The organism is Streptomyces sp. NPDC001828 (genome assembly GCF_042892175.1).
In the GTDB taxonomy this organism is placed as follows: Bacteria; Actinomycetota; Actinomycetes; order Streptomycetales; family Streptomycetaceae; genus Streptomyces.
In genome coordinates, this window is record NZ_JBIATV010000010.1 from 54,798 (window position 1) to 109,307 (window position 54,510).

The following is a 54,510-nucleotide window of genomic DNA, read 5'->3' on the forward strand; positions in this document are numbered from 1 at the left end:
GCAGTCGCTGGGTGCCGTGTTCGCCTTCGTTCGGCCGGCTCATCGGATCCTCCCCCGGTCCGCCGCGCCCTCGTCGTGCAGACGCTCGATCTGCACCGCCACCTCGGGCACCTCCATCCCCGCCAACGCCCTTACCCGCTCGGCGACTTGGCGACGCACCGCGCGGCACTGGCCGCCGAGGTCGCCGGGGTAGCCGAGTTCGAGGCTGACCCGTACGCGTGCGGAGTCCTGGTGGACGGTGACGGTGGCGCGGGGCGGGGCGCCGCCTTCGGGGACCCGGTCGAGGGCTTCTCTGGCCGCCTGCGCGGCGATCTTCGCGACGACCCGGTCGGCGATCCGGGTGGATCCGCGCTGGGCGGGCTCGATCCGTTCGGGCTCGATCCGTTCGGCCACCGCCATGGGTCAGCGCCGCCGGTCGCCGCGGTCACGGGGGCGGAAGAAGTCGCCCGGGTCGAGGTCGCCGTCCACGAAGCGGCCGACCACGAAGCCGATCGCGCCGAGTGCCGCGACCAGCAGGAAGGCCCCGAAGCCACCGAAGTATCCGGCGAAGCCGAGTGCCATGCCGGCCATCAAGCCAACCACCGCCATGCTCATGCCGAACTCCTCGGTCCGATGAGTAGAGATCAGTTCCGGTCGAGATCGATGCCGGTCGGCATCCGTGCCATCCGTGCCCGTCGTGTGAGCTGTGCCAGTCGCGTCCGTCGCGTCCATCGCGCCAGCTGTGTCCGTCCGCGTACGTCGCGATCCACGCCGGATCAGTACCGTTGGAGACCGGCGGAGAGCGGCGGAGTGCGGCGGGTTCAGCCGGTCGGAACCGGGCGGCTACTGAAGCCTGGACTCCGGCTCCTCGTCCTCCTCGTCGGGCAGCTTCACGTCACTCACCGCGATGTTGACCTCGACGACTTCGAGCCCGGTCATCCGCTCCACCGCCGAGATGACGTTCTCGCGTACGTCACGGGCGACTTCGGCGATGGACACGCCGTACTCGACGACGATTTCGAGGTCGAGCGCGGTCTGCACCTCGCCCACCTCGGCCTTCACCCCGCGCGAGACGGCCGGCTTGCCGCCGGGCACCCGGTCTCTGACCGCGCCGAAGGTACGGGACAGGCCGCTGCCCATGGCGTGGACGCCGATGACGTCACGCGCCGCGAGGCCCGCGATCTTCTCGACGACGCCGTCGGCGATCGTGGTGCGGCCGCGGCCGCCCGCGTCCGCGCCGCCCCGCTTGGTGATGGACATCTTCTTGGCCTGCTCGGCGGATTCGCCCGCCGACTCGTTCCCGGGTGCACCGGGCCGGTTGCGCTGTGCGCTGGTGTCGCTCATGACCGTTCGTCCCTTCGCCCTTGGACTCCAGTGCCCACATTAAGTGCGCTTGCCCCGACTCGCGCCCGGGATGCGGCAGGCTGGGGGCATGACGGGTGACGCATGGAGTGCCGCGGTACGCCGACGGCTGGGGCTGGGTCGACTGCTCGCTCTGGGCGGTCCCGAAGACGGAGCGTGGATCACCGAACGGGCCGCGGTCGCGGTCCTCGGGGCCGCGGCGGCCACCCTGCCGGGCCTCGCGGCGACGTCTCTCAGGATCGGCCCCGCGGACCCGGACGCCTGGGCGGAGCCGCTGGTTCCGCCCCCGCCGAGCGCCTTGGCGCCGGTCCCCCTGCGGGTGTCCGCCAGGCTCGCGGCGCTCGGCGGGCTGCCGCTGCCGGAGCTGACGGCGGCCCTGCGGGAGGTGCTGTTCACGACGGCGGACGAACGGCTCGGCCTGGACGTCTCGGACGTCGACCTCCAGGTGGCGGACCTGCTCGACGCCCTTCCGGATCCCCCGTCCGGCGGTCCCCCGGTCGGCCCAGCCGAGCCGCCCGCGACGGCGGCCGCGGCAGCCGCGCTCGCCACGCCGGGCGTGCGCCATCTGGCGTCGGAGCTGGGCGCGCCGGTGCACGAGGCGGACGGCCACGTCCGCCTGGAGCTGGCCACGGCGGGCCACCCCCTGGAGGTGGCCCGCGCGGTGCGCGCGGCGGTGGCCCGGGCGGTGCCGGAGGCGGACTCGGTGGGAGTGCTCGTCACGTGGGCGGGCCCCGCAGGCCCCTCCTAGGACCGCCCGACGGGCCCTCTCCGCGAAGCGGGGGCGGTACGGGCCCGGGCGGGGCTCAGTCGGAAAGGCCGGCCAGGTCGCGCAGGCGTCGGGCCTGCGCGGCGCGCTCGGCGCGCCGCTGGTCCTCGTAGTCCCGCCCGGCCGCACCCCGCAGCAGGGCCTTCGTCTCGACCACGGCGTCGCGCGGCGCGGCAAGGAGCGCACCCGCCAAGTCCCTTACCGCGGAGTCGAGTTCTTCGGCGGGCACGGCAAGGTTGGCCAGGCCGACGCGCTCGGCCTCGTCGGCTCCCACGAACCGTCCGGTCGCGCAGATCTCGAGCGCGCGGGCGTATCCGACGAGCCCGACCAACGGGTGCGTACCCGTGAGGTCGGGGACGAGTCCGAGGCTGGTCTCGCGCATGGCGAACTGCACGTCCTGCGCGACGACCCGGAGGTCGCAGGCGAGGGCGAGCTGGAAGCCGGCACCGATCGCGTGGCCCTGGACCGCCGCGATCGACACGATGTCGTTGCGGCGCCACCAGGTGAACGCCTCCTGGTACTCGGCGATGACCGCGTCGAGCTCCTCGTCGGAGCCGCGCGCGAGGTCGAGGAAGGAGGGCTCGCCGTCGAAGCCTTCGGGAGTGAAGGCCTGGCGGTCGAGGCCGGCGGAGAAGGACTTGCCCTCGCCGCGCAGCACAACGACGCGAACGCTGCCCGGGATTGACCGTCCGGCCGCCGCCAACGCCCGCCACAGAGCGGGAGACTGGGCGTTGCGCTTGGCCGGATTGGTCAGGGTCACCGTGGCGACCGCGTCGTCGACGGAGAGCCGTACGCCGTCCTTGTCGAATACCTCATGTACGGATACGGGCGTAGCCATGGGGCGCCTCCGGGTCAGTGGCCGTCATCGTGCGATCGCCGCGGCGATCGCTAAGTGACTGCACAGTAACCACCCGGTCGACCGCACGGCCGACCGGGTGGCCACCACCGGACCCGGGGGGCCACAGGAACTGTCCGGAACGTCTCGGTCAGGCCGAGGCGGCCTTCTTGCCCCGTGTCGCTCCGCCGCGTCCACGGAGAGTGACCCCGGACTCGCTGAGCATCCGGTGTACGAATCCGTAGGACCGGCCGGTTTCCTCGGCCAGCGCCCGGATGCTCGCACCGGAGTCGTACTTCTTCTTCAGGTCTGCCGCGAGCTTGTCGCGCGCGGCGCCGGTAACCCGGCTGCCCTTCTTCAGAGTCTCGGCCACCCGTGCCTCCTCATGGGAAGTGCGCTCTGGACTTCTCATGATCACCCCTCCCGGGCTTCCTGGCCACCCATTCGGCAAGGTCCGTACAACAAGCTTGGGGTCGCCGGCCGCGCGCGGGCGGGGCGGAATATCTCATTCCGGCTGGGCGCGGACATATCCCGACCCGAAAGTCGAGACGAAGCGCCAGGTCAGCGCTGTGTTCCGGGTCACACATGGAAAAAGGCCCGCCCCGAAGGGGACGGACCTTGATCCCGCGCCCGACACACCGGGGTACGAGACGCACTCACTCAGATTGAGGATCACGCGTAAGCCGAATGATCCATAGGCAGTGGATCAGCGGATGGATCATGCACCGTCCGCACCCCGGCGCCCGCTCGCGCGGCCGGTCAGGCGAGGGCGACCAGGTCCGCGTAGTCCGGGCCCCACAGGTCCTCGACGCCGTCCGGCAGCAGGATGATCCGCTCCGGCTGGAGCGCCTCGACGGCGCCCTCGTCGTGGGTGACCAGGACGACCGCGCCCTTGTACGTACGCAGCGCGCCGAGGATCTCCTCGCGGCTCGCGGGGTCGAGGTTGTTGGTGGGCTCGTCGAGCAGCAGCACGTTGGCGGAGGAGACGACGAGCGTGGCGAGCGCGAGACGCGTCTTCTCGCCGCCGGACAGGACCCCGGCGGGCTTGTCGACGTCGTCGCCGGAGAAGAGGAACGAGCCGAGCGTCTTGCGCACCTCGACGAGGTCGAGGTCGGGCGCGGAGGAGCGCATGTTCTCCAGGACGGTGCGCTCCGGGTCGAGCGTCTCGTGCTCCTGCGCGTAGTAGCCCATCTTCAGACCGTGCCCCGGGGTGACCTCGCCGGTGTCCGGCTTCTCGGCCCCGGCGAGCAGCCGGAGCAGGGTCGTCTTGCCGGCGCCGTTGAGGCCGAGGATGACGACGCGCGAGCCCTTGTCGATGGCCAGGTCGACATCGGTGAAGATCTCGAGGGAGCCGTACGACTTCGACAGGCCCTCGGCGGTCAGCGGCGTCTTGCCGCAGGGCGCGGGGTCGGGGAAGCGCAGCTTGGCGACCTTGTCGGAGACGCGGACCGCCTCCAGGCCGGAGAGCAGGCGCTCGGCGCGCTTGGCCATGTTCTGCGCGGCGACGGTCTTGGTGGCCTTCGCGCGCATCTTGTCGGCCTGCGAGTTGAGGGCCGCGGCCTTCTTCTCGGCGTTCTGGCGCTCGCGCTTGCGGCGCTTCTCGTCCGCCTCGCGCTGCTGCTGGTAGAGCTTCCAGCCCATGTTGTAGACGTCGATCTGGGAGCGGTTGGCGTCCAGGTAGAAGACCTTGTTGACGACCGTCTCGACGAGGTCGACGTCGTGGGAGATCACGATGAAGCCGCCGCGGTACGTCTTGAGGTAGTCCCGCAGCCACACGATGGAGTCGGCGTCGAGGTGGTTGGTCGGCTCGTCGAGGAGCAGCGTGTCGGCGTCCGAGAAGAGGATGCGGGCGAGCTCGATGCGGCGGCGCTGACCGCCGGAGAGGGTGTGCAGCGGCTGGCCGAGCACCCGGTCGGGCAGGCCGAGGGCGGCGGCGATGGTGGCGGCCTCGGCCTCGGCGGCGTATCCGCCCTTGGTGAGGAACTCGGTCTCCAGGCGCTCGTACTTCTTCATCGCCTTCTCGCGCGTGGCGCCCTTGCCGTTCGCCATGCGCTCCTCGTTCTCACGCATCTTGCGCAGCACGTCGTCGAGGCCGCGGGCGGACAGGACACGGTCGCGGGCGAGCACGTCGAGGTCGCCGGTGCGCGGGTCCTGCGGCAGATAGCCGACCTCGCCCGAGCGCGTGATGGTGCCGGCGGCCGGGATGCCCTCGCCGGCCAGGCACTTCGTGAGGGTGGTCTTGCCCGCTCCGTTGCGGCCGACGAGGCCGATGCGGTCGCCCTTGGCGACGCGGAAGGATGCGGACTCGATGAGGACTCGGGCGCCGACGCGCAGCTCGATGCCGGTGGCGGTGATCACGGAAAGACTCCAGGGCGGTGTGGACGGCGGACGGGACGGGGGTCGCGGAGGTCGACGCCGCCTAATGCACAAGGAGAATTGCCATGGGGTCAATTCTAACTGGGTCGCGCAACCCGGTTTCCGCCGCGGTCCGGGCGCCCCTCACCTGGGAGGTCGTTGCCCAGCGGGGTGCGCCCAGGAGTGATCTTGCCGAGGCCGTCGACCGCCACCAGTTCCCGGCTCCAGGAGTCCCGGCCCCGGCAGGGCTGCGCGAGCAGCAGCACCCCGTCGGGACGCGCGGTACGCGCGGGGTCGAAGGCGCAGCCCTCGCGCGCGGGCAGCAGCCAGCGCAGGTCGCCGTCGACCGCGCGGAAGGCGCTGACGCGCTCGGGGGTGACGACGGCGAGCATGCGGCCGCCCGCGTCGAGCGGCTGGAGCACTCCGGCGGCACGGTCGGGCCGCCCGGCGAGCCAGGCGCCGAGACCGGGCACCGCCCGGTGCCAGCGCACCCGGCGCGGCCCGGTGTCGGTGACCATGCCGTCCGCCCAGAGGGCGAAGGCGTGGCCGGCTGTGCGGTACAGGGCGAGCGGCCGGCTGCCGCGCCTGCCGTACGTCCACCGCCGGGCGCCCGTGTCGCGGTCGTACGCCTCGACGGCCGCGCCCCGGATGCGTACCGAGGCCGGGGCGGAGGGGGGCGCGGCGAAGCGGTCGAAGCGGTCGCCGTACGGGGTCCGGTCGGCGTGCTGGGCCGCGGTGACCAGCGGGAGGGCGAGTACGGCGGCGACTGCGGTCAGCGCGAGACGGGTCCGGTCCATGACGCGCCGAGCGTATCGGCCGACGTAACAAAACGGGCGTAGCGCAATGAACCGATTGATACTCGGGGTGACTTTCCCGATACTCGGGGTCACCTTGGGCGGGCCGCGCCGTGTCGGCCCGGGCGGAACAGAGGGTGGTGGGGCCATGCAGTTCGACGACGACGCCGATCTGGACACGTCCGAGGTCAAGGACGTGCGCAGCAGCCGGATCCCGGGCGGGCGGGCCACCGTCGGAGGCGGCATCGTCGGCGTCATCGCGCTGCTCCTCGGCCTGTTCTTCGGGGTCGGCCCCGAGCAGCTGGGGCTCTCCTCGGGTGACACCGCGCCGGGCGCGACCTCGTCGTCGCAGGCGCAGGTGAACCAGAGCTGCCGCACCGGCTCGGACGCCAACACCAAGGAGGACTGCCGGATCGTCGCGGTGGTCAACAGCGTGCAGGACTACTGGAGCCAGGAGTTCCCGCGGCGCGGCGGCCGGTACTCCCCCGCCTCGACGGTCTTCTTCACCAACCGGGTCAACACCGCCTGCGGGGCGGCCACTTCGGCGGTCGGGCCCTTCTACTGCCCGGGCGACCGGCAGGTCTATCTGGACCTGGGCTTCTTCAACGAACTGCGCACCAAGTTCGGTTCGAGCGGCGGCCCCTTCGCGCAGGCCTATGTGGTGGCGCACGAGTACGGCCACCACATCCAGAACCTGATGGGCACCCTGCAGAAGTCGCAGGACGGGCGGCAGGGCGCCGGCAGCAACGCGGTGAAGGTGGAGCTGCAGGCCGACTGCTACGCCGGGGTGTGGGCGCACCACGCCACGACGACCCCGGACAAGGCGACCGGCCGGCCGCTGATCTCGAAGCTGACGGACCAGGACATCAAGGACGGCCTCGACGCGGCGGCCGCGGTCGGCGACGACCGGATCCAGGAGAAGTTCCAGGGCCGGGTCACCCCGGAGACCTGGACGCACGGCTCGGCGCAGCAGCGCCAGCAGTGGTTCTACACCGGCTACCAGACGGGCGACATGGCCCGCTGCAACACCTTCGCGTCCCGCTGAATCCGGCTCGGCCCGGAAGGAGTGACCGGCATGAGCATGTATCCGACGGTCCTGTACGACGACGCGAAGGCGGCGATCCGCCGGCTCAAGAACGCCTTCGGCTTCACCGAGGTGTGCGTGTACGAGGACGAGCACGGCAGCGTGACGCACGCCGAGCTGTCCTACGGGACGGGTCTGGTGATGGTCGGCTCCAGGGGCCGCGAGGGCGTCTTCGCCGAGGCCATGGCGGACAGCGGCCCGGTGGGGGTCTACGTGGTGGTCGGCGACGTGGACGCGCACCACGCCCGCGCCGCCGAGCAGGGCATGGAGATCCTCATGGAGCCGGCGGACCAGGACTACGGCTCGCGGAACTACACGGCGCGGGACGCGGAGGGCAATGTGTGGAGCTTCGGCACGTACGCGCCGGGCGGCGGGGAGTGAAGGGCCCCGGGCCAAGGGCCCGGGGCCCCGGACCCTTGGGCGGGGCGCCGGATCTCGGGGCGCACCCCTGGCCCCAACAGGCCGTCGGAGAAGGCGGGTTGAAGGCGTAGGACGTCCCGCCCCCGGGGTGGGCGGGGTGGTCGCTACGCGCGTCGCTACACGGAGCCGGTGTGGACCTGGAAGGCGGCGCGGCGGACCGCCTTGGCCAGGGCGGGGTCGGGGTGGGCGGCGGCGAGGGCCACCAGGACCTGGACCGTGCGCGGATGTCCGACGGCCCGCACCTCGTCGAGCAGCGCCGGGACCGTGCCCTGCACCGCCGAGTCGAGGTGGCGCACCAGGAGCTCGCTCTCGCCGTGGTCGGCCACGGCGGCGGCCGTGTCGACCCACAGCCAGGTGGACTCCTCCCGGGTGAGCACCCCGAGCACGTCCTCGGGGTCGCCGCCGTCGTACTCGGCGAGCCAGAGCAGGGCGTAGGGGCGGAGGCACGTTTCCGTCACGGCGGCGCGCACCCCGGCCTCGGCGGGCGATCCCACGACCCGCAGCGCCTCGAAGGCGAGCCCGCGCAGCAGCGCGTCGTCGCCCCGGGCCACGTCGAGGAGCTCGGTGACGGCGCTGCCGACGGTCCGCGCGGCGGTCCACGCGCGGTACTCGGCGCGGGCCGGCCCGGGGGTGAGTCCCGCGCAGCCGCGCAGCATGTCCTCGGCGGGCTGCTCGATGTTGCCGGCCGGGCTCTGGGCGGCGACGCAGATCTGCTCCAGCTTGACCCACACCGCCCAGTTGCCGAGCGGGGTCAAGGTGGCCTGGTCCTCGCCGAGGACGAGCGCGCCGACGGCGGCGAGGCCTGCCAGGGCCCAGCCGAGGAGGTGGGGAAGCAGGGGCGGCATCGAGACGGGGTCGGGCTGAGGCCCGTAGGGGACCTCGCAGCGCTCCTCGCGCAGCTCGGCGACCCGCTGTTCCAGCAGGTCGAGCAGGGCCGGTACGAGGACCGGCCCGTTGGAGAGCTGGAGGAGGGAGAGCACCTGGGGAACGGCCTCGACGACCTCGGCGACGGCGGTGGGGGCGATGTCGTCGGGCGCGGGATGGACGAGGGACCACGCGTCGAACAGGGCGACCCAGCCGCGCAGGACGGCCGCGTCGTCACGGTCCCAGGCGCGCAGCCGCCAGCCCGGCCGCACGGTGGCGCCGTGCAGTTCGACGAGCCCCGCGAGCCGGGCCCGGTCCCAGCCGGCCCGCACCTGAGCGGGCGTCAGGCCCAGGGCGGCGGCCGCCCGCTCGGTGTCCGGCGCGGGCAGCGGTCCCGGGCGGCCGGGGCCGGGGGCGGCGCCACGGGCGCGCTCGGCGTCGGTCCAGCGGGCGACGCGTACGGCGTCGGCGAGCACCGCCCTGGCCTGGCGGGCCAGTTCGGCCGCGGCCGGGGTGCCCGCGGGCGGGCGCGGGGCCGGCCGGGTGCGCCGGTCGGTCGCGGCCCTGCGGGCGGCGGCAAGAGGTCGGGCTTGCATCGGGTGCGGAGCGCGGACAAGCCGCAGTCTGGAGTCGCGCGGCAACTTCTCTTCAGGCTTCCGGGACGTCACGCATGCAGTCTTCCCGGTCACTGCCCGAAAGCCCAAACGGAACCGGCCGCCGAAGACACGCCAGGGACGCCGGGGGCGGCCGGGGATCGGGGGGTCGCCCCCTCGTGGGGCAGCGCTCGTTTCCCGCCGGAGCGGCCAACCGGAATCGGCCGCGGGCGGCCGGGGCGGTGTGGCCGGGACCGCTCGGTGGCCGGGAGTCGCCCCGTGGGATGAACACGGCCCGGTGACCGTCCGAAAGCGTAAGCGGAATCACGCCCGCCCCGGTCGCGGCGGCGACGGGGGCGTCACATGAGCGGGGTGAGGAACCGGCGCAGGGTTTCTTCGTAGCCGGCCGGGTCCGCGTTCCACATCGAGGCGTGCGGGGCGCCCTGGACCGGATGCAGGGTGATGAGTTCCGGCCGCCGGCCGGCCAGTTGTCGCGAGGGGCCCCAGGGGGCGACGGTGTCGTCGGGGCCGTGGAAGAGCAGTGTCGGGACGCGTAGGGCCCTGGGGTCGACGGCTTCCTGGAGGCGGTCGCCGTGGATGCCGGTGCGGCCCTGGGCCGCGCGGACCGCGAGCGGCAGCAGCGGGCCGGGGGTGCGGCGGGCCGAGGCGAGGGCCTTGAGGGTGAACTCCCAGTCCAGGACCGGCGAGTCGAGGACGATGCCGGCGATGCGCTCGCGCAGCGCGGAGCGGGTGGCGGCGTGCAGGGCCATCGTGGCGCCGGTGGACCAGCCGTGCAGGATGACGCGCTGGGCCCCGGCGCGCAGGGCGTAGCGGATCGCGGCGTCCAGGTCGCGCCACTCGGAGTCCCCGAGGTGGCCGAGCCCGTCCGGGGAGCGGGGCGCGCCCGCGTCGCCGCGGTAGGCGGGGACGAGGACCGGCAGGTGCTGGCGGCGCAGGAACTCCACGATGTTGAGCGGGTGTTCGCGGGTGGTGCCGAGCCCGTGCACGGCGATCACCCAGGTGGCGCGCTCGCCCGGCGTCAACCAGGCGGGCAGCGGGCCGAGTTCGGCCGGGATCTCGACGTCCCGGTGCTCGATGCCGAGCGCGGTGTTGGGGGTGCCCCGGTGCGTCTGCGGGGTGAGCCGCAGACGGTCCCCCGCCGCGAGGGTGCCGTGGGTGACCCGTTCCAGGCGGCGCACCACGGTGTCCGCGCTGTGCGGGGCGCCGTCGAGCACGGGGCCGACGACGGCGTGGGTGCCGTCGTCGCCCGCGAGTCCGTAGGTGCCCGGACGCAGCGCGGCGAGCGAGCGGGTCAGGGTGATCCGGCCGGGCGCCAGGGCGTGCACGGTCAGCGGCGGGTCGGTGGGCAGCGGACGGCCCGGCGCCGCCTTGAGCGCGGCGTCGCTGGCGAAGCGTCCGGCGACGACCGCTGCCGCCCCGACGCCGAGGAGTGTGGTGACGGCCGCTGCCGTCTTCGTAGCGGGGCGCACGCGTTCAGTCTCGGGGCGGGGCGGCGGGGATGCCAGTGGGCGTGGCCCATCGGTGCGGCGGCCGTGGCGCGTGCGGGGCCGCCGGGCCTACGGCTGTCCGTAGCCGCGCAGCTTCTCGCCCACCTCGTCGAGCTGGCCGGGGGTGAGCAGGGAGGGGGTACGGCCGGGCAGGGCGGCGGCGGTGAGCCACAGGCGGCACATCCACTCCAGCTGGGCGGTGCGGTCGTAGGCCTGGGCGAGGGAGGCGCCGTAGGTGACCGTTCCGTGGTTCCGCAGCAGACAGCCGCTGCGGCCCTCCAGGGCGCGCAGCATGTTCGCGGCCAGCTCCTCGCTGCCGTACAGGGCGTACGGGGCGACCCGGACCGGGCCGCCGAGCGCGGCCGCCATGTAGTGGACCAGGGGAAGTTCGGCGACCAGCGTGGAGACGGCCGTGGCGTGCACGGCGTGGGTGTGGACGACGGCCCGGGCGTCGGTGCCCCGGTACACGGCGAGGTGCATCGGGATCTCGCTGGTGGGCCGGAGGGTGCCGAGGACCTGACGGCCTTCGAGGTCGACGGCGACCGTGTCGGCGGGGCCGAGCCGGTCGTAGGGCACACCGGTCGGGGTGACCAGGATCAGTTCGCCGACGCGCACCGACACGTTGCCCGAGGTGCCGACGACCAGTCCCTCGGCGGCGGTTCGCCTCGCGGTGTCGATCAGTTCGGCCCAAGCCGCGGCCGTCGCCGCCTCGTCGTCGCTCATGCGGGCGATCCTGCCAGGCGGGAGCGCCCCGGCGGCGGACCGGGCGGTGATCTTGGACTAGCCTCTGGGTGCTTTGTTCCGTACACCGGGTTTTCGGGGGAATGCATGACTAGCGGCCGTAATCCACTGCTTCGTCGGGTCCGGTCGCGGGTCGCACTCGCGGGATCCCTGGCCGCGCTCGTTCTCGGCTGCGCCGCGCTCGCGGCCCCGCCCGGGGCCGCCGCCGAGACCAGGCCCGCGGGCCACGACGTCTCCTCGCACCAGGGCAGCGTCGACTGGGCGGCGGCCAGGAGCCGGGGCGCCTCCTTCGTCTACGTGAAGGCGACCGAGGCGACGACGTACCGCAATCCCTACTTCGGCCAGCAGTACGACGGCGCCCGGAGGGCGGGTCTGGTCCGGGGCGCCTACCACTTCGCGGTTCCCGGCCAGTCCTCGGGCCGGGCGCAGGCCGACTACTTCGTGCGCAACGGCGGCGGCTGGACCGGCGACGGCTGGACGCTGCCGCCCGCGGTGGACCTGGAGCACAACCCGTACGGCAAGGACACCAAGGACGCCAAGGACACCAAGAGCCGCAGTTCCGCCAAGTGCTACGGCCTGAGCCCGGCCGCGATGACCCAGTGGATCGCCGGGTTCAGCGACGAGGTGCGGCTGCGCACCGGGCGCCGGCCGGTGATCTACACGACCGCCGCCTGGTGGAACGACTGCACCGGGCGCAGCCGCGCCTTCGGGCCGACCCACGCACTGTGGCTGGCCAGGTACGCCACCACGCCGGGCGCGCTGCCCGCGGGCTGGTCGTACTGGACGCTCTGGCAGTACGCGAACGGCGGCGGGAGCCTGCCGGGTGACCAGAATCTCTTCAATGGGAGTTTTGCGCAGTTGAAGCGGTTCGCGGCCGGGCGCTGAACGGGCCCCGCTCGCCGACGGGGAGCGAGAAACGGCCACGGTCACCGCTGCGCCCGCCCCAGTTCATCTTCCGTTCACTCAGGTTACTTACGTTCGTCCCGCCACTGACGTCGAACGATTGACTGGGTAAATGGAACACATCACGCTGCTGCTCGCGATTGTGATCGTGACAGCTCTCGTGTTCGATTTCACGAACGGTTTCCATGACACCGCCAACGCGATGGCCACCACCATCTCGACCGGCGCCCTGAAGCCCAAGACGGCGGTCGCCATGTCCGCCGCGCTCAACCTGGTCGGCGCGTTCCTGTCAGTGGAGGTCGCCAAGACGATCTCCGGCGGGATCATCGACGAAAAAGGCATCAGAACCGAGGTCATCTTCGCGGCCCTGGTCGGTGCCATCCTCTGGAACCTCCTGACCTGGCTGCTCGGACTGCCCTCCAGCTCCTCGCACGCCCTGTTCGGCGGCCTCATCGGTGCCGCGGTCATGTCGGCCGGCTGGGGCTCGGTCAACGGCTCCACCGTCGTCACCAAGGTGCTGCTCCCCGCCGTCGCCGCCCCGATCGTCGCGGGTGTCGCCGCGATGCTGGCCACCAAGCTCACGTACCGGATCAACCGGAACACCGACCCGAAGGCCACCGCCAAGGGCTACCGGGCCGGCCAGATCGCCTCGGCCGGTCTCGTCTCGCTCGCCCACGGCACCAACGACGCGCAGAAGACGATGGGCATCATCACCCTCGCCCTGGTCACCGGCGGAGTGCTGCACCCGGGCGCGAACCCCCCGCTGTGGGTCATCGTCTCGGCCGGTCTGGCCATCGCGATGGGCACCTACCTCGGCGGCTGGCGCATCATCCGCACCATGGGCAAGGGCCTGACCGAGCTGCGCCCGCCGCAGGGCTTCGCCGCCCAGACCGGTGCCGCCACCGTCATCCTGGCCTCCTCGCACATCGGCTTCTCGCTCTCCACCACCCAGGTCTGCTCCGGCTCCGTCATGGGCGCGGGCCTCGGCCGCAAGGGCGGAGTGGTCCGCTGGTCCACCGCGAGCCGCATGGCGGTCGCCTGGGTCCTGACGCTGCCGGCCGCCGGCCTGGTCGGCGCGGGCGCGGAGTTCCTCACCCAGCAGGGCACCTGGGGCATCGCCGCCGTCGCGGTCCTCCTGATCGCCGGCTCGGGCGTCATCTGGAAGCTGTCGCGCCGCCAGCCGGTCGACCACCACAACGTCACCGCCGACGAGGTCGTCGAGACTCCCGTGGCCGAGCCCGCCGGTGTCATCACCACCGCGATCGCCGCCGTCACCCCGCCCCCGACCGGCCTCGCCGCGGCGGCCGCCGACCTCAAGGCCACCATCCAGTCCCCGGCCCCGGTGGCCCCCGCCGATCCGCCCACCCCGGCGACGGTCTGACCCCGCTGCTCCGGCACAGCTAAGGAATCCTCATGCACATCGACTGGGCAGCTCTCGGCTCCGTCTTCGGCGTCAGCCTCGCGGTGACCGTCGGCCTGGTGGGCCTGTTCACCCTCGGCATCGTCGGCCTCACCAAGCGGGAGGCCGCGGCCTCCGGCACCGCGGGCAACGTGGCGATGGCCCGCACCGGCGCGTACGCCTGCTTCGCGCTCTGCGCGGCGGCCGTGGCGTACGGGATCTATCTGATCGTCGCCTGACCCGCGCGTCGCACCGCCCGACCCGCACGCACCACCCGAACCGCCCCGTGGCCCCCGCCGCGGGGCGGTTCGCCGTGACGCCGGGCACTCTCTCGCGCCGCAGGTCAACAGCAAGTTGACGGGTGTTCTCGCACCGTGGTGGACTGCACCGGCCAGCTACGGCGGCAGAAGAGGAAGCCGGTGCGAATCCGGCGCGGTCCCGCCACTGTCACCGGGGAGAGATCCCCGTGAAGCCAGGAACTCTCACCGCCGGTCACGTCGTACCAGGGCGCGGACACCCTGAGTGAGGACACACCGCCATGCGCGCCTGCCCGTCGAGACCTTCCGGCCCCCTCCGCGACGCCCCGGCGCGCTGAGCATGCGGGCCACTCGCACCTTCGCCTACGGCGCCGCGGCCGGGCTCATCGGCGACCTCCTGCTCGGCGACCCGCGCCGCGGCCATCCCGTCGCCGCGTTCGGCCGGGCGGCCGCCGCCGCCGAACGCGCACTGTGGCGCGACGACCGCGGCCGGGGCGCGCTGCACACCCTGGTGTGCGCGGGCGGCGCGGCGGGCGCCGCGGCCCTCGTCTCCCGTGCCGTACGCGGCCGCCCCCACGCATCCGTCGCGCTGACCGCCGCCGCCACCTGGACGGTGGTGGGCGGCACCTCGCTGGGCCGCGAGGCCCGCGCGATCGGCGGGGCGCTGGCAGCGGGCGACATCGAGGTGGCCCGGGAGCGCCTGCCGCACCTGTGCGGGCGCGACCCGCAGTCCCTGGACGCCGACGGCATCGCCCGCGCGGTCGTCGAGTCGGTCGCCGAGAACACCTCGGACGCGGTCGTCGGCGCCCTGGTGTGGGGCGCGCTCGCGGGCGTACCCGGACTCGTGGGCTTCCGGGCGGTCAACACCCTCGACGCGATGGTCGGGCACAAGTCGCCCAGGTACCGCCGCTACGGCTGGGCCTCGGCGCGCCTCGACGACGTGATGGGCTGGCCGGGCGCCCGCCTCACCGCCGTCCTCGCGGCCCTCGCGGGCCCCGACACCCGGGGCGCGGCACGGGCCTGGCGCGCGGACGCCGCCCGGCACCCGAGCCCCAACGCGGGCCCCGTGGAAGCCGCGTTCGCGGGGGCGCTCGGCGTACGGCTCGGCGGCACGCTCTCGTACGCGGGACGCGTCGAGCACCGGCCGGTCCTGAACGCGCCGGGGCGGGCCGTCGAAGTCGCGGACATCGAACGGGCGGTACGGCTCTCGCGCACGGTGGGCTGGCTGACGCTGGCCACCGCCGTGGTGGCGCGGGCCGCTGTGAGGAGGGGACGTACATGGGTGGCGGGCTGCTGATCGCGGGCACGACATCGGACGCCGGCAAGAGCGTCGTCACGGCCGGGATCTGCCGCTGGCTGGTGCGCCGGGGCGTCAAGGTCGCGCCCTTCAAGGGCCAGAACATGTCGCTGAACTCGTTCGTCACGCGCGAGGGCGCGGAGATCGGCCGGGCGCAGGCGATGCAGGCGCAGGCGGCCCGGGTGGAGCCGACCGCGCTCATGAACCCGGTGCTGCTCAAGCCCGGCAGCGACCGCTCCAGCCAGGTCGTCCTCATGGGCAGGCCGGTGGGCGAGCTGAGCGCCCGCGGGTTCTTCGGCACGTCCGGCGGGCCGTCCGCCGGGAACGCGCTGAGCGGAGGGCGCCGAGAGGCGCTCCTCGGCCCCGTCCTTGACTGCCTCGCGGAGCTCAGGAACACGTACGACGCCGTGATCTGCGAAGGCGCGGGCAGCCCGGCCGAGATCAATCTGCGGCGCACCGACATCGTCAACATGGGCATAGCGCGAGCCGCCCGGCTGCCCGTGGTGGTGGTCGGCGACATCGACCGGGGCGGCGTCTTCGCCTCGTTCTTCGGGACGACGGCGCTGCTGAGCCCCGAGGACCAGGCGCTGGTCGCGGGGTACGTCGTCAACAAGTTCCGGGGCGATGTGACGCTCCTGGAGCCCGGCATCGAGATGCTGCGCGGCCTCACCGGGCGGCACACCTACGGGATCCTGCCGTACGCCCACGGCCTGGGCATCGACGAGGAGGACGGGCTGCGCGTCTCGATGCGCGGGGCCGTGCGGGAGTCGGTGGTGACGCCTCCGGTCGGCGAGGACGTGCTGCGGGTCGCGGTCTGCGCGGTGCCGCTGATGTCCAACTTCACCGACGTGGACGCGCTCGCGGCCGAACCCGGCGTGGTCGTGCGGTTCGTGGACCGGCCCGAGGAGCTCACCGACGCCGACCTGGTGGTCGTGCCCGGCACGCGCGGCACGGTCCGCGCCCTGGAGTGGCTGCGCGAGCGGGGCCTGGCGGCCGAGCTCGCCCGCCGGGCCGCCGGGGGCCGCCCGGTCCTCGGCATCTGCGGCGGGTTCCAGCTGCTCGGTGAACACATCGAGGACGACGTCGAGTCGAAGGCGGGCACGGTGGCGGGCCTCGGGCTGCTGCCCGTACGGGTGCGGTTCGCCGCCGAGAAGACCCTGGCCCGGCCCGTCGGCGAGGCCCTCGGCGAGCGGGTCGAGGGGTACGAGATCCACCACGGGGTGGCCCAGGTCCTGGGCGGGGAGACCTTCCTGGACGGGTGCCGGGTGGGCTCGGTGTGGGGGACGCACTGGCACGGCTCCCTGGAGAGCGACGCGTTCCGGCGCCGGTTCCTCGAACGGGTCGCGCACGATGCGGGCCGCCGGTTCGTGCCCGCGCCCGACACCTCGTTCGGGGTGCTGCGCGAGGAGCAGCTCGACCGGCTCGGCGACCTGATCGAAGAACACGCGGACACCGACGCCCTGTTGCGCCTGATCGAGCAGGGTCCGCCCGCCGGGCTGCCCTTCATCCCGCCGGGGGCGCCATGACCAGGGCCGCCCCGCGACGCCCCGTGGACGCCCCGGCCAGTCTCGCGGGCCCCCGGCGTACAGCACTACTCGAAGGAGAGATCAGCACATGAGCACCCGGTATCCGTTCACCGCCGTCGTCGGCATGGACGACCTGCGCCTCGCGCTGCTCCTGAACGCGGTCAGCCCGGCGGTGGGCGGTGTCCTCGTCCGGGGCGAGAAGGGCACCGCCAAGAGCACCGCCGTGCGGGCGCTCGCGGATCTGCTGCCCGAGGTGACGGTCGTCGCGGGCTGCCGGTTCAGCTGCGACCCGGCCGCGCCGGACCCCGAGTGCCCGGACGGGCCGCACGAGAGCGGCCCCGGCACGGCCCGCGCGGCCCGCATGGTCGAGCTTCCCGTCGGCGCGTCCGAGGACCGCCTGGTGGGCGCCCTCGACATCGAGCGGGCGCTCGGCGAGGGCGTGAAGTCCTTCGAGCCGGGACTGCTCGCGGACGCCCACCGCGGCATCCTGTACGTCGACGAGGTCAACCTGCTGCACGACCACCTCATCGACCTGCTGCTCGACGCCGCCGCCATGGGCTCGTCCTACGTCGAGCGCGAGGGCGTCTCGGTGCGGCACGCCGCGCGGTTCCTGCTCGTCGGCACGATGAACCCCGAAGAGGGCGAGCTGCGGCCGCAGTTGCTCGACCGGTTCGGCCTGACCGTGGAGGTCGCGGCCTCGCGCGAGCCCGAGCAGCGGGTCGAGGTGGTGCGCCGCCGCCTCGCCTACGACGACGACCCGGCCGGCTTCGCCGCGCGCTGGGCCGAGGACGAGGGCGCGCTGCGCCAACGGATCGTGGCGGCACGGGAGTTGCTGCCGTCCGTCGTGCTCGGGGACGCGGTGCTGCTCCAGATCGCCGCCACCTGCGCGGCGTTCGAGGTCGACGGCATGCGCGCCGACATCGTGATGGCCCGCACCGCGACCGCGCTCGCCGCGTGGGCGGGGCGCACCGAGGTGACGAGCGAGGACGTCCGCCAGGCCGCGCTGCTCGCGCTGCCGCACCGGCGCCGGCGCAACCCGTTCGACGCCCCGGGCCTGGACCAGGACAAGCTCGACGAGACGCTTGAGCAGTTCAAGGACGAGCAGTCCAGGGACGAGCGGTCCAAGGACGGGGACGACGACCCCGACCCAGGCCCCGGGGGCCCCGACGGCGGTGGCGGAGGCGGGGTTCCGCCGCAGGGCGACTCCCCCGAGAACCCCGCCGAGTCCCGCGAATCCCCTCAGTCCCCCGAGTCCTCGGACGCGTCCGGCACCTCCAGCACCCCCGACTCCTCCGACTCCTCCGACGCGGTGGAGCCGCCCGCGTCGCCCTCCCCGAGCGGCCCCGGTGAGCGGGCCGCGGTGAAGGCCGCCGAGCCGTTCCGTACGAAGATGCTGAGCGTGCCCGGCCTCGGCGAGGGCGCGGCAGGCCGGCGCTCGCGGGCCCGCACCGACCACGGCCGCACCACCGGGTCGCGCCGGCCCCAAGGGGCGCTCACCAAGCTGCACTTGGCGGCGACCGTACAGGCCGCGGCCCCGCACCAGCGGGCGCGCGGGCGCTCCGGACGGGGACTCGTGGTGCGCCGGGACGATCTGCGCCAGGCCACCCGCGAGGGCCGCGAGGGCAACCTCGTCCTGTTCGTGGTGGACGCCTCCGGGTCGATGGCCGCGCGGCAGCGGATGAGCGCGGTCAAGGGCGCGGTGCTCTCGCTGCTGCTCGACGCCTACCAGCGCCGCGACAAGGTCGGCCTGATCACCTTCCGCGGCAAGGAGGCCGAGCTCGCGCTGCCGCCCACCTCGTCGGTGGACGCGGCCGCCGCCCGGCTCGAGACGCTGCCGACCGGCGGGCGCACCCCGCTCGCGGCGGGGCTGCTCAAGGCCCACGACGTGCTGCGCGTGGAGCGGCTGCGCGATCCCTCGCGGCGGCCGCTGCTCGTGGTCGTCACCGACGGCCGGGCCACGGGCGGCCCCGAGCCGGTGGCGCTCGGCGCCCGCGCGGCCCGGCTGCACGCCGGCGAGGGCACCGCTTCGGTGGTCGTGGACTGCGAGTCGGGGATGGTCCGGCTCGGGCTCGCCGGGGAGCTCGCACGCGAACTCGGCGGCACCGCCGTCACGTTGGACGAGCTGCGGGCGGATTCCATCGCCGGTCTCGTCAAGGACGCCACCGCAACTTCGAGGAGGGCCGCTTAATGCCGCAGGGACAGGTCAGTGTCGTACCCGAGGACGGCCTGACGACCCGTCAGCGTCGTAACAGGCACCTGGTCATGGTGCACACGGGCGTCGGCAAGGGGAAGTCGACGGCCGCGTTCGGCATGGCGCTGCGCGCCTGGAACCAGGGCTGGCCGGTCGGGGTGTTCCAGTTCGTGAAGTCGGCGAAGTGGAAGGTCGGCGAGGAGAACGCGCTGAAGGTCCTCGGGGCCTCCGGGGAGGGCGGCCCGGTGGACTGGCACAAGATGGGCGAGGGCTGGTCCTGGATCCAGCGCGAGACCGCCGAGGGCGAGCCCACCCACGAGGAGAAGGCCCGCGAGGGCTGGGAGCAGGTCAAGCGCGACCTGGCCGCCGAGACCTACAAGTTCTACGTGCTCGACGAGTTCGCCTATCTGCTGCACTGGGGCTGGGTCGACGTCGAGGAGGTCGTCTCGGTCCTGCGCGACCGGCCCGGCACCCAGCACGTGGTCATCACCGGCCGCAACGCTCCCGAGCAGCTGGTGGAGTTCGCGGACCTGGTGACGGACATGTCGAAGGTCAAGCACCCGATGGACGCCGGCCAGAAGGGCCAGCGGGGCATCGAGTGGTAGCACGTCTCGTCATCGCCGCCCCGGCGTCGGGCAGCGGCAAGACCACCGTCGCGACCGGCCTGATGGCCGCCTTCGCGCGGACCGGCCTTGCCGTGTCCCCGCACAAGGTGGGCCCCGACTACATCGACCCCGGCTACCACTCGCTCGCCACCGGGCGGCCGGGCCGCAACCTCGACGCGTACATGTGCGGTCCCGACCTGGTGGCCCCGCTGTTCGCGCACGGGGCGCGCGGCTGCGACCTCGCCGTCGTCGAGGGCGTGATGGGCCTGTACGACGGGGCGAGCGGGCTCGGCGAACTCGCCTCCACCGCCCAGGTGTCGAAGCTGCTGCGGGCCCCGGTGGTGCTCGTCGTGGACGCGTCCTCGCAGTCGCGGTCGGTGGCCGCGCTGGTGCACGGCTTCGCCTCCTGGGACCCCGAGGTGCGGATCGGCGGGGTGATCCTCAACAAGGTCGGCTCCGACCGGCACGAGGCGCTCCTGCGGGAGGCCCTTGAGGACGTGGGCATCCCGGTCCTGGGCGCCCTGCGCCGCGCGCCCCAGGTCGACACGCCCTCCCGCCACCTCGGCCTGGTCCCGGTCGCCGAGCGGCGGGCCGACGCGGTGGACGCGGTGGCGGCGATGGCCGCCCAGGTCCGGGCGGGCTGCGACCTGGAGGGGCTGCTCGCACTGGCCCGTACGGCTCCGCCGCTGGGCGCGGAGGCGTGGGATCCGGCCTTCGAGTCTCCTCACCCCGCCCCTTCCCTCAAGCCTCCGGCGGACGGGTCGTCGGCCGCCGGCCCGGGGGCACGGGACTGCGCCCCGGACCTCGCTCCTCGAACGCCGGGCCCTCACGAGGGACCGAAGGCGCACCGGCCCGTGATCGCCGTCGCCGGGGGGTCCGCGTTCACGTTCTCCTATGCCGAGCACCCCGAGCTGCTCGCCGCCGCCGGCGCGGAGGTCGTCACCTTCGATCCGCTCAAGGACGAGCAACTCCCGCCCGGGACGAGCGGGTTGGTGATCGGGGGCGGATTCCCCGAGGTGTACGCGGACGAGCTGTCGGCCAACGAACGGCTCCGCAAGGCCGTCGCCGAACTGGCCCGGTCGGGCGCGCCGGTCGCCGCCGAGTGCGCGGGGCTGCTGTATCTGGCGCGCTCGCTCGACGGGCAGCCCATGTGCGGGGTGCTCGACGCGGACGCGCGGATGTCGGGCCGCCTCACCCTCGGCTACCGCGAGGCCGTCGCGGTGCGGGACAACAGCCTGGCCGTGGCCGGGACGCGGCTGCGCGGCCACGAGTTCCACCGCACGGTGATCGAGCCGGGCGCGGGCGCCGACCCGGCATGGGGCGTGGTGCACCCGGAGCGCCGCGTCGAGGGCTTCGTACAGCGGGGCGTGCACGCCAGCTATCTGCACACGCACTGGGCGGCCCGCCCCGAGGTGGCCCGCCGGTTCGCCGAGGGCTGCGCCCGGTGACGCGCTCAGCCGGCGATGCCCACCACCAGCCAGATGAACCCGACGCCCGCGACGGTGAAGAGCAGCGTCGACAGGGCGGGGTGCTCGTGGTGGGCCTCGGGGAGGATCTCGGCGGCGGCCAGATAGAGGAGTACGCCGCCGAAGAACCCCAGATAGCTGCCGAGCAGCTGCTCCGGAAGGGTGAACAGCAGGGTCGAGGCGGCACCCGCCATCGGGGCCAGCGCGTCGGCGAACAGCATCGCGAGCGCCTTGCGCTTCTCGTTCCCGTACAGGCTCGTGATCGTGTACGTGTTGAAGCCGTCGGCGAAGTCGTGGGTGATCACGGCGAGCGCCACCGCGAGGCCCATTCCGGCGCCCACCTGGAAGGCCGCGCCGATCGCGATGCCGTCCATCAGGCTGTGCCCGACCATCGCGGACGCGACGGTGACGCCGACCTGCGGGGCCCGGTGCTCGCCCGCCCCGTGGGCGGCCTGCCGCACCGCGAGCACCCGCTCGACGACGTGCGCGAAGAGGAAGCCGCCCACGAACAGGAGCAGCGCCCGGGGCACCCCGAAGAGGTCCTCGCCGGCCGCGTCCAGGGCCTCCGGCAGCAGGTCGAGCCCGACCACGCCGAGCATGAGTCCGCCCGCGAGCCCGAGCACCAGGTGGCGCCGGTCGGTGACCCGCTGGGCGGTCCAGCCGCCGACCAGGGTCATCAGGAACGCGCCGAGCGCGACGAATACCGCCATGCGCCCCTGCTTACCGACGCCGCCCGTACTCCGCACGTCCACACCGGGGCCCGCCGCCGTCCCCGGGCGGCCTGAGAGGACCCCGCCATGGCCGACGACTGCGCCCGGGCCGCCGGGGCGCCCCTCGTCGTGGGCGTCGGCGCCTCGAAGGGCGTCCCGGTGGACGAGGTGCTCACGTTGATCGGGGCCGCCCTCGCCGAAGCGGGCCTCGATCCCCGGGCCGTCGCCGAACTGGCCACCGTGGACGCCAAGGCGCGCGAGCCGGGGCTCGTCGCGGCGGCGGCCGCGCTCGGGGTGCCGATCGTGGGGTACCCGGCCGCCGAGCTGGCGGCCGTCGGGGTGCCGCACGGCTCGGCCGCGGTCCTCGCCGCCGTCGGTACGCCATCCGTCGCGGAGGCCGCCGCCCTGGCCGGGGGCGGTCAACTGCTGGTGCCCAAGCGGAAGTCGGGCCCCGGGGGCCGTGCCGCCATGGCGACGTGTGCGATCGTACGTCGGCCGCACCTCCGGCCGATCGCCGAAGGCGGCGACGGACCCCCCACAAGGAGCGAGGAAGCCATGCCCATCCCCACCACCGAGGCCCCGCACGATCTGCGCCACCACGGTGACGCCGAGGTCCGTGACGACGGCGGCGAACTGACCGATCTCGCGGTCAACGTCCGCACCGGCACTCCCCCGGCCTGGCTGCGCGAGCGGATCGCCGACTCGCTGACCGGGCTCGCCGCCTATCCGGACGGGCGTGCCGCGCGCGCGGCGGTGGCCGCGCGGCACGGACTTCCGGTGGAGCGGGTGCTTTTGACGGCGGGCACGGCGGAGGCGTTCGTGCTGCTCGCCAGAGCGCTGACGTTGCGTCACCCGGTCGTGGTGCACCCGCAGTTCACCGAGCCGGAGGCAGCCTTGAGCGACGCGGGGCACCAGGTGCGGCGGGTGCTGCTGCGGGCCGAGGACGGCTTCCGGCTCGATCCGGCGGCCGTGCCCGATGAGGCGGATCTGGTGGTGGTCGGCAATCCGACCAACCCCACGTCCGTACTGCACCCGGCCGACGTTCTGGCCCGACTCGCCCGCCCCGGGCGGACGTTGGTGGTGGACGAGGCGTTCATGGACGCGGTGCCGGGTGAGCGCGAGGCGCTGGCGGGACGCACCGACCTGCCCGGCCTCGTCGTGCTGCGCAGCCTGACCAAGACCTGGGGCCTTGCGGGGCTGCGGATCGGCTATGTGCTGGCCGAGCCGGAGACGGTCGCGGCCCTCCAGCGGGCCCAGCCGCTGTGGCCGGTGTCGACGCCCGCCCTCGTCGCCGCGGCCGCCTGCGTGGAGCCCCGGGCGCTCGCGGAGGCCGAGGCGGCCGCCGTGCGGATCGCCGAGGACCGGGCCCATCTCCTGGCCGGGCTGGCCGAGTTCGAGGAGGTGCGCGCGGTGGAGCCGGCGCAGGGCCCGTTCGTCCTGGTACGGATCGAGGGCGCGGCACGGGTGCGCGCCCGCCTGCGCACGCTGGGCTTCGCGGCCCGGCGCGGTGACACCTTTCCCGGGCTCGACACGGACTGGCTGCGCCTGGCGGTGCGGGACCGCCCCACCACCAACCGCTTCCTCCAGTCCCTGGACCAGGCCCTGACCCTGACGCGCCCCTGACCGGCGCCCCCGAACCCCTGCGGCTCTGCCCCAGACCCCGGGGGGCTGCCCCCGGGAAAAGGGGCCCGGGGCGAAGTCCCGGACCCCAGACCGTCAGCCGCGGTCGCCGCGAGCCCGCCGCCGGGTCAGGACAAGGGCGCCCGCCCCGCCCACGAGCAGCACCGCCGCGCCCCCCGCCAGGTAGGGCGTGGCCGAACTCCCCCCGGTCTCGGCCAGCGCCGTGTCCGCGACGTTCTGCGTCTTGACCGCCGTCTCGACGGGCGCCTTGTCCGGGACGGCCGGCGCGCTCGCCTGCGGCTTCGCGGGGGCCGCCTTGGGCGTCCGGCAGGTGGCCTCGGCGAGGGTGACCTCGCCCTTGACGTCGGCGACGTTGAGGTGGAGCGGGTTGACCGAGATCTTCAGCTGAAGGGCGACGGCCGCGGCGGTGCGGGACGTGGTGGTGGCCCGGGACAGGTCCAGGGACACCTCTCCGACTCCGGGCACGTTCACCCGCGTGGTGCCGCCCGCCGACAGCGTGATCTTCCGGCCGAGGACGGTGACCGCACCCAGCACATTGGACTTGGCGACCGGCGCGCGGCCCGCCTCGCACACCGCGCTCGACGTCACCTCGCCGACCTCGATGAGCGAGAGCAGCGGCAGGCCCGGCAGGTGCAGCCGGGCGTTGACCAGGCGCGTCGAGCCCTCCGCCCGCTTCTCGTCGACGCTCGCCTTCGCCGTGGCCACGTCCGCCTTCAGGACATTGACGGGCTGGCCTCCGGCCACCCCGTCCAGCTTCACGGTCAGCGCGGTCTTCTCGGCGCCGGCCGGCGCCCGCACCTCGTTGAGCGTGGCCTTCAGCGGTACGTCGATCGCCTTGTTGAGCAGGGACACATCGAGCCCGGTGCGCAGCACGACGGCGCTCGCCCGGCCCCCGCCGTCCCCGTCGACGCCGGTGGCGTGCGCGGGCGCGGCCAGCAGCAGCGGCCCGGCGACGAGTGCCGTGCAGGCCGCGATCGCGGCGGAGCGGCGACCGGCCGGGCCGTTCACGGGCAGGCGGAAGTTGTTGCTGTTCAAAATGGTGGAACCCCCACAGGAGACATGGCAGTCCGGGCGCCCGCCACGGGGACTCGTGGGACTCCTGCGAATCGAGGGGCGCGCCGGCGACTTGGGACACCGAATCTTTACGCACTGAGAGTGAACTGGCCGTCACACGGCGCCAGTTCACCCCAAAGGGTGGTTTCCGCCCTCATATTCGATTCCTCCGCCCCTGCCGCCCCTTTCCGTCACCCCCGCCTCCGCCCCGCACCCCGTACGCCGCCCGCTCACCCCGGCGCACACATGAAGAGCTTCAACGACCCGACGGCCCCCGGCGTCACGCCCGGTCAACCCGGCGCCGTCTCGGCGATCGGCAACCTCAGCCCACGACGCGCCCGTTGAGCACGATGCGGCGGGGAGCCGCGAGGACGCGTACGTCCGCGCGGGGGTCCTGGTCGTATACGACCAGGTCGGCCGGGGCGCCTTCCTCCAGGGCGGGGCGGCCCAGCCAGGCGCGGGCGCCCCAGGCCGTCGCCGAGAGCGCGTCGAGGGCGGGGATGCCCGCCTTGACGAGCTCGGCGACCTCGGCGGCGACCAGGCCGTGGGCCAGCGAGCCGCCCGCGTCCGTGCCGACGAAGACGGGCACCCCGGCGTCGTAGGCCGAGCGCACCGTGTCGTAGCGGCGCTCGTACAACCGCCGCATGTGGGCGGCCCAGTCGGGGAACTTCGCCTCGCCGCCGTCGGCCATGTGCGGGAACGTGGCGATGTTGACCAGCGTCGGCACGATCGCCACACCGCGCTCGGCGAACAGCGGGACGGTGTCCTCGGTCAGGCCCGTGGCGTGCTCGATGCAGTCGATGCCCGCCTCGACGAGGTCGCGCAGCGAGTCCTCGGCGAAGCAGTGCGCGGTGACCCGGGCGCCGAGCCGGTGCGCCTCGGCGATCGCGGCCTCCACCTCGCCGCGCGGCCAGCAGGCGGCCAGGTCCCCGGCGTCCCGGTCGATCCAGTCGCCGACCAGCTTGACCCAGCCGTCCCCGCGCCGCGCCTCGCGCGCCACGTAGGCGACGAGGTCACCGGGCTCGATCTCGTGCGCGTAGTTGCGGATGTAGCGGCGGGTGCGGGCGATGTGCCGGCCCGCCCTGATGATCTTCGGCAGGTCTTCGCGGGCGTCGATCCAGCGGGTGTCCGAGGGCGAACCCGCGTCGCGCACCAGCAGCGTCCCGGCGTCGCGGTCGGTCAGTGCCTGCTTCTCGCTCACCTCGTCGGGCACCGGCCCGTGCTGGTCGAGGCCGACATGGCAGTGCGCGTCGACCAGGCCCGGCAGCACCCAGCCGCTGACGGTGAGCGCCTCGCCCGGAGGCCGTTCGTAGGTGATCCGCCCGTCGACCGCCCACAGCTCGTCCCGTACGTCCTCGGGCCCCGCGAGGACGCGCCCCTTCACATGCAGCACCGTGCGATCGCTCATGGTCAGCACTGTACGAGGCGCTGGGTAGTCTCCATCCAGAGGATCGAACACCCGGCTCGATCCCGGCCGTGACCCCCGACTTGACCGAAGAAGGCATCGCCGTGACACACCCGCTCCTGGACCTGGCCCCGCTGACCGCCGACCACTTCGCGGCGATCGAGCGACGGGTGGCCGCTCTGCTCGCCACCGAGCAGGACGTGGTGATCATGCAGGGTGAGGCGCTGCTCCCCCTGGAGGGCTGCATCCGGGGCGCCGCCCGTCCCGGCTCCACCGCGCTCAACGTGGTGACCGGGCCCTACGGGCAGACCTTCGGCAACTGGCTGCGCGACTGCGGGGCCGGGGTCGTCGATCTGGAGGTGCCCTTCCACGCGGCGGTCACCGCTGAGCAGATCGATCGAGCGCTCACCGATCACCCGGAGATCGATTTCGTTTCGCTCGTTCACGCGGAGGCGGCGACCGGCAATACGAACCCGGTCGCGGAGATCGGCGAGGTGGTGCGCCGGCACGGCGCCCTGTTCATGCTGGACGCGGTGGCCTCGGTGGCCGCCGAGCCGCTGCTCCCGGACGCCTGGGGCGTGGACCTGTGCGTGATCGGCGCGCAGAAGGCGATGGGGGGCCCGGCCGGCGTCTCCGCCGTCTCGGTCAGCGCCCGCGCCTGGGAGCGGATCGCGGCCAACCCGAGCGCCCCGCGCCGCTCCTACCTCTCGCTCCTCGACTGGAAGCAGCGCTGGATCGACGGCGGCCGCAAGGCCCTGCTGCACGCGCCCGCCCAGCTGGAGATGCTGGCCCTGGAGGCGTGTGTGGAGCGCATCGAGTCCGAGGGCCTGGACGCCGTGATGGCCCGGCACGCCTCGGCCGCGGCGGCGACCAGGGCGGGCGCCCTGGCGCTGGGCGGCGGTCTCGCCCCGTACGTCCACGAGGCCTCCGACGCCGCCCCGGTGGCCACGACCCTGCGCACCCCCGACGGCGTCGACGCCGCCGAGCTGGTGGCCAAGGCGCTCGCCGCGGACCCCTCGCTGCCGCTGATCGCCGGTGGCGGGGCGCTGGCCTCGACCATGGTCCGGGTCAACCACTACGGCGTGGACGCCACGCGCGGCGTCGTCCAGTCCTCGCTCGCGGCGCTGGGCGCGGCACTGGGCGAGTACGGGATCGCGGTGGACCTGGAGGCTGCCCGCAAGGCCGTTTCCAAAACCTGGTAGCACTATTCCCGCGATCCCCGACGCGTAAAGCACAACTAAATTCAGCAAAACTTCCACAGAACGGGAAGCTGTTTATTCACCGCAGCTTCCCGTTTTCTTATGCCCGGACTTCCCGACCTCAAACGCAAAGGTTTCAACAAGGTTCCGAGGCCGTCACAACGGTGTGATCGACTCCACAACCGCGCCTTTTTGTCCGGTAATTACCGGACAAACCGGTTCGCGCACATGCTCGCGTGATAACACAGATGACCTCCGAGCACACCCCCTGACGGGAATGCGATTTCAATTTCCGATCGGTAAATTCCCTCGGCATGACCGCCGCGCAAACAGCAGTCCGAATCGAAAGCCCACGAGTGGAGGACGGAGCCGCGATCTGGCGCATTGCCCGTGACTCCGAGGTGCTCGACCTCAACTCCTCGTACAGCTATCTGCTCTGGTGCCGCGACTTCGCCAGGACCTCCGCGGTGGCCCGGGACGACGACGGGACGCCGATCGCGTTCATCACCGGCTACGTGCGGCCCGAGCGGCCCGGCACGCTGGTGGTCTGGCAGGTCGCCGTCGACCACGCCCACCGGGGCCACGGGCTCGCGGGGCTGCTGCTCGAAGCGCTGACCGCGAAGGTGTCCGCCTCGCACGGGATCACCTGCCTCGAGACGACGGTGTCGCCCGACAACACCCCGTCCGACCGGCTCTTCACCTCCTTCGCCAAGCGCCGCGACGCCGGCCTGGACCGAGAACTTCTCTTCGACGCGGGTCTTTTCCCCGACGACGGGCACCAGCCCGAAGTCCTCTACCGGATCGCCCCCCTCCACCCCCAGGGAGAATCGCTGTGACCATCACCCCGCCCGCCCTCAGTGTCTTCGAGTCGCTCGAATCGGAGGTGCGCAGCTACTGCCGCGGCTGGCCCGCCGTGTTCGACCGCGCGCAGGGTGCCCGCCTCACCGACGAGGACGGCCACAGCTACCTGGACTTCTTCGCCGGAGCCGGCTCACTCAACTACGGGCACAACAACCCGGTGCTGAAACGGGCGCTGCTCGACTACATCGAGCGGGACGGCATCACCCACGGCCTCGACATGGCGACGACCGCCAAACGGGCGTTCCTCGAAACGTTCCAGAACGTGATCCTGCGGCCGCGCGACCTGCCGTACAAGGTGATGTTCCCGGGCCCGACCGGCACCAACGCCGTCGAGTCCGCGCTGAAGCTGGCCCGCAAGGTGAAGGGCCGCGAGTCGATCGTCTCCTTCACCAACGCCTTCCACGGCATGTCGCTCGGCTCGCTCGCCGTCACCGGCAACGCCTTCAAGCGGGCCGGCGCCGGCATCCCGCTGGTGCACGGCACGCCGATGCCGTTCGACAACTACCTCGACGGCCGGGTGCCCGACTTCCTGTGGTTCGAGCGGCTCCTGGAGGACCAGGGCTCGGGCCTGAACAAGCCGGCCGCCGTGATCGTGGAGACCGTGCAGGGCGAGGGCGGCATCAACGTGGCCCGGCCCGAGTGGCTGCGCGCGCTCGCCGACCTGTGCCAGCGCCGCGACATGCTGCTCATCGTCGACGACATCCAGATGGGCTGCGGCCGCACCGGCGCCTTCTTCTCCTTCGAGGAGGCGGGCATCGTGCCGGACATCGTCACCGTCTCCAAGTCGATCAGCGGCTACGGACTCCCGATGTCGCTCTGCCTGTTCAAGGGCGAGCTCGACGTGTGGGAGCCCGGCGAGCACAACGGCACCTTCCGCGGCAACAACCCGGCGTTCGTCACCGCGACCGCCGCGCTGGAGGCGTACTGGGCCGACGCCGGCCAGATGGAGAAGCACACCATGGCGCGCGGCGAGCAGATCGAGCAGGCCCTGCTCGCGCTGTGCACCGAGCACAGCCGGCTGGGCGCCAGCTACCGCGGCCGCGGCCTGGTGTGGGGCCTGGAGTTCGCCGACCCGGCCCGCGCCTCCGAGGTCTGCGCCCGCGCCTTCGAGCTGGGGCTGCTCCTGGAGACCTCCGGCCCCAAGAGCGAGGTGGTCAAGCTGCTTCCGCCGCTGACCATCACGCCCGAGGAGCTGGACGAGGGGCTGCGGTCGCTGGCCCGCGCGGTCGCCGCGACCGTCTGAACCGCCGCCGACCGGCGCACAACAGATACACAGAAAGGGAGCAACTCACCGTGATTGTCCGCTCGTTCAAGGACATCGAGAACACCGACCGCCATGTGAAGGCCGCCTCCGGCACCTGGGAGAGCAAGCGGATCGTCCTCGCGAAGGAAAAGGTCGGCTTCTCGCTGCACGAAACCGTCCTGTACGCGGGCACCGAGACCTCCATGTGGTACGCCAACCACATCGAGGCGGTCCTGTGCACCGAGGGCGAGGCCGAGCTCACCAACGAGGAGACCGGCGAGACCCACTGGATCGAGCCGGGCACGATGTATCTCCTGAACGGTCACGAGCGCCACACCCTGCGCCCCAAGACCGACTTCCGCTGTGTCTGCGTCTTCAACCCGCCCGTCACCGGACGGGAGGACCACGACGAGAACGGCGTCTACCCGCTGCTGACCGAACCCGAGGAGGGCTGACCATGACCGCCCAGGATCTCTACCCCACCCGTGGCGCCGCCGAGGTGATCACGCCCCGCCAGGACCCGGTCGTCTGGGGTCCGTCCGCCGGGCTCGAATCGTTCGAGCAGGACGGCTTCCTCGCGATCGAGGATCTGCTCACGGACGACGAAGTGGCGCTCTACCGCTCGGAACTGGAGCGACTGATCGCCGATCCTTCCGTACGTGCCGATGAGCGGTCGATCATCGAACCGCAGTCGCAGTCCGTGCGTTCGGTCTTCGAGGTGCACCGGATCAGCGAGCTCTTCTCGCGCCTGGTGCACGACGAGCGGGTCGTGGGCATGGCGCGCCGGATCCTCGGCTCGGACGTGTACGTCCACCAGTCGCGGATCAACGTGAAGCCGGGCTTCGGTGCCTCGGGCTTCTACTGGCACTCGGACTTCGAGACCTGGCACGCCGAGGACGGTCTGCCGCGCATGCGGACGGTCTCGGTCTCGATCGCGCTGACCGAGAACCACGACACCAACGGCGGCCTGATGATCATGCCCGGGTCGCACCTGGACTTCCTCGGCTGCGAGGGCGCCACCCCGAAGGACAACTACAAGAAGTCCCTCCAGATGCAGGACGCGGGCACGCCGTCCGACGAGGCGCTCACCAAGATGGCCGACCGGCACGGCATCAAGCTGTTCACCGGCCGGGCGGGCTCGGCCACCTGGTTCGACTGCAACGCGATGCACGGCTCCGGGGACAACATCACCCCGTTCCCGCGCAGCAACGTGTTCATCGTCTTCAACAGCGTGGAGAACCAGGCGGAGGAGCCCTTCGCGGCCCCGATCCGCCGCCCGGAGTTCATCGGGGCGCGGGACTTCACGCCGGTCCGGTAGGCGCGCTGAGCTCAAGGGCCCGGGGGCTCCCCCACTGCCCCCGGTCGAGGGACCGTACCAACACCGTCCACAGAGATCGTTGGTACGGTCCCTCCATGTCCATGGTCGATGAACCTTCCCGAACTCCCGTCACCGGCGCCGATGTCGAGCACGCGGTGCGGCTGTCCGTGACCGCGCTGCGCGCCGGGCTGGGCGCGGACTGGAGCGTGCCGGCCGGGCCGCTGGAGTGGGACTGCTGGGAGACCGTCGAGCACCTCTCGGACGACCTCTTCGCCTATGCCGTACAACTCGGCCCCGCCCAGCCCCCGCTGGACGGCGAGGTGCCGTACCTGTGGGAGGCCAAGCGCCCCGGCGGCCCCCGCAACGCCGTGCACGCCGACCGCGCCGCCGGCCCGGCCGGGCTCCTGGGGACCCTGGAGGCGAGCGGCGCCCTGCTCACCGCGATGGTCCGCACCACCTCGCCCGAGGTGCGGGCGTACCACGGCTTCGGCATCTCGGACCCCGAGGGCTTCGGCGCGATGGGCATCGTGGAGACCCTGCTGCACACGCACGACGTGGCGGAGGGGCTCGGCCTGACCTGGACCCCGCCGGCCGGTCTGTGCGACCGGGTGCTGGCCCGGCTCTTCCGGGACGTGCCGGACGACCCCGACCGCTGGCGGGTGCTGCTGTGGGCCGGGGGCCGCGCGGACCTGCCGGGGCGGCCCCGCCCGGACAAGTGGCGCTGGTACGGCGAACCGCTCAGCCGGGACGCGGCCGCGCTCTGAGCGGCCCGGCCGCGGCGAAGGCGGATTTCACGCGTCGAGCGGGGCGGGCGCGTCCAGAGTGGGGTAGTCGAGGTAGCCGCGGTCGTCGCCGCCGAAGAACGTCGAGCGGTCGGGGGCGTTGAAGGGGCCGCCCGCGCGCAGCCGGGCCGGCAGGTCCGGGTTGGCGAGGAAGAGCGCGCCGTACGAGATGAGGTCGGCGGTGCCGTCCTCGATCAGGGTGAGCGCGTCCGGACCGGTGGGCCCTTCGGTGGCCGCGTTGAGGATGAACACGCCGGAGAACGCCTTGCGCAGCCGGAGCGTCAACTCCCGCTTCTCCGGGGCGGCTTCGAGAAGGTGCAGGTAAGCGAGGCCGAGCGGTTCGAGGGCGGCCACCAGCGCGGTGTAGACCGGTCCGGGCTCGGGCTCCACGATGTCGTTGTACGGGTTGCCGGGCGAGAGGCGGATCGCGGTGCGCTCGGGGCCGACCTCGGCGGCCACGGCCCGGGCCACCTCGACGGCGAACCGGATGTGACCCTCGACGGTGCCGCCCCAGCCGTCCGTGCGCACATTGGAGTTGGGCGCGAGGAACTGGTGGACGAGGTAGCCGTTGGCGGCGTGCAGTTCGACGCCGTCGAAGCCGGCCTCGATCGCGTGGCGGGCGGCGGCCGCGAAGTCGCCGATGGTGACCAGGATCTCGTCCTCGCTCAGCGCCTGCGGCGTGACGAAGGGCTTGGGGCCCTCGTGTGTGAAGACCCGCCCCTCGGCGGCCACGGCGGACGGCCCCACGTTGATCAGGTCGCCGGGCAGCAGATCGGGGTGGCCGATCCGGCCCGTGTGCATCAGCTGGGCGAAGATCCGGCCGCCCTTGGCGTGCACGGCGTCGGTGACCTTGCGCCAGGCCGCGATCTGCTCGGCGCTGTGCAGGCCCGGGGTGTCGGGGTAGCCCTGGCCGACCACGGAGGGCTGGATGCCCTCGGTGATGAGGAGCCCGGCGGAGGCACGCTGGGCGTAGTACTCGGCGGTCGACGCGGTCGGCGAATTGCCCGGACCGGTGGCCCGGCTGCGGGTCATGGGGGCCAGGGCGATGCGGTTGGCGAGCCGGGTGCCGGCCAGGTCGATCGGGTCGAAAGCGGTGGTCACAGCGGCCTCCAGGGAGACGAGGGGGAGTGTGCGGCCGACCCCGGGGATTTATGTGGTCGGCCAAGTATCGAGCCCGGAAGCCACTGTAACGCATTACTTGGCCGACCAAGGTAATCTTCTCGCATGACCTCCGACGAGCCCGACTGTCCCGAGTACCGCCACCTGCCGAGCGCGGCCCGAGGGGGCCCGTTCAGCCATGCGGTCTCGCGGGTGGCCCGGCTGCACCGCATCGCCGCGGGCCGTCAGCTGCGCTCGATCGGGCTCTACCCGGGGCAGGAACTCCTGATGATGCACCTGTGGGACGCGGGCGCGGCGCGTCAGTCCGAGCTGATCAAGCTGCTCGAAGTCGACCCGTCGACGGTCACCAAGATGCTCCAGCGCCTGGAGCAGGCCGGCTATGTGCGGCGCAGCCCCGACCCGAAGGACCGGCGCGCCTCGCTGGTCGAGCCGACCGACGACGGCCGCGTACTGCACGAGCGCGTGAAGCAGGCCTGGACGGACCTGGAGGAGCAGACCCTGGCGGGCCTGGACGCGGCCGAACGGGCCGAGCTGGCACGGCTGTTGGGGAAGGTGGAGGCCAACTTGTGCCGCTCGGCGGGCGCCGGGGCCGACTGCGAGGGCGAGCCGGCCTGCGAGGGCTAGGCCGCCTGCGGGGAACGCCTCCGGCCGGGGGCGTCAACTCCCCCGGCCGGAAGGGCAGTTCGGCACCCGGGAGCCTAGTTCGGCGGCGGCCGGCGGGGCTCGGTGGCCGGCCGCCGAGATCGGCGACCGGCCACGGCGTTCAGCGGGCGGGCAGCAGGTCGAGGAGCCGGTCCACGTCCTCGGCCGAGGTGTACAGATGGAAGGCCGCGCGCAGATTGCCCGCGCGGTCGGAGAGCTCGACGCCCGCGCGGCTCAGCTCCTCCTGGCGGTGGCCGAGGCCCGGGACCGCCACGATCGCCGAGCCGGGCGCGGCCACCGGCTCGTAGCCGAGCGGACCGAGCCCGGCGCGGAAGCGGTCGGCGAGCGCGGTGTTGTGCGCGTGGATGCGCTCGATGCCCAGCTCCTCGACGAGGGCCAGCGAATGGCGGGCCCCGGTGTACGAGAACAGCGCCGGGCTCTCGTCGAACCGCCGCGCGGAGTGGGCGAGTTCGTCGACGGGGCCGTAGCAGGCGTCCCAGGGGTGCTCGCCCGCCACCCAGCCCGCGAAGATCGGGTTCAGGCCGCCGAGGTCGTCGGGAACGGTGAGGAAGGCGACCCCGCGCGGGGCGGTGAGCCACTTGAAGCCCACCGTCACCGTGTAGTCGTACGCCCCCGCGTCGACCGGGTACCAGCCCGCGCCCTGGGACACGTCGACCAGGGTCCGGGCGCCGTGGGCGCGAGCGGCCTCGCGGATCGCGGCGAGGCCGGCGACGCGGCCGTCGGCGGACTGCACCGCACTGACCGCGACCAGGGCGGTACCCGGCCGCACCGCCTCGGCGAGGCGCTCCAGGGGAGCGGTGCGCACCTTCAGGTCCCGGCGCATGTGGAACGGGTTCACCACGGAGCTGAAGTCGGCCTCCGCGACGAGGACTTCGGCGCCCTCGGGCAGCGAAGCGGCGATCAGCCCGGTGTAGACGGCGACGGAGGCGCCGGCCGCCACCTGCCGCACGGGCACGCCGACGAGCCGGGCGTAGGTGGCGCGGGCCGCCTCCACGTCGCCGAACATGTCGGTCGGCCGGCCCGCCGCCGAGGCGGCCACGGCTTCACCCATGGCCGCCACGGTCCGGGCCGGCAGCAGCCCGGTGCTCGCGGTGTTGAGGTAGGTGGTCTGCGGCGCGAACTCGCCGCGCGCGAGGGAGTCCAGTTCCATGACTCCACCCTGAATCCCCGACAACCCCAAGTCAATTGGGCAAAATCGTCGGATACCCCTAAGCAATGCTTATGAAAGGCTCCGAGGGCCCGATGCCGGGGTCAGCGCGGAACCTCGCACCCTTCCGGCCCGCAGGCCTCCGCGTCACCCGCGACGGTCTTGAGGAGCGGCGCCGGGGTGCGCTCCCGCCAGGCCTGCTCAAGGGCCTGGGTGAAGACCTCGGCGGGCTGGCCGCCGGAGATGCCGTACTTCCGGTCGAGCACGAAGAAGGGGACGCCGTTGGCGCCGAGCTCGGCCGCCTCGCGCTCGTCCGCGCGCACCTCGTCGGCGTAGGCGCTCTCGTCGGCGAGGACCCCGCGGACCTCGGCCTCGTCGAGACCCGCCTCGACCGCGATCGCGACCAGGACCTCGGCGTCGAAGACGGAGCGCTCCTCGGCGAAGTTGGCCCGGTAGGCGAGGTCGAGCAGCTCGCTCTGCCGGCCGCGCGCCTTGGCCAGGTGCAGGACGCGGTGGATGTCGAAGGTGTTGCCGTGGTCGCGCCCGTCCGCGAGGTAGCCGAGACCTTCGGAGTGCGCGTTGGAGGCGACGTTGGCCTCCATGGCGCGGGCCTCCTCCAGGGTGCGGCCGTACTTCTCGGCCAGCATGGGGATCACCGGGGCGACGTCGCCCTTGGGCCGGTTCGGGTCGAGCTCGAAGGAGCGGTGGACCACCTCGATGTCCTCGCCGTGGGCGAACTCCGCCAGGCCCTTCTCGAAGCGGGCCTTGCCGATGTAGCACCACGGGCAGGCGATGTCGCTCCAGATCTCGACGCGCATGTCACTTCTCTCAGTTTGTTGAAGGTCGTACGTTCCCCCACAACACGCACATCCCACGCCCCATTCCCCGCGCGCCCGCGCCCCCTCAGGCCGCCGCCGCAAGTCTGCTGAACGTGGCCCGGTAGGCGGTCGGGGTCAGGCCGGTGCGGCGGACGAGATGGGCGCGCAGGGAGTCCGCGCTGCCCAGGCCGCTGGCTCCGGCGACCCGGTCCATGGGCAGGGCGGTGGTCTCCAGAAGTTCCTTGGCCCGCTCGATGCGCTGGTGAAGCAGCCACTGCAAGGGGCTCACTCCGCTCTCGGCGTGGAAGCGGCGGGTCAGGGTGCGCACGCTGACGCCCGCGTGCCGGGCCAGGTCGGTCAGGGTGAGCGGCTTGTCGAGGTTGCGCATCGCCCAGCCCCGGGTGTCCGCGCAGACCACCCCGCGCTCGGCGGGCAGCGGGGTCTGGGTGAACTGGGTCTGCCCGCCCGGGCGCACCGGCGCGACCAGCGCCTGGCGGGCCACCTCGTTGGCGACGGCGGCGCCGTAGTCGGTGCGGATGATGTGCAGACACAGATCGATCCCGGCGGCGTACCCGGAGGACGTCATGACGTTGCCGTCCTGCACGTACAGGACGTCGCCCTTGAGGTCGAGGGCCGGATAGCGCCTGCGCAGTTCCTCGGCCAGTTCCCAGTACGTGGTGGCGCTGCGCCCGTCGAGCAGACCCGCCTCGGCGAGCACGAAGGCGCCGCTGCAGATGGACGCGATGCGTACGCCCGCCGAGGCGGCGCGGGCGACCGCGGCCACCGTGCGCGGGTCGGGTTCGTAGCGCTGCCCGGTGCCCGCGACGAGGACGGTGTCGGCGCCCTCGACCGCGTCGAGACCCCGGCCCACGTACAGGTCGAGCCCGCCCGTCGTGGCGACCGGGCCGGGCTCGGGGGTGCAGACGACCACCTCGTACCCGGGCCCGCCCGCCACCTCGACCTTGCCGAACAGCAGCTCCGGGATGGCGAGGTTGAACAGCGAGACGGGCGAGGGCGCTATGACGGCGACCCGGTGCAGCGGCATGGCCAGAACCTCCGGATGTATGGCATTCGGGCCACTACTGTACGCGGCGTCCGCTCGCCAAGCTGGACCCATGTCACCGAACGCCCCGCTCCAAGCCGCCCCCGCCGAAAGCCAGTTGACCCCGAAGCCGCCCGGCGGCCCCTCCCCCGCCCTCACCCTGACCGCCGCCCTGCTCGGCTTCGCCCTGATCACCCTGGACGCCTCCGTGGTGAACGTGGCGCTGCCCGCGATCGGCTCCGACCTCGGCGGCGGCATGTCCGGGCTCCAGTGGGTGGTGGACGCCTACACGCTCGCGTTCGCCGCGCTGATGCTGTCGACCGGCGCCTTCGCCGACCGGATCGGCTCGGCGAGGGCGTACGCCCTCGGCGTCGTCGTCTTCACCCTGGCGTCGGCGGCCTGCGGCCTGGCCCCCGGCCTCGGCGTGCTGATCGGCGCCCGGGTCGTGCAGGGCGTGGCGGCCGCGGTGGTGCTGCCCGCCTCGCTCGCCCTGGTACGCCGGGCCTACCCGGACCCGGAGCGCCGGGCCAGGGCGGTGGCGCTGTGGGCGGCCGGGGGCTCGGTGGCGGTCGCGCTCGGCCCGGTCGCGGGTGGCGCGCTGACCACGGTCTGGGACTGGCGGGGCATCTTCTTCGTCAACCTGCCGCTCGGCCTGGCGGCCCTCGCCCTGACCGCCCGCGCGCCGCGCACCGAGCGCCGCCCCGCGCCGCTCGACCTGCCGGGCCAGCTGACGGCCGTCGTGGCCCTCGCCGCGCTCGCCTTCGCGGTGATCGAGCAGGGTGCGGTACGGGTCGTGGCGGGCGTGCTCGCGGTGGCCGCGGGGGTCGCGTTCTGGCTGATCGAGCGCCGCGTGGCGCATCCGGTGGTGCCGCTCGGTCTCTTCCGCGGCCGGACGGTGGCCGTCGCGATCGGCGCGGGCGCGGCGGCCAGCGTCGCCTTCTACGGGGTGGTCTTCGTCTTCAGCCTCTACTTCCAGCGGGTGCGCGGGGAGTCCGCGCTGACGGCGGGGCTGATGTTCCTGCCGATGACGGTGCTGATCCCGGTGATGAACGTGCTGTCCGGGAAGCTCTCGAACCGCTTCGGCCCCCGCGTGCCCCTCTTGACCGGCCAACTCCTCGCCCTGACCGGCCTGTTGGTGCTGCTGCTCGCCGACGCGCACACGCCCACGCTGCTCGCCGCGTTCCTGATGGTCCCGCTCGCCCTCGGCTGCGGCATCTCGGTGCCCGCGCTGACCGCCGCGATGATGGAGGCGTTGCCGCAGGAGCGGGCGGGCCTTGCTGCGGGGGTGCTGAACGCCGCCCGGCAGGTCGCGGGTGCGCTCAGCATAGCGGTGTTCGGCTCGCTGGTCGCGGGGCCCTCGGGCTTCGTCCCCGGCCTGCGGGTCAGCCTGCTGCTGGCGGCCGCGCTGTTCGCGGTGGCGGCGCTGGGAACGGCGCGGCTTCCCCGTGGGGGCTCGGGGGCTTGAGGCGCCATCCCCCACCCCGCCCCTTCCCCAGACCCTCCGGGGGAGGTCGGTCAGGTGCGGACCGTGCGTGGTTGCTCGCGCCCACGCGGCGGAGCCGCATATGTCACAGCCCCGCGCCCCTGTAGGTGACCCGGAACCCGCCTTAAGGCCTTGGGGGAGTTTGAGGACGAGCGCCGTTCAGGCGCGAACGGGGTCCGGGGCGGAGCCCCAGGGCCTGCGTCACGTGCCGTCCCGCAGATCGTCCGGCGCGTACCCCCGGAACTCGACGGAGTCGAACGCCACCCCGCACCCCTCGCCCGTGGGCGACTGCGCGAGGAAGCCCACCCGGGCCACCTCGCTCTCCTGCGCCGTCCCGAGCGCGAAGACCCGTACGAACACCCAGCGTTCACCGTCGAGCGACGCGTGGAAGGCGAACGCCTTGCCCGTCCGGGTGATGCGGAGCCAGACGCTGTCCCCCTCCACCTCCCAGGAGTTCGCGTCGTCCGAGAGTCCCCGCGTGACGACCGTGCAGATCGTCGGCCGGCGGGGCGAGAGCTCCAGGCAGAGCTTGGCCCACTGCCGCTCCCCGACGTGCACGTACAGGACGCCCGCGTCGAAGGGCGCCTCGAAGCCGACGGTGGCCCGCGCGATCAGCTGGAAGTCGCCGGCGGGGGCGGTCCCCAGCAGCCGGGGCGCGTCGGAGGCCGGCTCCAGGCTCTCCCCCGCAGGCGGCACGAACCGGTCCTGGCGGGTTCCCGCGCGCACCGAAAGCACGCCGTCCTCGTACGTCCAGGGCGCGTCGGGCCCGTACGGCTCCAGCGGGAAGGGCAGTTCGGGCAGGCGCACGGTCATCCGAGAACTCCGTTCACACGGCGGGGCAGGCCCAGCGGGTTGTCGTCGCGCAGCTCCGCCGGCAGCAGGGCCTGGGGGGTGCTCTGGTACGTGACCGGGCGCAGCCAGCGCTCGATGGCGGTGGCGCCGACCGAGGTGGAGGTGGAGGTGGCCGCCGGGTAGGGGCCCCCGTGGTGCTGGGCGGGGGCGACCGCCACTCCGGTGGGCCAGCCGTCGACCAGGACGCGGCCCGCCAACCGGGTCAGTTCCAGGAGGAGTTGGGCGCCCGTCCCTTCGCCCTCCGCTTCCGCCGAGGAGAGCTGGAGGGTGGCGGTGAGGTTGCCCGGCAGCCGGGAGAGCACCGCGCCGATCTCGTCCTCGCCGGCGTACCGGGCGACGACGGTGACCGGACCGAAGCACTCCTCCAGGAGCAGGCCGTGCTCGCCCTCCTCGGCGAGCAGCGCGGCAGGAACGGTCAAGTAGCCGCCGCTGACCGTGTGTTCGCCGCCCGCGCCGGCCGTGACCGGCGCCTCGACGCCGGGCAGCGCGGCCCGTTCGGCGACCCCGGCGACGAACGCGTCCCGCATCCGGTGGTCGAGCATGACCCCGGCGTCGGTGTCGCAGACGGCCGCCGTGAGGGCCTTGAGCAGGCCGTCGCCCGCCGCGCCCGCCGGGACCAGGACGAAGCCGGGCTTGGTGCAGAACTGGCCCACGCCCATGGTCATCGAGGCGCCGAGCCCCGCCCCGATCGCCTCTCCGCGCTCCTCTGCGGCGGCCCGCGTCACCACGACGGGGTTGAGCGAGCCGAGCTCGCCGTGGAAGGGGATGGGCACGGGCCGCGCGGCCGCCGCGTCGAACAGCGCCCGCCCGCCGCGTACGGACCCGGTGAACCCGGCGGCCGACACCAGAGGATGGCGTACGAGCTCGACGCCCGCGGTGAAGCCGTGCACCAGGACGACGACGTCCTCGGGGAGCCCGGCCCGGACGGCGGCGCGGCGCAGCAGCGAGACACAGAGCTCGGAGGTCGCCGGGTGGTCGGGGTGCGCCTTGACGACGACCGGGCAGCCGGCCGCGAGGGCGCTCGCGGTGTCGCCGCCGGGCACGGAGAAGGCGAGCGGGAAGTTGGACGCCGCGTAGACGGCGACGACGCCGAGCGGGATCTTCACGCGGCGCAGGTCCGGCCAGGGCGGGGTGCGGGCCGGGTCGGCGTGGTCGATGCGTATGTCGAGGAAGGAGCCCTCCTCGACGGCCTCGGCGAACGCCCTCAACTGGGCGGTGGTACGCGCGAGTTCACCGGTGAGGCGGACCGGTCCGAGCGCCGTCTCGGCGTCGGCGGCCTCCACGACGTGTTCGGCGGAGGCGTCCAGGAGGTCGGCCGCGGCCCGCAGGAACGCGGCGCGTACGCTCAGATCGGCCAGCGCCCCCCGGGTGGCCAGGGCCGCCCGGACCGCCTGGTCGACCTCCTCGGGCGTGGCTTCGACCGCAACCTCTTCACGCGGCTTCCCCGTTCGGGGGTCGACACTCCAGACTGGTGCTGCTGCGCTCACCGCAAGTCCTTCCGCTGCCCGGTCCGCCACTGCTCGGCCCGCTCCTGCCGCCCATCAGAACTTGTTCGGTATTCTGAACAGAGTTCCCGATGCTGAATATGCTGGGACTCTATTAACGGGTGTTCCGCCTTGGCAAGAAGCCAGGGCGACAAGGAGCGGGGTGCTGGGATGTCGGCTGCCGATTCAGGCGGAGCACAGGTCAAGTCCGCGGTGCGGACCGTCGAGTTGCTCGAGTATTTCGCGGGGCGCCCCGGAATGCACTCCCTCGCCGCGGTCCAGGAGGCGGTGGGCTACCCGAAGTCCAGCCTCTACATGCTGCTGCGCACCCTGGTCGAGCTCGGCTGGGTGGAGACGGACGCGACGGGCACCCGGTACGGCATCGGCGTACGGGCCCTGCTCGTGGGCACCTCCTACATCGACGGCGACGAGGTGGTGGCGGCGGCCCGCCCCACCCTGGACCGCCTCTCGGACGACACCACCGAGACCATCCACCTGGCCCGGCTCGACGGCACGAACGTGGTCTACCTCGCCACCCGCCAGTCCCAGCACTACCTGCGCCCCTTCACCCGGGTCGGCCGGCGCCTCCCGGCCCACTCGACGTCGCTCGGCAAGGCCCTGCTCGCCACCCACAGCGACGAGCAGGTGCGCAAGCTGCTTCCGGAGACCCTCCAGCAGCTGACCGAGCACACCATCACCGACCGCGAGAAGCTCATCGAGGAACTGCACCTCGTCCGCGAGCAGGGCTACGCCGTGGACCGCGAGGAGAACACGCTGGGCCTGCGCTGCTTCGGCGTGGCGATCCCGTACCGCACCCCGGCCCGCGACGCGATCAGCTGCTCGGTGCCGGTGGCCCGCCTCACCCCGGCCCACGAACAGATGGTGAAGGACGCCCTGTTCGACGCCCGAGACCGCCTGACCCTGGCCACCCGCCGCCTCTGACGGCCCCGCGGCCAGCGGGTTCCGGTCCGCCCGCACAGGCGCGGGGAACCGCGCGAGCGACCACGCACGGTCCGAGGCCGGTACGGTCCCGATGAAGGTTTCCTGAGAAACCCGGACAACCGGAACTCCGCGCTCGGGCCCGTCCGTCTTGCGTACGGGATGAACAAGACAATCAGGCGCGCCTCGGTCTTCTGTCTGCTGATGGTGCTCGCCCTCCTCGGTCGAGCCACCTATGTGCAGTACTACAAAGGCCAGGCCCTCGCGGACGACAATCTGAACCGGCGGAACACCATCGCGGAGTACTCGCAGCCGCTCGGGGACATCATCGTGGCCGGATCCCCGGTCACCGGATCGGAAAGGACGAAGAGCGGCGATCTCGCCTACCAGCGCAGCTACAAGGACGGACCGATGTACGCGCCGGTCACCGGATTCGCCTCGCAGGTGTTCGGATCGACCCAGCTGGAGGGGATCTACTCCAAGGTCCTCGACGGCAGCGACCCGCGCATGCGGAACCCCTTCGACGCGCTCACCCGGCAGCGGGCGCCCGGCGGCGACGTCCTGACCACCATCGACCCCTCGGTGCAGAAGGCCGGGTACCAGGCGCTCGGCAACAAGGAGGGCGCGGCCGTCGCGATGGACCCGAAGACGGGCCGCATCCTCGGCATGGTCTCCACCCCGTCGTACGACCCCTCGAAGATCTCGGGTTCGTCCTCGGCGGACGGCGACGCCTGGAAGCAGCTGTCCGACGACAAGAGCCAGCCGATGCTCAACCGGGCGCTGCGCCAGCCGCTCGCGCCGGGCTCCACGTTCAAACTGGTGGTGGCGTCGGCGGCGCTCGAGAACGGCCTCTACGCGGACATCGACGCGAAGACCGACAGCCCCAACCCGTACCGGATGCCGGGCACCACGACGGACCTGCGCAACGAGTCGGCGTCCGCGCCCTGCGAGAACGCCTCGATCCGTACCGCGCTCGAATACTCCTGCAACAACGTGTTCGGCAAGATGGCCGTGGACCTGGGCCAGGACAAGGTGCGGGCGATGGCCGAGAAGTTCGGCTTCAACGACGCCGAGCTGGATGTGCCGGTCCGCGCGTCGGCCAGTGTGTTCCCGAAGAACATGAACAAGTCGTCGACCGCGTTGTCGGGCATCGGCCAGTTCGATGTGACCGCGACCCCGATGCAGATGGCGATGGTGTCCGCGGCCATAGCGAACGACGGGATGATGTCCTCGCCGCACATGGTGTCCAAGGTGACGGACTCCAAGGGGGGCACGCTCCAGTCCTATCCGGACTCGGACGGCAAGAGGATCATGTCTTCACAGACGGCGCGGCAGATGTACAGCGCGATGATCTCCGTGGTCACCGACGGCACCGGGTCCAACGCGAAGATCGGGGGCCTGGAGGTCGGCGCCAAGACCGGCACGGCCCAGCACGGAGTGGACAACTCCAAGACGCCGTACGCCTGGTTCACCTCGTTCGCCAAGGACCCGAAGACCGGCAAGGAGGTCGCGGTGGCCGTGGTCATCCAGGACTCCGACGCCGAGCGCTCGGAGGTCAGCGGCAACGGCCTGGCGGGCCCGGTCGCCCAGGCGATGATGAAGGCGGCGCTGGCCTCGCGGTGACGCGAGGGACCCGGTCCGGGGCGCACGGCCCCGGACCGGAGGGGCTTACGGCAGGAAGTACATCGGGTTCGGGATCTTGTACGTGTTGTCGGCGTAGCCGCCCGAGAGGTCGGTGTACTGGTCGCCGAGGTTGGCCACGATGTTGTAGCCGAGCGACTCGATGTGCTTGCGGGTGCCGGCCTTGTAGTCGACCGTGGAACAGGTCCAGGTGGGCTTGCCGCAGCTCAGGTAGGCCGGCGGGTTGGCCTTGTCCTTGAGGAAGAAGTGCGCCGGGTCGACCGGCACGTCGTAGCCCGCCTTGGTGAGGTTGACCGCGCTCGCGGTGCGCTGCGAGGCGTCGCGCCCGGTGAGGAAGAAGACGGTGACGCCGTTCTTGGCGGCGTAGTTGACGAGATCCGGCATGCCGAACACGGCGATCGACTTCGCGCTCTGTACGTACGCGTCGAAGGCGGCGGCGTTGTAGGCGAAGCCGTTCTTCTTCTCGTAGTCGTACGTCAGCAGCGTCGTGTCGTCGACGTCGAGCACGATGGCGGGCTTACGGCCGTCCCGCCCCGGGTGCTCGGCGGCGTGCTTGATCTGCTTCTTGGCGCGGGCCTCTATGCCGGCGACCTGCTTGGCGTAGTTGCTCTTGGGCGATGCCTGGAAGTTCCCGGAGGCGTCGGCCGTGCCGCCGTAGTACGCGTTGATCTTGTCTTCGACCTTGGTGACGTTGGGGATCTCGCGGTCCGACCTGGGCACGGAGTTGTCGGCGGAGGCCGCGCCCACGCCGTAGGCGGCGACGCCGGTGAGGGCGAGGGCGGCGGTGGTGGCGGCGGCCTTGGTGAGAATGCGCATGGGCGTCTGTCTACGCGCATCACACGCGCCCCGCCAGGGCAAACACCCATTTCTTTGCCGCACCGTGTCCTACCCCGGGTAGCCCCCACCCCGCCGAGCGTGCCCACCACCCCCTCAACTCCCCCTGTCCCAGGGCCCGTACGGGCTTGCACAGTTCCCCGCGCCCACCGTGCGGGGCTGCTCGCGCGGTTCCCCGCGCCCCTTAACTCGCTTTCGTACGCAGGTCGCGGCCGGTTGCTCGCGCAGTTCCCCGCGCCCCTAACCCCGTTCTCGACCGTCCGCCGTGCGTGGCTGGTCGCGCAGTTCCTCGCGCCCCTAAATGCCTTGGTGCTGGCCAGCACGGGCATCTTCAGCCCGTCCGGCGTTTGAGGACGAGCGCCGTTCAGGCGTGAACGGGGTCTGGGGCGGAGCCCCAGGGGGCCGAACCTCTCGGTACCGCCGCACGGGAGGTGGGTGGGAGAACGCGCGAACGGGGTCTGGGGCGGAGCCCCAGGGAGCCGAACCCCTCGGTACCGCCGCACGGGAGGTGGGTGGGAGAACGCGCGAACGGGGTCTGGGGCGGAGCCCCAGGGGGCCGAACCTCCCGGTACCGCCGCACGGGAGGTGGGTGGGAGAACGCGCGAACGGGGTCTGGGGCGGAGCCCCAGGGAGCCGGGCCTCGGTGCTGCCGGGAGGCCTAGCCCGCCACCCCCGCCTTGCGCACCGCCTCCAGGTCCGCATCCGACGCCAACCCCGCGTGATAGAGCCGAAGTTCCGTCGCCCCCAACGCCACCGCCCACGCCGCATCGTCCGCCAACGACAAGGGCCGGCCCCCCATCCCCGACACCACCGTGAGGTTCGCGGCGACCACGGCCCCCTCGGAGCCCGCCGCCGCGAACGGTTCGAGCAGCTCCGGCCCGCCCGCCCACGGCACCACCACCCCGTCGGCCAGGCCGAGGACGTGCCCGGCGTCCACCCCCACGTTCGCCCCGCACCGCGACGGCCGCGGATCCCCGTGCAGCAGCACCTGGAACCCCGGGCCACCCCGGTCCCGTACCGCCGCCACGACCGCCTCCTGAAGCGCCCGCGCCACCCCCGTACGGAAGCCGAGCGTCGCCGCGAGCAGCTCGGCGCCGGCCGCGCCCACCGTCCCGCCGCGCCACACCGGCTCCAGTGCCCAGCGCACCCGTGCCCTCAACTCCCCTACGCCCAGGCCGATTTCCTCGTACCCCTGCCCGCAGGACGGGCAGAAGCAGAGCGACATCAGGTACTGCGCGGTGTCGTCGAGGGCCACGCCCGCGAGCTTGTCGTGGGCGTGCAGATGCGCGAGCCCGTACCAGCCGCACGACTCCAGCTCGGTGCCGAGCGCCCCCGGCCGCACCGCCGCCTCGGCCGCGAGCGCGACGAGGAGGGCGCGCACCCGGGGCTGCGCGATGCAGGGTGCCCACGGGTAGCGGTCGCCGTAGACGTTGACGACCGAGGTCTCGCGATGTTCCGCGCCGAGCCGGGAGTTGTGCGCGAGCACCACCCAGGAGTGGACGTCGAGTCCGGCCTCCGCGAGCGCCCGCGCGGCCCGCCCGAACGCGTCGCCCGGCGCCCAGTCCCCCGCCGCGTACGGTCTCAACTCCCGCCCCCGCCAGTACAGTTCGTCCGGCGGATACAGCAAGGCCGCATGCTCGGCGGTCACGATGCGATGACGCGGATGACGGGGCGTCAGAGCGCGGGTCGAGTGGTAGGCCGAGGCGAGCGTCACCTGCCGGACGCCGAGGTCGGCGATGCGCGCGGGGGCGTCGGGGTCACCGAGGACGTCCCAGGGGTAGAGGAACGCGGAGGTCTTCACGCCCCCACCCCAGCCGCACCCGCCCCGCTCTCGCTGCCCCCGCTCCCGCCCTCGTCCGGCCCGAGCAGCGCACGCCCCCGCTCGATCAGGCCGGCCAGTTGCTTGACGTGGGCGGCGTCGGGCTCGCTCAGGGGCGGCCGGACCTCGCCGACGTCCAGGCCGCCGAGCCGCACCCCGGCCTTGACCAGCGAGACGGCGTACCCGCGCCCCTGGTTGCGCAGTTCGACGAGCGGCGCGAAGAAGCCGTCGAGGAGGCGGTTGGCCAGCGCGTCGTCGCCCGATTCGAGCGCGCGGTGGAAGGCGAGCGCGATGTCGGGCGCGAAGCAGAAGACGGCGGAGGAGTAGAGGGTGATGCCGATGCCGCGGTAGGCGAGGCCGGTGAGTTCGGCAGTGGGCAGCCCGTTGAAGTACAGCGGGTGCAGGCCCGCCGACCGTACGGCGCTGACGATCCGCTGCATCAGATCGAGGTCGCCCAGGCCGTCCTTGAACCCGATGATCCCGTCGACCCGGGCGAGCGCGACGGCGGTCTCGGGGGTGAGGACCGCGTTGTCGCGCTGGTAGACGATGACGTCGAGCGAGGTCGCCGCGGCCAGTTCGCGGTAGTGGTCGAGCAGGCCGGCCTGGTCGGCGACGACGAGATAGGGCGGCATCGCGAGCAGCCCGTCGGCCCCGGCCTCCTCCGCGAGCCGGGCGTACTGGACGGCGAGGGCGGTCCCGTACCCGGCCCCCGCGACGACGGGGACGCGGCCCGCGCTCTCCTCGACGGCGGCGGCGACGCAGGCCCCGAACTCCTGGGGGGTCAGGGCGTGGAACTCCCCCGTTCCGCAGCACGCGAACACGGCGGCCGCGCCCGCCTCGATGCCGCCCCGCACATGCGCGCGGAAGGTGTCGAGGTCGAGGCCGCCGTCCGGTCCGAACGCGGTCACCGGGAAGAACAGCGGTCCGCTGACGTGAGTGAGTCGGGCGGCGAGCGGGGCTGAGGTCACGGGCTGCTCCCTGGGCAAGGACCGTCGGGCTAAAACCGTCGTGCACAATTCTGACTGTCGTCCATATCTCTGAACGGCTCCACGCTACGCCCGCGCCAGGGCGCCGGTCAAGCCGAACAGCCGCGACGCACAAGCGGATTGAGCACCCGGGTACGACACTTGACTCGGCTCGTCCGCGCTCCCTAGCGTGTCCACACATGTGAATGGTGGCCACGAATGGATCTGCCCGTTGACCGCCGACGGCAACGCCCCGGGCCCCGTACGGACCGCCCCGCACCTGGAGGAGAGCCCATGCCCCGACCCCGCACCGTCCTGCTCACCGGCGCCGCCGGGGGGCTCGGCACCCTGATGCGCGGGCTGCTCCCGGCGTACGGGTACGAGCTGCGGCTCCTGGATGTGCTGCCGATCCCCGGCGAGCCCGACGCGATCACCGCCGACCTCGCCGACAAGGACGCGCTGCGCGAGGCGGTTCGCGGGGTCGACGCGGTCCTCCACCTGGCGGGAATCTCGCTCGAAGCCTCCTTCGACAAGATCCTCAGGGCCAACATCGAGGGCACGTACAACCTCTACGAGGCCGCGCGCGAGGAGGGCGTGGGGCGGATCGTGTTCGCCTCGTCCAATCACGCGGTCGGCTTCACGCCTCGCCCGCAAGGCACGGACCCGCTGATTCCGGTCGGCGTCCCGCACCGACCCGACACCTTCTACGGCCTGTCCAAGGCCTTCGGCGAGGATCTGGCCCAGTTCTACTGGGACAAGCACGGCCTGGAAACCGTCTCGGTCCGCATCGGCTCGTGCTTCCTGGAGCCCACCTCCGTACGGATGCTGTCGATCTGGCTGAGCCCGGGCGACGGGGCCCGCCTCTTCGACGCCGCGCTCACGGCCGAGGGCGTCGGACACACCGTGGTGTACGGCTCCTCCGCCAACACCCGCCTGTGGTGGGACCTTTCCCCGGCGCGGGCGCTCGGCTACGAGCCGCGCGACGACTCCGAGCAGTACGCCGAGAAGCTCGTTGCCGAGCAGGGCGAACTCGACCCGGCCACCCCGGAGGGCGGCCGCCTCGGCGGCGCCTTCACCACCGACCCGCCGATGTGGCCCCACTGACGGCGGGAGCGTACGTACGGCGGGCGCGGACGAGGGGCGCGCGGGGAGCACATACGGCGGGCGCGGGCGGAGGGCGCGCGAGAAGCACGAACGGCGAGCGCGGACGAAGGCTGGCAGAAAGGGGCGCGGGCATTCGGTCGAGGTTCAAGGAACCGTAAAGCGGCGCCGCTCGTTTCCGGGGCATGACCGCAATGACCCCTGGCTCGAACCTCCCGCTCCCGACCGCCCGCGTGACGGTGGACGTGGCCGCCCCCGTGCGGCTCGACGTCTCGGGCCTGCTGCTCACCGCAGACGGCAAGGTGCGCTCGGACGACGACTTCATCTTCTACAACCAGCCGCAGGGCCCCGGCGTGACCCACCGCTCGGGCGGCGGCACCGCGCCCGACGCGATCGTGGTGGACACGACGGCCGTGCCGCCCGGCATCGAGAAGATCGTGGTCACCGCGAGTCCGGACGCGGCGGGCCAGACCTTCCAGGGCATCGAGCCCACGGCCACCCTGCGCAACGGCGACGACGGCAGCGTGATCGCCTCGTTCACCCCGCCCCAACTCGGCACCGAGACGGCCCTGGTGGTCATGGAGATCTATCTGCGCGGCGGCGCCTGGAAGGCCCGCGCGGTGGGCCAGGGGTATGCCAACGGCCTCGCCGGGATCGCCACGGACTTCGGGGTCTCGGTCGAGCAGGAGCCCGCGGCGGCCCCGGCCGCGCCCCCGATGCCGGCCGCCCCGCCGGCCGACCCCCGCCTGGCCGCCCCGGCGGCACCGCAGGCACCCGCCGCGCCGGCCCCCGCGCCCGTCGGCGCCGGAAAGATCAACCTCGACAAGGGCCGGGTCAGCCTCCAGAAGAACCAGACGGTGTCCCTGGTCAAGGGCGGCCGCCCGCTGCTCTCCCAGGTCAAGATGGGCCTGGGCTGGGAGCCCGCGTTCCGGGGCAAGGACATCGACCTGGACGCATCGGTGATCGCCTACGGCCCGCAGCGCAACCACCTGGACAGCTGCTACTTCGGCAAGCTCTCCATCCTGGACGGCGCGATCAAGCACTCCGGCGACAACCTGACGGGCGAGGGCGCGGGCGACGACGAGGTGATCGTGGTCGACCTCGGCCGCATCCCGGCGGAGGCCACCGGCCTGGTCTTCACGGTGAACTCCTTCTCCGGCCAGAAGTTCACGGAGGTCGCCAAGGCGTACTGCCGCCTGATCGACGCGGCGAGCGGCGAGGAGCTGGTCCGCTTCGACCTGACGGGCGCGGAGCCGCAGACCGGCGTCATGATGGCCAAGCTGATCCGGCAGTTCTCCGGCGAGTGGGAGATGACCGCGCTCGGCTCGTTCGTGAAGTCCCGCACGGCGCGAGGCATGGTGAAGCCGGGGGCGCAGGCGCTGTAGCTGTCTGCGGGTCAGAGACCCGGGGCACGCGATGCGCGTCATCGTGGCAGGTGACCGCCTCTCCGGACGCGACCTCGGCCAGAGAGGCCCCCGCCCCGCCTGCGCGGTCACCGTCGCGGAGCGCGACAGGCCGGGTCGCCGTTCAGGTGCTTCCAGTTGTCGGGGCGGGCCCCGCTCGCCGAGGCCCACGCGCCCGCTTGGCCCGCAGGAACAGCGGCGCCCACGATGGGCCGGTCGCAGTAGACGCAGAACTTGGTGCCGCTCACGCCCAGCGTCATGACGCCTGCTCCGTCCGTTCGATCGTCTGGTACAGCGGGAGATGCCGCGGGCAGGAGTAGATGACCGCGCCGACTCCGGCCGGCGTGTGAACTTCGCCGACCTTGACCGGCTCATCGGTGAGCGCGCCGTCGTGACAGCAGCGCTCCCGCCGTCTCTGGTGCTCCGTCATCGCGTACTCCGCAGGTATGGCCGAGGCGTGATCTCCTGTTTCTGCACCGTAAGGCGCGATACAACAGGGGTGGGCACGCAAAGTGCGTGCCTCGTTGGGGAGTGCGCCATGGACACTGGCCACATCGGTCGCCGCATCGCCTACTGGCGTGACCGGCGAGGCTTCACCCAGACCGACTTCGGCCGGCTCATGGGGCAGACCAAGCGGTGGGTGCAGGACCTCGAAGGCGGCAAGCGGCAGTCGGATCCCCGGCTCTCGGTACTGATGCGCGCGGCCGAAGTCCTGCGCATCCCTCTGGAGCAGCTCTTGTCCGACGCACCGCTGCCCGTCGCCGACGACGTGGCACCCCCCGAGGCCGGCGCGGTCATCGACGCCCTCTACCGCAGGCCTGAACCGGGCGCTCCCCCGCCGTCCCTCACCGATCTCCAGCGCAGGCTTGTCTACTGCTGCGAGGCATTTCAGGCCTCTCATTACGGGGCTCTGGGTCGAGACCTTCCCGCCCTGATCGTGATGTCTCAGGCCGCCGCCGACCGATCATCGGGAGGCGGAGGCGCATTCTTGCTGCTCTCTCGCAGTCTGCAACTGGCGGCCTCCTTCCTGCACAAGTACGGGAAGGCGACTGCGATTCCCGCCGCAGTGGTCGCCGACCGGGCGCTGACCGCTGCCGAACAGTCCGGGGACCCAGTGGCGATAGGGGCTGCTGCCCGTCGGGTTGCGAAGTCCCTGACCTACCAACAGCAGCCCGTCGCAGCAGTCGAGTTCGCGTTGGCTGCGGCTGGCCGACTGTCCTCCGACCTGCAAGCCTGCGGCCCCTTGGGCCTGTCGACGCTCGGCATGCTGTATCTGAATGCGGCGATCGCCGCGTCAAGTGTGCAGCGATCGACGGAAGCGGTACGCACGGCCACGGGGTACGTGGACGAGGCGGCAGACATCGCCGATCAGCAGGGCACGGACCTGAACGAGGACTGGACGGCCTTCGGGCCTACGAACGTGAAGATGCACCGGGTCGATGTGCTGACTCGCTTCGAGGACGGCTGGTCCGCCCTCGAAGCGAGCGCCGACCTGGACTCAAGTGCTCTGACCGCGCTGACTCATGAGCGGCAGGCCCAACATCACATCACGATGGCACGCGCTCAGCTCTTGGCACGGCACAAGGAGGCCGCGGCTAAGTCGCTCCAGGATGCGGCCAGTCTGGCGCCGGAGGAGGTCTGCGGGCGTCCGACCACGATCAGCCTGGTCAAAGATGTCGTGGGGGCGACGGCCGCGCCGGATTCGGGCTTGCGCGCGCTGGCCGAGCGCTGTGGACTCCGCACATGACACGAGTCCTCTACCTGATCGCCTGCGCGGCCGGTCCCACACAGCACGTCGACGACGGGGTCCGGCAAGCCCAGGACCGCGGCTGGAACGTCTGCCTGGTGCTCACGCCGTCGGCTGCCGACTGGTGGGCGCCGCGGAAGAGCGAGTTGGAGGAACTTACAGGGCATCCGGTCCGCTCGCGGTACAAGCTGCCTGGTGAGTCCGATGCCCTGCCGAAGGCGGACGCGATGCTGATCGCGCCGTTGAGCTGCACCAGCTTGAACAAATGGGGCAGCGGGATTGCCGACACTCTGGCCCTGGGACTGGTCTCGGAGGGGGCGAACCTCGGTGTTCCGGTGGTGGCCATGCCGTACTTCAACCGGGCGCAGGCAGCCCAGCCGGCCGTGGCCCGCAGCATCGCCGATCTGCGTGCTCAAGGGGTGCGGTTCTTGGACGGCCCGGATGGCTACCAGTCACATCCGCCCAAGCAGGGGGACCCGAAGGCGTTCCCGTGGGGTCGGGCTCTCGACGAAGCAGAGTCGATTGTCAGTGCCCAGCAGTAGCCTCGATCCATGCCTCGTACACCTGCCGCTCCTGGCTCCGCGCGCCCTGCCGCGGTGATCAACGCACAGATTCGCGGGCTCGTCGATGGTGGCGGGCTCGGGTCCGACGAGTACCTGGAGCTGCTGGTGGAGTGGGCTGTGGCGGTGCGTTCGGAGGGCCTGCGCGCGGACGTGACCGAGGCGGCCTGAGCTCTCGCCGGAGGCCTGCGTCCGACCGAGGTACATGATGTCCAGCTCGTCGCTCCAGGCGATCCGTACGGCAGCGCGGAGCTTCCAACGGCTCTCGGCGGCCGGGGGCGAGGCCCGGCCCCGCCCGGTTGGCGTCGGTCCTGCCAGGGACGCTCAGCACACGAAAGTGGGCCCAGAGGCGCGCGGAACCGCGCGAGGACCGCCCTGCCGCAGGGGCCCAGCATGTGGGAACCCCACAACACCCCCGGGACAAATCGCTGCGGCCGCCCCATCCCCCCGAGGCCGGCGGACTGGCAGGGTCGGGGTATGAGCGATCTTGCAGAAGTACTCGTCACCGGCCTCGGCGCGATCACCCCGCTCGGCGCGGACGCGGCCTCCACCTGGGCGGGGATGCTGGATGGCGCCTCCGGGGTCACGCTGATCGAGGAGGAGTGGGCGGCCGGGCTGCCGGTCAGGGTGGCGGCCGGGCTCGCCGTGGACCCGCTGTCGCTGATGGCCCGGGTCGAGGCCCGCAAGCTTGATCGGTGTGAACAACTCGCGATGATCGCCTCCCGCGAGGCCTGGCGGGACGCGGGCACCCCCGAGGTCGCGCCGGAGCGGCTCGCGGTGGTGATCGGCACCGGCACCGGAGGCGTGCTGACCACGCTCGGCCAGGACGACACGTTCGAGCGGGGCGGGGCCCGGCGGCTCTCCCCGTACGCCGTGCCGATGCTCATGCCGAACGGGCCCGCCGCCTGGGTGTCGATGGAGCTCGGGGCGCAGGGCGGGGCCCGTACGCCGGTCAGCGCCTGCGCGTCCGGGGCCGAGGCGATCGCGATGGGCCTCGACCTGATCCGCGCGGGGCGGGCCGACGTGGTGGTGGCCGGCGGCACCGAGGCGTGTCTGCACCCCTTCACCATCGCCGCGTTCGCGCAGATGAAGGCCCTCTCCACCCAGGAGCACGACCCCGCCTCGGTGTCGCGGCCCTTCGACGCGGACCGCAGCGGGTTCGTGATGGGCGAGGGCGCGGGCCTGGTCGTCCTGGAGCGGGCCGGGTTCGCGCGGGCGCGCGGGGCCCGGGTGTACGGGTCGGTGGCGGGAGCGGCCGTGACGTCCAGCGCGGACCACATCACGGCCTCGGACGTGGCCGGGCAGGTCCGGGCGATCGAATCGGCGCTGCGGGACGCCCAGTTGGGCGCGTCGGACATCGGCGTGGTGCACGCGCACGCCACCTCCACGCCGTCGGGCGACCTCGCCGAGGCGGAGGCGGTGGCCAAGGCGATCGGCACGCATCCGGTGGTGACGGCCACCAAGTCGATGACCGGGCACATGCTGGGCGCGTCCGGCGCGGTGGGCGCGATCGCGGCGCTGCTCGCCCTGCGCGACGGCACCGTACCCGCCACCCGCAACCTGGACCGCCTCGACCCGGCGGTCTCCCTCGACGTGGCCGCCGGTGGGAACCGCCGGGGCTCCTGGGACGCGGCGCTCGCCAACTCCTTCGGGTTCGGAGGGCACAACGTGAGTCTGGTGCTCGGCCGCGCTTGAGACTCCGCCGACCCGGCCCCCGGCCGGCGGTCCCGGGGCGCGGGCCCGGACACGCCCCGGCCCCCTGACCGGAGGATCAGGGGGCCGGGGCGGGCGCCCGCCGGGCGGGGCGGGGTCAGACGCGGGAGCGGGCCTTGAAGGCCGCCTTGCGGGCCTCCTTGGCGGTGGACTTGTCGGGGTGGAGGCGGCCCATCGCCTCCAGGACGTCGGCGGTCGCGGGGTGCTCCACCCGCCAGGCCGCGTCGAAGAACCCGCTGTGCTGGCCGACCAGGCCCTCGACGAGCTCCTGGAGCTCCTCCAGGTCACCCTCCACCGCGAGCTGCGCCGCGATGGTGTCGATGGCCAGCCAGAAGATCATCGTCTCGGACGGCGGCGGCACGTCGAGCGCGCCGCGCTCGGCGAGCCAGACCCGGGCCAGGCCGCCGAGTTCGGGGTCGGCGAGGACCTCGCGCACCGCGGGCTCGGCGGAGGCGCCGGTGAGGGCGAGCGCCTGCTGGCAGTGCAGCCTGCGCAGCGGACCGCCCTCGTCGTTGCCGCGGGCCGCGGCGAGCAACTCGCCCGCCGCGTCGGCCGGTTGACGCCGGGCGAGCCACTGCTCGGTCTCGGCGCGGGCCGAGAGCTCGGGGAAGAAGGCGATGCCGTCGAGCAGCGCGTCGGCGCCCTTGTCGGCCAGGTCGCCCACGGCCGGGGCGTCCACGCCCGCCTCCAGCATCCGGGCGCGCACGCCGTAGAGGCCGAGCGGGGTCAGCCGGACCATGCCGTAGCGGGCGACGTCCTCGTCGTCGACGGGCGGCGCGGGCTCGTCGCCCACCTCGGCCATCAGGGCCTCGTCGACGGGCTCGTACTCGACCAGGCCGATCGGCTCCAGGAGCCGGAACTGGTCGTCGAGCCGCATCATCGCGTCGGAGACCTGCTCCAGGATGTCGTCGGTGGGCTCGCCCATGTCGTCGGGGACGATCATGGAGGCGGCGAGGGCGGGCAGCGGCACCGGCCCCTCGGGGGTGCCGGTCTCGCTGACGGTGAGCAGGTAGAGGTTGCCGAGGACGCCCTCCAGGAAGTCGGCCTCCTCCTCCGGGTCCCATTCGAGGCGCTCGAAGTCGATCTCGCCGTCCTCGCCGACCAGGTCGGCGAAGTCGTCGATCATCGGGGCGGTGGCGTCGGCGAAGACCACGTCGAAGGCGTCGAGCCAGATCGCGAGCACATCGTGCGGCGATCCGGAGGTGAGCACGCCGAGGTTCTCGCCGACGGAGGCGGTGCCCTCTTCGTCGTCGTCCTCGGCGCCCGCCGCGTCCTGGATGTCGACGAGGCCGGTGTCGACCGCGACCCGCCAGGCCTCGCTCGCGTACGCCGGACCGTCCTGGTCGTCGCCCAGGCCGAGTTCGGCCGCGGCCGCGGGCAGTTGCTCCTCGACGAGTTCGCCGCCCGCGCCGACCCGTGTGTCGGGGCCGGCCCAGCGGGCGAGCCGCACGGCGCGGGCGAGCAGCGGGGCGGACAGCGCGTCCCGGGCCAGCTCCGCCTCGGAGTTCAGCCGAACCGGCGGCAGGGTGGGGCGGTCTCCGGACATCTGGGGGTACTCCTCGGCCGTACGGTCTGGGCGCTCTGGTCGCGCTGGGTCAGCGGTGTCGAGCGGCACCCAGCGTAGACGCATTTCACCGGGTTTCGTTGCGCCGGCCGCCCGCGCCCGGTGCCCGCCCCGCCCGGCGCACCGCGCCCCCGGTCGCTCCCGCGCCGCTCCCCCAGGGATTCATCTACCCGTCGGTAGTCGTCCACCCGGCACCTCTTGACAACTCCCCACCCCAGACAAGAGATTGACGCGCGTAGAACCGCACCGCCGCACGCGCCTTCTTCCCTCATCACCCTCGGAGAACCTGAATGCCCGTTCCAAGAACCGCCGCCGTGTCCGCCGTCGTCGCCGCGGCGCTCGCCGCCGGCCTGGTCTGCGCCGCCTCTTCCCAGGCGGCCCCCGCCGCTCCCGTCGCGGCGAAGATCCACGACATCCAGGGCACCACCCGGATATCCCCGCTGGCGGGCCAGCAGGTCA

General features: G+C 72.9%; 55 protein-coding genes and 1 riboswitch (2 of these 56 running past the window's edge). Of the genes, 29 read left to right on the forward strand and 26 right to left on the reverse strand.

All coding sequences use genetic code 11. The features are described 5' to 3' along the window. From ACFYZA_RS25980 to ACFYZA_RS25995, 4 genes are all read right to left on the reverse strand, one after another. Positions 1-43, reverse strand: the start of a protein-coding gene (locus tag ACFYZA_RS25980) for a DUF6286 domain-containing protein (protein ID WP_388493012.1). It extends 650 nt beyond the left edge of the window; the window shows 43 of its 693 coding nt (coding positions 1-43); it begins with the start codon at positions 41-43; its stop codon lies beyond the left edge, outside the window. Then, the gene (locus tag ACFYZA_RS25985; protein WP_382592934.1) at positions 40-399 is read right to left on the reverse strand and encodes an iron-sulfur cluster assembly protein; all 360 of its coding nucleotides are present in this window, start codon (positions 397-399) and stop codon (positions 40-42) included. The genes ACFYZA_RS25980 and ACFYZA_RS25985 overlap by 4 nt, the downstream gene beginning before the upstream one ends. A 3-nt stretch (positions 400-402) precedes the next feature. After that, complete coding sequence (locus ACFYZA_RS25990) at positions 403-594, reverse strand: hypothetical protein (RefSeq protein WP_382592931.1); 192 nt, start codon at positions 592-594, stop codon at positions 403-405. Positions 595-822: 228 nt separating this feature from the next. Further along, on the reverse strand, positions 823-1,323 hold the full coding sequence (locus tag ACFYZA_RS25995; RefSeq protein WP_382592928.1) for an Asp23/Gls24 family envelope stress response protein: 501 nt from the start codon (positions 1,321-1,323) through the stop codon (positions 823-825). Positions 1,324-1,411: 88 nt separating this feature from the next. On the opposite strand from ACFYZA_RS25995, the gene ACFYZA_RS26000 reads away from it, so the two are divergent. Next, on the forward strand, positions 1,412-2,089 hold the full coding sequence (locus tag ACFYZA_RS26000; protein ID WP_388493015.1) for a hypothetical protein: 678 nt from the start codon (positions 1,412-1,414) through the stop codon (positions 2,087-2,089). Positions 2,090-2,144: 55 nt separating this feature from the next. On the opposite strand, the gene ACFYZA_RS26005 is transcribed toward ACFYZA_RS26000, so the two are convergent. From ACFYZA_RS26005 to ACFYZA_RS26020, 4 genes are all read right to left on the reverse strand, one after another. Beyond that, positions 2,145-2,945 (reverse strand): enoyl-CoA hydratase/isomerase family protein, encoded by an 801-nt coding sequence (locus tag ACFYZA_RS26005; protein WP_382592922.1) that lies wholly within the window; start codon positions 2,943-2,945, stop codon positions 2,145-2,147. 148 nt (positions 2,946-3,093) lie between these two features. Beyond that, positions 3,094-3,315 (reverse strand): helix-turn-helix domain-containing protein, encoded by a 222-nt coding sequence (locus tag ACFYZA_RS26010; RefSeq protein WP_006123601.1) that lies wholly within the window; start codon positions 3,313-3,315, stop codon positions 3,094-3,096. A gap of 386 nt (positions 3,316-3,701) precedes the next feature. Further along, on the reverse strand, positions 3,702-5,300 hold the full coding sequence (locus ACFYZA_RS26015; RefSeq protein WP_388493017.1) for an ABC-F family ATP-binding cassette domain-containing protein: 1,599 nt from the start codon (positions 5,298-5,300) through the stop codon (positions 3,702-3,704). A 95-nt stretch (positions 5,301-5,395) separates the two neighbouring features. Next, positions 5,396-6,094, reverse strand: coding sequence for a hypothetical protein (locus ACFYZA_RS26020; protein ID WP_382592916.1), 699 nt, complete (start codon positions 6,092-6,094; stop codon positions 5,396-5,398). Positions 6,095-6,239: 145 nt separating this feature from the next. Between ACFYZA_RS26020 and ACFYZA_RS26025 the strand changes: the two genes are divergently transcribed. Together ACFYZA_RS26025 and ACFYZA_RS26030 are read left to right on the forward strand one after the other, a co-directional pair. After that, positions 6,240-7,136 (forward strand): neutral zinc metallopeptidase, encoded by an 897-nt coding sequence (locus ACFYZA_RS26025; RefSeq protein ID WP_382592913.1) that lies wholly within the window; start codon positions 6,240-6,242, stop codon positions 7,134-7,136. A 30-nt stretch (positions 7,137-7,166) separates the two neighbouring features. Then, a complete protein-coding gene (locus ACFYZA_RS26030) occupies positions 7,167-7,556 on the forward strand; it encodes a VOC family protein (RefSeq protein ID WP_388493018.1) in 390 nt (129 codons plus the stop codon). Between the two features lie 155 nt (positions 7,557-7,711). Here the strand turns inward: ACFYZA_RS26030 and ACFYZA_RS26035 are convergent, their stop codons facing one another. The 3 genes from ACFYZA_RS26035 to ACFYZA_RS26045 form a co-directional block, all read right to left on the reverse strand. Further along, positions 7,712-9,055 (reverse strand): hypothetical protein, encoded by a 1,344-nt coding sequence (locus ACFYZA_RS26035; protein WP_388493019.1) that lies wholly within the window; start codon positions 9,053-9,055, stop codon positions 7,712-7,714. 356 nt (positions 9,056-9,411) lie between these two features. Beyond that, entirely contained in the window at positions 9,412-10,542 is a 1,131-nt protein-coding gene (locus tag ACFYZA_RS26040) for an alpha/beta hydrolase (RefSeq protein WP_382592904.1), read from the reverse strand. A gap of 87 nt (positions 10,543-10,629) precedes the next feature. Then, complete coding sequence (locus ACFYZA_RS26045; protein ID WP_382592901.1) at positions 10,630-11,283, reverse strand: class II aldolase/adducin family protein; 654 nt, start codon at positions 11,281-11,283, stop codon at positions 10,630-10,632. 105 nt (positions 11,284-11,388) lie between these two features. On the opposite strand from ACFYZA_RS26045, the gene ACFYZA_RS26050 reads away from it, so the two are divergent. The 8 genes from ACFYZA_RS26050 to ACFYZA_RS26085 all read left to right on the forward strand — a co-directional run bounded on the left by ACFYZA_RS26050 (position 11,389) and on the right by ACFYZA_RS26085 (position 20,927). Continuing rightward, positions 11,389-12,186, forward strand: a complete 798-nt coding sequence (locus ACFYZA_RS26050) for a GH25 family lysozyme (RefSeq protein ID WP_388493021.1) — start codon at positions 11,389-11,391, stop codon at positions 12,184-12,186. A gap of 130 nt (positions 12,187-12,316) precedes the next feature. Beyond that, positions 12,317-13,585 carry an anion permease gene (locus tag ACFYZA_RS26055; protein WP_382592895.1) on the forward strand — a complete coding sequence of 423 codons (1,269 nt, stop codon included), beginning with the start codon at positions 12,317-12,319 and terminating at the stop codon, positions 13,583-13,585. 32 nt (positions 13,586-13,617) lie between these two features. Then, positions 13,618-13,842 carry a hypothetical protein gene (locus tag ACFYZA_RS26060; RefSeq protein WP_100574363.1) on the forward strand — a complete coding sequence of 75 codons (225 nt, stop codon included), beginning with the start codon at positions 13,618-13,620 and terminating at the stop codon, positions 13,840-13,842. 121 nt (positions 13,843-13,963) lie between these two features. Beyond that, positions 13,964-14,106, forward strand: a riboswitch (cobalamin riboswitch). Between the two features lie 94 nt (positions 14,107-14,200). Next, positions 14,201-15,157 (forward strand): cobalamin biosynthesis protein, encoded by a 957-nt coding sequence (locus tag ACFYZA_RS26065; RefSeq protein WP_388493023.1) that lies wholly within the window; start codon positions 14,201-14,203, stop codon positions 15,155-15,157. Further along, complete coding sequence (locus ACFYZA_RS26070) at positions 15,139-16,683, forward strand: cobyric acid synthase (protein ID WP_388493025.1); 1,545 nt, start codon at positions 15,139-15,141, stop codon at positions 16,681-16,683. Before ACFYZA_RS26065 ends, ACFYZA_RS26070 begins: the two co-directional genes overlap by 19 nt. A gap of 88 nt (positions 16,684-16,771) precedes the next feature. Next, positions 16,772-18,871 carry a putative cobaltochelatase gene (locus ACFYZA_RS26075; protein WP_388493027.1) on the forward strand — a complete coding sequence of 700 codons (2,100 nt, stop codon included), beginning with the start codon at positions 16,772-16,774 and terminating at the stop codon, positions 18,869-18,871. Continuing rightward, positions 18,871-19,479: a cob(I)yrinic acid a,c-diamide adenosyltransferase gene (gene cobO / locus ACFYZA_RS26080; RefSeq protein ID WP_382592883.1), complete on the forward strand. Its 609-nt coding sequence runs from the start codon at positions 18,871-18,873 to the stop codon at positions 19,477-19,479. The genes ACFYZA_RS26075 and cobO overlap by 1 nt, the downstream gene beginning before the upstream one ends. Further along, positions 19,473-20,927, forward strand: a complete 1,455-nt coding sequence (locus ACFYZA_RS26085) for a cobyrinate a,c-diamide synthase (protein WP_388493029.1) — start codon at positions 19,473-19,475, stop codon at positions 20,925-20,927. The genes cobO and ACFYZA_RS26085 overlap by 7 nt, the downstream gene beginning before the upstream one ends. 5 nt (positions 20,928-20,932) lie before the next feature. Here ACFYZA_RS26085 and ACFYZA_RS26090 read toward each other — a convergent pair whose 3' ends face one another. Next, positions 20,933-21,655: a ZIP family metal transporter gene (locus ACFYZA_RS26090; RefSeq protein ID WP_382592877.1), complete on the reverse strand. Its 723-nt coding sequence runs from the start codon at positions 21,653-21,655 to the stop codon at positions 20,933-20,935. An 87-nt stretch (positions 21,656-21,742) separates the two neighbouring features. On the opposite strand from ACFYZA_RS26090, the gene cobC reads away from it, so the two are divergent. Further along, positions 21,743-23,278, forward strand: coding sequence for an Rv2231c family pyridoxal phosphate-dependent protein CobC (cobC, locus tag ACFYZA_RS26095; RefSeq protein WP_388493031.1), 1,536 nt, complete (start codon positions 21,743-21,745; stop codon positions 23,276-23,278). A gap of 93 nt (positions 23,279-23,371) precedes the next feature. Here the strand turns inward: cobC and ACFYZA_RS26100 are convergent, their stop codons facing one another. Next, positions 23,372-24,331 (reverse strand): SCO1860 family LAETG-anchored protein, encoded by a 960-nt coding sequence (locus ACFYZA_RS26100; protein WP_382592871.1) that lies wholly within the window; start codon positions 24,329-24,331, stop codon positions 23,372-23,374. Between the two features lie 340 nt (positions 24,332-24,671). Then, positions 24,672-25,757, reverse strand: a complete 1,086-nt coding sequence (locus ACFYZA_RS26105; RefSeq protein ID WP_382592868.1) for an amidohydrolase family protein — start codon at positions 25,755-25,757, stop codon at positions 24,672-24,674. Between the two features lie 101 nt (positions 25,758-25,858). On the opposite strand from ACFYZA_RS26105, the gene ACFYZA_RS26110 reads away from it, so the two are divergent. The 6 genes from ACFYZA_RS26110 to ACFYZA_RS26135 all read left to right on the forward strand — a co-directional run bounded on the left by ACFYZA_RS26110 (position 25,859) and on the right by ACFYZA_RS26135 (position 31,139). Beyond that, positions 25,859-26,956, forward strand: coding sequence for a pyridoxal-phosphate-dependent aminotransferase family protein (locus tag ACFYZA_RS26110; RefSeq protein ID WP_388493194.1), 1,098 nt, complete (start codon positions 25,859-25,861; stop codon positions 26,954-26,956). 353 nt (positions 26,957-27,309) lie between these two features. Further along, the gene (ectA, locus tag ACFYZA_RS26115; RefSeq protein WP_388493033.1) at positions 27,310-27,789 is read left to right on the forward strand and encodes a diaminobutyrate acetyltransferase; all 480 of its coding nucleotides are present in this window, start codon (positions 27,310-27,312) and stop codon (positions 27,787-27,789) included. Next, positions 27,786-29,057: a diaminobutyrate--2-oxoglutarate transaminase gene (ectB, locus tag ACFYZA_RS26120; protein WP_388493035.1), complete on the forward strand. Its 1,272-nt coding sequence runs from the start codon at positions 27,786-27,788 to the stop codon at positions 29,055-29,057. The genes ectA and ectB overlap by 4 nt, the downstream gene beginning before the upstream one ends. A gap of 50 nt (positions 29,058-29,107) precedes the next feature. Beyond that, entirely contained in the window at positions 29,108-29,512 is a 405-nt protein-coding gene (locus ACFYZA_RS26125; protein ID WP_100574374.1) for an ectoine synthase, read from the forward strand. 2 nt (positions 29,513-29,514) lie between these two features. Continuing rightward, positions 29,515-30,375, forward strand: coding sequence for an ectoine hydroxylase (gene thpD / locus ACFYZA_RS26130; RefSeq protein WP_382592859.1), 861 nt, complete (start codon positions 29,515-29,517; stop codon positions 30,373-30,375). A 95-nt stretch (positions 30,376-30,470) separates the two neighbouring features. Continuing rightward, positions 30,471-31,139 (forward strand): hypothetical protein, encoded by a 669-nt coding sequence (locus ACFYZA_RS26135; protein ID WP_388493037.1) that lies wholly within the window; start codon positions 30,471-30,473, stop codon positions 31,137-31,139. 27 nt (positions 31,140-31,166) lie between these two features. On the opposite strand, the gene ACFYZA_RS26140 is transcribed toward ACFYZA_RS26135, so the two are convergent. Further along, entirely contained in the window at positions 31,167-32,258 is a 1,092-nt protein-coding gene (locus ACFYZA_RS26140; protein WP_388493039.1) for an alkene reductase, read from the reverse strand. Between the two features lie 123 nt (positions 32,259-32,381). Between ACFYZA_RS26140 and ACFYZA_RS26145 the strand changes: the two genes are divergently transcribed. Continuing rightward, positions 32,382-32,900 carry a MarR family winged helix-turn-helix transcriptional regulator gene (locus ACFYZA_RS26145; protein WP_382592850.1) on the forward strand — a complete coding sequence of 173 codons (519 nt, stop codon included), beginning with the start codon at positions 32,382-32,384 and terminating at the stop codon, positions 32,898-32,900. Positions 32,901-33,039: 139 nt separating this feature from the next. Here the strand turns inward: ACFYZA_RS26145 and ACFYZA_RS26150 are convergent, their stop codons facing one another. The 3 genes from ACFYZA_RS26150 to ACFYZA_RS26160 all read right to left on the reverse strand — a co-directional run bounded on the left by ACFYZA_RS26150 (position 33,040) and on the right by ACFYZA_RS26160 (position 35,949). Next, entirely contained in the window at positions 33,040-34,089 is a 1,050-nt protein-coding gene (locus ACFYZA_RS26150) for an aminotransferase class V-fold PLP-dependent enzyme (protein ID WP_388493040.1), read from the reverse strand. Positions 34,090-34,190: 101 nt separating this feature from the next. Beyond that, complete coding sequence (locus ACFYZA_RS26155; RefSeq protein WP_382592844.1) at positions 34,191-34,904, reverse strand: DsbA family oxidoreductase; 714 nt, start codon at positions 34,902-34,904, stop codon at positions 34,191-34,193. An 85-nt stretch (positions 34,905-34,989) separates the two neighbouring features. Next, the gene (locus ACFYZA_RS26160) at positions 34,990-35,949 is read right to left on the reverse strand and encodes a GlxA family transcriptional regulator (RefSeq protein WP_388493041.1); all 960 of its coding nucleotides are present in this window, start codon (positions 35,947-35,949) and stop codon (positions 34,990-34,992) included. Between the two features lie 70 nt (positions 35,950-36,019). On the opposite strand from ACFYZA_RS26160, the gene ACFYZA_RS26165 reads away from it, so the two are divergent. Beyond that, entirely contained in the window at positions 36,020-37,411 is a 1,392-nt protein-coding gene (locus tag ACFYZA_RS26165; protein ID WP_388493043.1) for an MFS transporter, read from the forward strand. Between the two features lie 219 nt (positions 37,412-37,630). Here the strand turns inward: ACFYZA_RS26165 and ACFYZA_RS26170 are convergent, their stop codons facing one another. Beyond that, complete coding sequence (locus ACFYZA_RS26170; protein WP_388493044.1) at positions 37,631-38,242, reverse strand: DUF1349 domain-containing protein; 612 nt, start codon at positions 38,240-38,242, stop codon at positions 37,631-37,633. Continuing rightward, positions 38,239-39,768 (reverse strand): aldehyde dehydrogenase (NADP(+)), encoded by a 1,530-nt coding sequence (locus ACFYZA_RS26175; protein ID WP_388493045.1) that lies wholly within the window; start codon positions 39,766-39,768, stop codon positions 38,239-38,241. Before ACFYZA_RS26175 ends, ACFYZA_RS26170 begins: the two co-directional genes overlap by 4 nt. Positions 39,769-39,936: 168 nt before the next feature. Between ACFYZA_RS26175 and ACFYZA_RS26180 the strand changes: the two genes are divergently transcribed. Together ACFYZA_RS26180 and ACFYZA_RS26185 are read left to right on the forward strand one after the other, a co-directional pair. Beyond that, a complete protein-coding gene (locus tag ACFYZA_RS26180) occupies positions 39,937-40,707 on the forward strand; it encodes an IclR family transcriptional regulator (RefSeq protein WP_100574385.1) in 771 nt (256 codons plus the stop codon). Between the two features lie 159 nt (positions 40,708-40,866). After that, positions 40,867-42,327: a peptidoglycan D,D-transpeptidase FtsI family protein gene (locus ACFYZA_RS26185; RefSeq protein ID WP_388493049.1), complete on the forward strand. Its 1,461-nt coding sequence runs from the start codon at positions 40,867-40,869 to the stop codon at positions 42,325-42,327. 45 nt (positions 42,328-42,372) lie between these two features. On the opposite strand, the gene ACFYZA_RS26190 is transcribed toward ACFYZA_RS26185, so the two are convergent. From ACFYZA_RS26190 to ACFYZA_RS26200, 3 genes are all read right to left on the reverse strand, one after another. After that, positions 42,373-43,161: an HAD family acid phosphatase gene (locus ACFYZA_RS26190; RefSeq protein WP_382592826.1), complete on the reverse strand. Its 789-nt coding sequence runs from the start codon at positions 43,159-43,161 to the stop codon at positions 42,373-42,375. A 676-nt stretch (positions 43,162-43,837) separates the two neighbouring features. Beyond that, positions 43,838-44,980 (reverse strand): hypothetical protein, encoded by a 1,143-nt coding sequence (locus ACFYZA_RS26195; RefSeq protein WP_388493050.1) that lies wholly within the window; start codon positions 44,978-44,980, stop codon positions 43,838-43,840. Continuing rightward, positions 44,977-45,966, reverse strand: a complete 990-nt coding sequence (locus tag ACFYZA_RS26200) for a 5-dehydro-4-deoxyglucarate dehydratase (protein ID WP_388493051.1) — start codon at positions 45,964-45,966, stop codon at positions 44,977-44,979. The genes ACFYZA_RS26195 and ACFYZA_RS26200 overlap by 4 nt, the downstream gene beginning before the upstream one ends. Before the next feature lie 291 nt (positions 45,967-46,257). Between ACFYZA_RS26200 and ACFYZA_RS26205 the strand changes: the two genes are divergently transcribed. Then, positions 46,258-47,067: an NAD-dependent epimerase/dehydratase family protein gene (locus ACFYZA_RS26205; protein WP_388493053.1), complete on the forward strand. Its 810-nt coding sequence runs from the start codon at positions 46,258-46,260 to the stop codon at positions 47,065-47,067. A gap of 191 nt (positions 47,068-47,258) precedes the next feature. Continuing rightward, the gene (locus tag ACFYZA_RS26210) at positions 47,259-48,449 is read left to right on the forward strand and encodes a TerD family protein (RefSeq protein ID WP_388493196.1); all 1,191 of its coding nucleotides are present in this window, start codon (positions 47,259-47,261) and stop codon (positions 48,447-48,449) included. 107 nt (positions 48,450-48,556) lie between these two features. Here ACFYZA_RS26210 and ACFYZA_RS26215 read toward each other — a convergent pair whose 3' ends face one another. Together ACFYZA_RS26215 and ACFYZA_RS26220 are read right to left on the reverse strand one after the other, a co-directional pair. Further along, the gene (locus ACFYZA_RS26215) at positions 48,557-48,727 is read right to left on the reverse strand and encodes a hypothetical protein (RefSeq protein WP_382598861.1); all 171 of its coding nucleotides are present in this window, start codon (positions 48,725-48,727) and stop codon (positions 48,557-48,559) included. Beyond that, positions 48,724-48,897, reverse strand: a complete 174-nt coding sequence (locus tag ACFYZA_RS26220; protein WP_388493054.1) for a hypothetical protein — start codon at positions 48,895-48,897, stop codon at positions 48,724-48,726. The genes ACFYZA_RS26215 and ACFYZA_RS26220 overlap by 4 nt, the downstream gene beginning before the upstream one ends. A 108-nt stretch (positions 48,898-49,005) precedes the next feature. Between ACFYZA_RS26220 and ACFYZA_RS26225 the strand changes: the two genes are divergently transcribed. The 4 genes from ACFYZA_RS26225 (at position 49,006) to ACFYZA_RS26240 (ending at position 52,469) form a co-directional block, all read left to right on the forward strand. Continuing rightward, positions 49,006-50,214: a helix-turn-helix domain-containing protein gene (locus ACFYZA_RS26225; protein WP_388493055.1), complete on the forward strand. Its 1,209-nt coding sequence runs from the start codon at positions 49,006-49,008 to the stop codon at positions 50,212-50,214. After that, positions 50,211-50,756 (forward strand): flavoprotein, encoded by a 546-nt coding sequence (locus ACFYZA_RS26230; protein WP_382598855.1) that lies wholly within the window; start codon positions 50,211-50,213, stop codon positions 50,754-50,756. The genes ACFYZA_RS26225 and ACFYZA_RS26230 overlap by 4 nt, the downstream gene beginning before the upstream one ends. Positions 50,757-50,765: 9 nt before the next feature. Next, a complete protein-coding gene (locus ACFYZA_RS26235) occupies positions 50,766-50,945 on the forward strand; it encodes a hypothetical protein (protein WP_382598853.1) in 180 nt (59 codons plus the stop codon). A 306-nt stretch (positions 50,946-51,251) separates the two neighbouring features. After that, entirely contained in the window at positions 51,252-52,469 is a 1,218-nt protein-coding gene (locus ACFYZA_RS26240; protein ID WP_382598851.1) for a beta-ketoacyl-[acyl-carrier-protein] synthase family protein, read from the forward strand. A 115-nt stretch (positions 52,470-52,584) separates the two neighbouring features. Here ACFYZA_RS26240 and ACFYZA_RS26245 read toward each other — a convergent pair whose 3' ends face one another. After that, positions 52,585-54,033, reverse strand: a complete 1,449-nt coding sequence (locus ACFYZA_RS26245) for a hypothetical protein (RefSeq protein WP_382598849.1) — start codon at positions 54,031-54,033, stop codon at positions 52,585-52,587. Between the two features lie 308 nt (positions 54,034-54,341). Here ACFYZA_RS26245 and ACFYZA_RS26250 point away from each other — a divergent pair, with 308 nt between their 5' ends. Continuing rightward, a protein-coding gene (locus tag ACFYZA_RS26250; protein WP_388493058.1) for an endonuclease/exonuclease/phosphatase family protein crosses the window boundary here: on the forward strand, positions 54,342-54,510 show its 5' portion. It continues 1,667 nt past the right edge of the window; the window shows 169 of its 1,836 coding nt (coding positions 1-169); its start codon is at positions 54,342-54,344; its stop codon lies off the right edge, out of view.

Excerpts from the sequence above, each read along its gene's own strand:
- ACFYZA_RS26165 (WP_388493043.1), top strand. The coding sequence starts at position 36,020 with ATGTCACCGAACGCCCCGCTCCAAGCCGCCCCCGCCGAAAGCCAGTTG.
- ACFYZA_RS26135 (WP_388493037.1), top strand. The coding sequence starts at position 30,471 with ATGTCCATGGTCGATGAACCTTCCCGAACTCCCGTCACCGGCGCCGAT.
- ACFYZA_RS25985 (WP_382592934.1), bottom strand. The coding sequence starts at position 399 with ATGGCGGTGGCCGAACGGATCGAGCCCGAACGGATCGAGCCCGCCCAG.
- ACFYZA_RS26090 (WP_382592877.1), bottom strand. The coding sequence starts at position 21,655 with ATGGCGGTATTCGTCGCGCTCGGCGCGTTCCTGATGACCCTGGTCGGC.
- ACFYZA_RS26060 (WP_100574363.1), top strand. The coding sequence starts at position 13,618 with ATGCACATCGACTGGGCAGCTCTCGGCTCCGTCTTCGGCGTCAGCCTC.
- cobO (WP_382592883.1), top strand. The coding sequence starts at position 18,871 with ATGCCGCAGGGACAGGTCAGTGTCGTACCCGAGGACGGCCTGACGACC.
- ACFYZA_RS26150 (WP_388493040.1), bottom strand. The coding sequence starts at position 34,089 with ATGGAACTGGACTCCCTCGCGCGCGGCGAGTTCGCGCCGCAGACCACC.
- ACFYZA_RS26005 (WP_382592922.1), bottom strand. The coding sequence starts at position 2,945 with ATGGCTACGCCCGTATCCGTACATGAGGTATTCGACAAGGACGGCGTA.
- ACFYZA_RS26035 (WP_388493019.1), bottom strand. The coding sequence starts at position 9,055 with ATGCAAGCCCGACCTCTTGCCGCCGCCCGCAGGGCCGCGACCGACCGG.
- ACFYZA_RS26065 (WP_388493023.1), top strand. The coding sequence starts at position 14,201 with ATGCGGGCCACTCGCACCTTCGCCTACGGCGCCGCGGCCGGGCTCATC.
- ACFYZA_RS26105 (WP_382592868.1), bottom strand. The coding sequence starts at position 25,757 with ATGAGCGATCGCACGGTGCTGCATGTGAAGGGGCGCGTCCTCGCGGGG.
- ACFYZA_RS26155 (WP_382592844.1), bottom strand. The coding sequence starts at position 34,904 with ATGCGCGTCGAGATCTGGAGCGACATCGCCTGCCCGTGGTGCTACATC.
- ACFYZA_RS26075 (WP_388493027.1), top strand. The coding sequence starts at position 16,772 with ATGAGCACCCGGTATCCGTTCACCGCCGTCGTCGGCATGGACGACCTG.
- ACFYZA_RS26220 (WP_388493054.1), bottom strand. The coding sequence starts at position 48,897 with ATGACGGAGCACCAGAGACGGCGGGAGCGCTGCTGTCACGACGGCGCG.
- ACFYZA_RS26055 (WP_382592895.1), top strand. The coding sequence starts at position 12,317 with ATGGAACACATCACGCTGCTGCTCGCGATTGTGATCGTGACAGCTCTC.
- ACFYZA_RS26160 (WP_388493041.1), bottom strand. The coding sequence starts at position 35,949 with ATGCCGCTGCACCGGGTCGCCGTCATAGCGCCCTCGCCCGTCTCGCTG.
- ACFYZA_RS26170 (WP_388493044.1), bottom strand. The coding sequence starts at position 38,242 with ATGACCGTGCGCCTGCCCGAACTGCCCTTCCCGCTGGAGCCGTACGGG.
- cobC (WP_388493031.1), top strand. The coding sequence starts at position 21,743 with ATGGCCGACGACTGCGCCCGGGCCGCCGGGGCGCCCCTCGTCGTGGGC.
- ACFYZA_RS26240 (WP_382598851.1), top strand. The coding sequence starts at position 51,252 with ATGAGCGATCTTGCAGAAGTACTCGTCACCGGCCTCGGCGCGATCACC.
- ACFYZA_RS26215 (WP_382598861.1), bottom strand. The coding sequence starts at position 48,727 with ATGACGCTGGGCGTGAGCGGCACCAAGTTCTGCGTCTACTGCGACCGG.
- ACFYZA_RS26245 (WP_382598849.1), bottom strand. The coding sequence starts at position 54,033 with ATGTCCGGAGACCGCCCCACCCTGCCGCCGGTTCGGCTGAACTCCGAG.
- ACFYZA_RS26020 (WP_382592916.1), bottom strand. The coding sequence starts at position 6,094 with ATGGACCGGACCCGTCTCGCGCTGACCGCAGTCGCCGCCGTACTCGCC.
- ACFYZA_RS26050 (WP_388493021.1), top strand. The coding sequence starts at position 11,389 with ATGACTAGCGGCCGTAATCCACTGCTTCGTCGGGTCCGGTCGCGGGTC.
- ACFYZA_RS26235 (WP_382598853.1), top strand. The coding sequence starts at position 50,766 with ATGCCTCGTACACCTGCCGCTCCTGGCTCCGCGCGCCCTGCCGCGGTG.
- ACFYZA_RS26000 (WP_388493015.1), top strand. The coding sequence starts at position 1,412 with ATGACGGGTGACGCATGGAGTGCCGCGGTACGCCGACGGCTGGGGCTG.
- ACFYZA_RS26030 (WP_388493018.1), top strand. The coding sequence starts at position 7,167 with ATGAGCATGTATCCGACGGTCCTGTACGACGACGCGAAGGCGGCGATC.
- ACFYZA_RS26145 (WP_382592850.1), top strand. The coding sequence starts at position 32,382 with ATGACCTCCGACGAGCCCGACTGTCCCGAGTACCGCCACCTGCCGAGC.
- ACFYZA_RS26225 (WP_388493055.1), top strand. The coding sequence starts at position 49,006 with ATGGACACTGGCCACATCGGTCGCCGCATCGCCTACTGGCGTGACCGG.
- ACFYZA_RS26230 (WP_382598855.1), top strand. The coding sequence starts at position 50,211 with ATGACACGAGTCCTCTACCTGATCGCCTGCGCGGCCGGTCCCACACAG.
- ACFYZA_RS26205 (WP_388493053.1), top strand. The coding sequence starts at position 46,258 with ATGCCCCGACCCCGCACCGTCCTGCTCACCGGCGCCGCCGGGGGGCTC.
- ACFYZA_RS26190 (WP_382592826.1), bottom strand. The coding sequence starts at position 43,161 with ATGCGCATTCTCACCAAGGCCGCCGCCACCACCGCCGCCCTCGCCCTC.
- ACFYZA_RS26185 (WP_388493049.1), top strand. The coding sequence starts at position 40,867 with ATGAACAAGACAATCAGGCGCGCCTCGGTCTTCTGTCTGCTGATGGTG.
- ACFYZA_RS25995 (WP_382592928.1), bottom strand. The coding sequence starts at position 1,323 with ATGAGCGACACCAGCGCACAGCGCAACCGGCCCGGTGCACCCGGGAAC.
- ACFYZA_RS26045 (WP_382592901.1), bottom strand. The coding sequence starts at position 11,283 with ATGAGCGACGACGAGGCGGCGACGGCCGCGGCTTGGGCCGAACTGATC.
- ACFYZA_RS26070 (WP_388493025.1), top strand. The coding sequence starts at position 15,139 with ATGGGTGGCGGGCTGCTGATCGCGGGCACGACATCGGACGCCGGCAAG.
- thpD (WP_382592859.1), top strand. The coding sequence starts at position 29,515 with ATGACCGCCCAGGATCTCTACCCCACCCGTGGCGCCGCCGAGGTGATC.
- ACFYZA_RS26210 (WP_388493196.1), top strand. The coding sequence starts at position 47,259 with ATGACCCCTGGCTCGAACCTCCCGCTCCCGACCGCCCGCGTGACGGTG.
- ACFYZA_RS26180 (WP_100574385.1), top strand. The coding sequence starts at position 39,937 with ATGTCGGCTGCCGATTCAGGCGGAGCACAGGTCAAGTCCGCGGTGCGG.
- ACFYZA_RS25990 (WP_382592931.1), bottom strand. The coding sequence starts at position 594 with ATGAGCATGGCGGTGGTTGGCTTGATGGCCGGCATGGCACTCGGCTTC.
- ACFYZA_RS26025 (WP_382592913.1), top strand. The coding sequence starts at position 6,240 with ATGCAGTTCGACGACGACGCCGATCTGGACACGTCCGAGGTCAAGGAC.